The 55335-nt window shown below is 37.4% G+C and carries 67 protein-coding genes, 1 tRNA gene and 1 pseudogene (2 of these 69 running past the window's edge); 30 read left to right on the forward strand and 39 right to left on the reverse strand.

Annotated elements, in window-relative coordinates; all coding sequences use genetic code 11:
* The 3 genes in view from CINF_RS06325 to CINF_RS06335 are tightly spaced (at most 23 nt apart) and all read left to right on the forward strand, a layout consistent with a single transcriptional unit that may run on beyond the window.
* Positions 1-155: the final stretch of a hypothetical protein gene (locus tag CINF_RS06325; protein ID WP_179974919.1), read on the forward strand. Its footprint begins 2377 nt before the window's first position; the window shows 155 of its 2532 coding nt (coding positions 2378-2532); its start codon lies beyond the left edge, outside the window; it ends in the stop codon at positions 153-155.
* Position 156: 1 nt separating this feature from the next.
* The gene (locus CINF_RS06330) at positions 157-1773 is read left to right on the forward strand and encodes a terminase large subunit (protein WP_179974920.1); all 1617 of its coding nucleotides are present in this window, start codon (positions 157-159) and stop codon (positions 1771-1773) included.
* Between the two features lie 23 nt (positions 1774-1796).
* Positions 1797-3032 carry a DNA adenine methylase gene (locus CINF_RS06335; RefSeq protein ID WP_179974921.1) on the forward strand — a complete coding sequence of 412 codons (1236 nt, stop codon included), beginning with the start codon at positions 1797-1799 and terminating at the stop codon, positions 3030-3032.
* Here CINF_RS06335 and CINF_RS06340 read toward each other — a convergent pair.
* The 13 genes from CINF_RS06340 to CINF_RS06400 all read right to left on the reverse strand — a co-directional run bounded on the left by CINF_RS06340 (position 3018) and on the right by CINF_RS06400 (position 9576).
* Positions 3018-3596, reverse strand: a complete 579-nt coding sequence (locus tag CINF_RS06340) for a hypothetical protein (protein ID WP_179974922.1) — start codon at positions 3594-3596, stop codon at positions 3018-3020. The genes CINF_RS06335 and CINF_RS06340 overlap by 15 nt on opposite strands.
* Before the next feature lie 42 nt (positions 3597-3638).
* Positions 3639-4181, reverse strand: a complete 543-nt coding sequence (locus tag CINF_RS06345) for a hypothetical protein (RefSeq protein ID WP_179974923.1) — start codon at positions 4179-4181, stop codon at positions 3639-3641.
* Between the two features lie 13 nt (positions 4182-4194).
* Positions 4195-4632: a hypothetical protein gene (locus CINF_RS06350; RefSeq protein ID WP_179974924.1), complete on the reverse strand. Its 438-nt coding sequence runs from the start codon at positions 4630-4632 to the stop codon at positions 4195-4197.
* On the reverse strand, positions 4629-4817 hold the full coding sequence (locus CINF_RS06355) for a hypothetical protein (protein WP_179974925.1): 189 nt from the start codon (positions 4815-4817) through the stop codon (positions 4629-4631). Before CINF_RS06355 ends, CINF_RS06350 begins: the two co-directional genes overlap by 4 nt.
* Positions 4818-4826: 9 nt before the next feature.
* The gene (locus tag CINF_RS06360) at positions 4827-5159 is read right to left on the reverse strand and encodes a hypothetical protein (protein WP_179974926.1); all 333 of its coding nucleotides are present in this window, start codon (positions 5157-5159) and stop codon (positions 4827-4829) included.
* A gap of 49 nt (positions 5160-5208) precedes the next feature.
* On the reverse strand, positions 5209-5820 hold the full coding sequence (locus tag CINF_RS06365; RefSeq protein ID WP_179974927.1) for a single-stranded DNA-binding protein: 612 nt from the start codon (positions 5818-5820) through the stop codon (positions 5209-5211).
* A 9-nt stretch (positions 5821-5829) separates the two neighbouring features.
* Positions 5830-6075, reverse strand: coding sequence for a hypothetical protein (locus tag CINF_RS06370; RefSeq protein ID WP_179974928.1), 246 nt, complete (start codon positions 6073-6075; stop codon positions 5830-5832).
* 25 nt (positions 6076-6100) lie between these two features.
* Positions 6101-6775: a hypothetical protein gene (locus tag CINF_RS06375; protein ID WP_179974929.1), complete on the reverse strand. Its 675-nt coding sequence runs from the start codon at positions 6773-6775 to the stop codon at positions 6101-6103.
* Positions 6776-7025: 250 nt separating this feature from the next.
* Positions 7026-7190, reverse strand: coding sequence for a hypothetical protein (locus CINF_RS06380; RefSeq protein ID WP_179974930.1), 165 nt, complete (start codon positions 7188-7190; stop codon positions 7026-7028).
* A 1-nt stretch (position 7191) separates the two neighbouring features.
* Complete coding sequence (locus tag CINF_RS06385) at positions 7192-8007, reverse strand: PD-(D/E)XK nuclease-like domain-containing protein (RefSeq protein ID WP_179974931.1); 816 nt, start codon at positions 8005-8007, stop codon at positions 7192-7194.
* Positions 7997-8452 carry a hypothetical protein gene (locus CINF_RS06390; RefSeq protein ID WP_179974932.1) on the reverse strand — a complete coding sequence of 152 codons (456 nt, stop codon included), beginning with the start codon at positions 8450-8452 and terminating at the stop codon, positions 7997-7999. Before CINF_RS06390 ends, CINF_RS06385 begins: the two co-directional genes overlap by 11 nt.
* Positions 8430-8744 (reverse strand): hypothetical protein, encoded by a 315-nt coding sequence (locus tag CINF_RS06395; protein WP_179974933.1) that lies wholly within the window; start codon positions 8742-8744, stop codon positions 8430-8432. The genes CINF_RS06390 and CINF_RS06395 overlap by 23 nt, the downstream gene beginning before the upstream one ends.
* A gap of 52 nt (positions 8745-8796) precedes the next feature.
* Positions 8797-9576, reverse strand: coding sequence for a hypothetical protein (locus tag CINF_RS06400; RefSeq protein WP_179974934.1), 780 nt, complete (start codon positions 9574-9576; stop codon positions 8797-8799).
* Between the two features lie 353 nt (positions 9577-9929).
* On the opposite strand from CINF_RS06400, the gene CINF_RS06405 reads away from it, so the two are divergent.
* The gene (locus tag CINF_RS06405; RefSeq protein ID WP_179974935.1) at positions 9930-10907 is read left to right on the forward strand and encodes a 3'-5' exonuclease; all 978 of its coding nucleotides are present in this window, start codon (positions 9930-9932) and stop codon (positions 10905-10907) included.
* A 5-nt stretch (positions 10908-10912) separates the two neighbouring features.
* Here CINF_RS06405 and CINF_RS06410 read toward each other — a convergent pair whose 3' ends face one another.
* Positions 10913-11581, reverse strand: a complete 669-nt coding sequence (locus CINF_RS06410) for a LexA family transcriptional regulator (protein ID WP_179974936.1) — start codon at positions 11579-11581, stop codon at positions 10913-10915.
* A gap of 95 nt (positions 11582-11676) precedes the next feature.
* Here CINF_RS06410 and CINF_RS06415 point away from each other — a divergent pair, with 95 nt between their 5' ends.
* The 16 genes from CINF_RS06415 (at position 11677) to CINF_RS06490 (ending at position 21125) form a co-directional block, all read left to right on the forward strand.
* Positions 11677-11943, forward strand: coding sequence for a hypothetical protein (locus tag CINF_RS06415; protein ID WP_179974937.1), 267 nt, complete (start codon positions 11677-11679; stop codon positions 11941-11943).
* Between the two features lie 276 nt (positions 11944-12219).
* Complete coding sequence (locus CINF_RS06420; RefSeq protein WP_179974938.1) at positions 12220-12906, forward strand: hypothetical protein; 687 nt, start codon at positions 12220-12222, stop codon at positions 12904-12906.
* A gap of 121 nt (positions 12907-13027) precedes the next feature.
* Entirely contained in the window at positions 13028-13390 is a 363-nt protein-coding gene (locus CINF_RS06425; protein WP_179974939.1) for a hypothetical protein, read from the forward strand.
* An 18-nt stretch (positions 13391-13408) separates the two neighbouring features.
* Positions 13409-14032: a DUF6475 domain-containing protein gene (locus tag CINF_RS06430; protein WP_179974940.1), complete on the forward strand. Its 624-nt coding sequence runs from the start codon at positions 13409-13411 to the stop codon at positions 14030-14032.
* Positions 14025-14438: a hypothetical protein gene (locus CINF_RS06435; RefSeq protein ID WP_179974941.1), complete on the forward strand. Its 414-nt coding sequence runs from the start codon at positions 14025-14027 to the stop codon at positions 14436-14438. Before CINF_RS06430 ends, CINF_RS06435 begins: the two co-directional genes overlap by 8 nt.
* 7 nt (positions 14439-14445) lie before the next feature.
* The gene (locus CINF_RS06440) at positions 14446-14742 is read left to right on the forward strand and encodes a hypothetical protein (RefSeq protein WP_179974942.1); all 297 of its coding nucleotides are present in this window, start codon (positions 14446-14448) and stop codon (positions 14740-14742) included.
* Positions 14743-14753: 11 nt separating this feature from the next.
* On the forward strand, positions 14754-15077 hold the full coding sequence (locus tag CINF_RS06445) for an HNH endonuclease (protein WP_179974943.1): 324 nt from the start codon (positions 14754-14756) through the stop codon (positions 15075-15077).
* A 138-nt stretch (positions 15078-15215) separates the two neighbouring features.
* A complete protein-coding gene (locus tag CINF_RS06450; protein ID WP_179974944.1) occupies positions 15216-15803 on the forward strand; it encodes a P27 family phage terminase small subunit in 588 nt (195 codons plus the stop codon).
* Between the two features lie 57 nt (positions 15804-15860).
* Entirely contained in the window at positions 15861-17060 is a 1200-nt protein-coding gene (locus CINF_RS06455; protein WP_179974945.1) for a phage portal protein, read from the forward strand.
* The gene (locus tag CINF_RS06460; RefSeq protein WP_179974946.1) at positions 17047-17391 is read left to right on the forward strand and encodes a hypothetical protein; all 345 of its coding nucleotides are present in this window, start codon (positions 17047-17049) and stop codon (positions 17389-17391) included. The genes CINF_RS06455 and CINF_RS06460 overlap by 14 nt, the downstream gene beginning before the upstream one ends.
* A 10-nt stretch (positions 17392-17401) precedes the next feature.
* Positions 17402-17995 carry a peptidase gene (locus CINF_RS06465; RefSeq protein WP_179974947.1) on the forward strand — a complete coding sequence of 198 codons (594 nt, stop codon included), beginning with the start codon at positions 17402-17404 and terminating at the stop codon, positions 17993-17995.
* A 39-nt stretch (positions 17996-18034) separates the two neighbouring features.
* Complete coding sequence (locus CINF_RS06470; protein WP_179974948.1) at positions 18035-19207, forward strand: phage major capsid protein; 1173 nt, start codon at positions 18035-18037, stop codon at positions 19205-19207.
* An 11-nt stretch (positions 19208-19218) separates the two neighbouring features.
* Complete coding sequence (locus CINF_RS06475; RefSeq protein ID WP_179974949.1) at positions 19219-19917, forward strand: hypothetical protein; 699 nt, start codon at positions 19219-19221, stop codon at positions 19915-19917.
* A 48-nt stretch (positions 19918-19965) separates the two neighbouring features.
* On the forward strand, positions 19966-20280 hold the full coding sequence (locus CINF_RS06480; protein ID WP_179974950.1) for a hypothetical protein: 315 nt from the start codon (positions 19966-19968) through the stop codon (positions 20278-20280).
* 79 nt (positions 20281-20359) lie between these two features.
* Positions 20360-20593, forward strand: coding sequence for a phage tail assembly protein T (locus CINF_RS06485; protein WP_179974951.1), 234 nt, complete (start codon positions 20360-20362; stop codon positions 20591-20593).
* On the forward strand, positions 20574-21125 hold the full coding sequence (locus CINF_RS06490) for an HK97-gp10 family putative phage morphogenesis protein (protein WP_179974952.1): 552 nt from the start codon (positions 20574-20576) through the stop codon (positions 21123-21125). The genes CINF_RS06485 and CINF_RS06490 overlap by 20 nt, the downstream gene beginning before the upstream one ends.
* Positions 21126-21229: 104 nt before the next feature.
* On the opposite strand, the gene CINF_RS06495 is transcribed toward CINF_RS06490, so the two are convergent.
* From CINF_RS06495 to thiE, 4 genes are all read right to left on the reverse strand, one after another.
* Complete coding sequence (locus CINF_RS06495) at positions 21230-22534, reverse strand: tyrosine-type recombinase/integrase (RefSeq protein ID WP_179974953.1); 1305 nt, start codon at positions 22532-22534, stop codon at positions 21230-21232.
* Positions 22535-22733: 199 nt separating this feature from the next.
* Positions 22734-22810, reverse strand: a tRNA-Ile gene (locus tag CINF_RS06500).
* Between the two features lie 86 nt (positions 22811-22896).
* Positions 22897-23709, reverse strand: a complete 813-nt coding sequence (locus CINF_RS06505; protein WP_178697034.1) for an undecaprenyl-diphosphate phosphatase — start codon at positions 23707-23709, stop codon at positions 22897-22899.
* A 32-nt stretch (positions 23710-23741) separates the two neighbouring features.
* The gene (thiE, locus tag CINF_RS06510) at positions 23742-24341 is read right to left on the reverse strand and encodes a thiamine phosphate synthase (RefSeq protein WP_179974954.1); all 600 of its coding nucleotides are present in this window, start codon (positions 24339-24341) and stop codon (positions 23742-23744) included.
* A gap of 160 nt (positions 24342-24501) precedes the next feature.
* Between thiE and CINF_RS06515 the strand changes: the two genes are divergently transcribed.
* The 3 genes from CINF_RS06515 to CINF_RS06525 are packed head-to-tail and all read left to right on the forward strand — an operon-like array spanning position 24502 to position 28829.
* Positions 24502-26211 carry a type I secretion system permease/ATPase gene (locus CINF_RS06515; RefSeq protein WP_179974955.1) on the forward strand — a complete coding sequence of 570 codons (1710 nt, stop codon included), beginning with the start codon at positions 24502-24504 and terminating at the stop codon, positions 26209-26211.
* 6 nt (positions 26212-26217) lie between these two features.
* A complete protein-coding gene (locus CINF_RS06520) occupies positions 26218-27498 on the forward strand; it encodes an HlyD family type I secretion periplasmic adaptor subunit (protein ID WP_240156099.1) in 1281 nt (426 codons plus the stop codon).
* A 17-nt stretch (positions 27499-27515) separates the two neighbouring features.
* Positions 27516-28829: a TolC family protein gene (locus tag CINF_RS06525; protein ID WP_178697031.1), complete on the forward strand. Its 1314-nt coding sequence runs from the start codon at positions 27516-27518 to the stop codon at positions 28827-28829.
* A 253-nt stretch (positions 28830-29082) separates the two neighbouring features.
* Here the strand turns inward: CINF_RS06525 and CINF_RS06530 are convergent, their stop codons facing one another.
* The 11 genes and pseudogenes from CINF_RS06530 to CINF_RS06580 form a co-directional block, all read right to left on the reverse strand.
* Complete coding sequence (locus CINF_RS06530; RefSeq protein ID WP_178697030.1) at positions 29083-29637, reverse strand: PaaI family thioesterase; 555 nt, start codon at positions 29635-29637, stop codon at positions 29083-29085.
* A 1-nt stretch (position 29638) separates the two neighbouring features.
* Complete coding sequence (gene cmoB / locus CINF_RS06535) at positions 29639-30505, reverse strand: tRNA 5-methoxyuridine(34)/uridine 5-oxyacetic acid(34) synthase CmoB (RefSeq protein ID WP_179974956.1); 867 nt, start codon at positions 30503-30505, stop codon at positions 29639-29641.
* A gap of 112 nt (positions 30506-30617) precedes the next feature.
* Positions 30618-30791: pseudogene (locus tag CINF_RS08995) on the reverse strand (hypothetical protein); the annotation flags it as partial.
* A 45-nt stretch (positions 30792-30836) separates the two neighbouring features.
* Positions 30837-32012, reverse strand: coding sequence for a cell division protein FtsZ (gene ftsZ / locus CINF_RS06545; RefSeq protein WP_178697028.1), 1176 nt, complete (start codon positions 32010-32012; stop codon positions 30837-30839).
* Between the two features lie 10 nt (positions 32013-32022).
* Positions 32023-33426 (reverse strand): cell division protein FtsA, encoded by a 1404-nt coding sequence (ftsA, locus tag CINF_RS06550; RefSeq protein ID WP_178697027.1) that lies wholly within the window; start codon positions 33424-33426, stop codon positions 32023-32025.
* Between the two features lie 9 nt (positions 33427-33435).
* The gene (locus CINF_RS06555; protein ID WP_179974957.1) at positions 33436-34887 is read right to left on the reverse strand and encodes a peptidylprolyl isomerase; all 1452 of its coding nucleotides are present in this window, start codon (positions 34885-34887) and stop codon (positions 33436-33438) included.
* 302 nt (positions 34888-35189) lie between these two features.
* Positions 35190-36776, reverse strand: a complete 1587-nt coding sequence (locus CINF_RS06560; protein WP_240156100.1) for an inorganic phosphate transporter — start codon at positions 36774-36776, stop codon at positions 35190-35192.
* A 71-nt stretch (positions 36777-36847) separates the two neighbouring features.
* A complete protein-coding gene (gene pdxA, locus CINF_RS06565; protein ID WP_179974958.1) occupies positions 36848-37765 on the reverse strand; it encodes a 4-hydroxythreonine-4-phosphate dehydrogenase in 918 nt (305 codons plus the stop codon).
* Positions 37766-38007: 242 nt separating this feature from the next.
* Entirely contained in the window at positions 38008-38385 is a 378-nt protein-coding gene (locus tag CINF_RS06570; RefSeq protein WP_179974959.1) for a c-type cytochrome, read from the reverse strand.
* 161 nt (positions 38386-38546) lie between these two features.
* Positions 38547-39506, reverse strand: a complete 960-nt coding sequence (gene moaA / locus CINF_RS06575; RefSeq protein WP_179974960.1) for a GTP 3',8-cyclase MoaA — start codon at positions 39504-39506, stop codon at positions 38547-38549.
* A 2-nt stretch (positions 39507-39508) separates the two neighbouring features.
* Positions 39509-40366, reverse strand: coding sequence for a peptidylprolyl isomerase (locus CINF_RS06580; protein WP_179974961.1), 858 nt, complete (start codon positions 40364-40366; stop codon positions 39509-39511).
* Positions 40367-40432: 66 nt separating this feature from the next.
* Between CINF_RS06580 and gltX the strand changes: the two genes are divergently transcribed.
* The 3 genes from gltX to purF are packed head-to-tail and all read left to right on the forward strand — an operon-like array spanning position 40433 to position 43926.
* Entirely contained in the window at positions 40433-41818 is a 1386-nt protein-coding gene (gene gltX / locus CINF_RS06585; protein WP_179974962.1) for a glutamate--tRNA ligase, read from the forward strand.
* A gap of 10 nt (positions 41819-41828) precedes the next feature.
* Positions 41829-42587, forward strand: a complete 759-nt coding sequence (dapB, locus tag CINF_RS06590; protein WP_179974963.1) for a 4-hydroxy-tetrahydrodipicolinate reductase — start codon at positions 41829-41831, stop codon at positions 42585-42587.
* A gap of 1 nt (position 42588) precedes the next feature.
* A complete protein-coding gene (gene purF, locus CINF_RS06595; RefSeq protein ID WP_179974964.1) occupies positions 42589-43926 on the forward strand; it encodes an amidophosphoribosyltransferase in 1338 nt (445 codons plus the stop codon).
* Between the two features lie 337 nt (positions 43927-44263).
* Here the strand turns inward: purF and cmoA are convergent, their stop codons facing one another.
* The 3 genes from cmoA to tlyA all read right to left on the reverse strand — a co-directional run bounded on the left by cmoA (position 44264) and on the right by tlyA (position 46790).
* On the reverse strand, positions 44264-44974 hold the full coding sequence (gene cmoA, locus CINF_RS06600; RefSeq protein WP_179974965.1) for a carboxy-S-adenosyl-L-methionine synthase CmoA: 711 nt from the start codon (positions 44972-44974) through the stop codon (positions 44264-44266).
* A gap of 73 nt (positions 44975-45047) precedes the next feature.
* Entirely contained in the window at positions 45048-46055 is a 1008-nt protein-coding gene (locus CINF_RS06605; RefSeq protein ID WP_240156101.1) for a bifunctional riboflavin kinase/FAD synthetase, read from the reverse strand.
* A 3-nt stretch (positions 46056-46058) separates the two neighbouring features.
* Positions 46059-46790, reverse strand: coding sequence for a 23S rRNA (cytidine-2'-O)-methyltransferase TlyA (tlyA, locus tag CINF_RS06610; protein ID WP_178696332.1), 732 nt, complete (start codon positions 46788-46790; stop codon positions 46059-46061).
* Positions 46791-46965: 175 nt separating this feature from the next.
* Between tlyA and CINF_RS06615 the strand changes: the two genes are divergently transcribed.
* Complete coding sequence (locus CINF_RS06615; protein ID WP_179974966.1) at positions 46966-48060, forward strand: DegT/DnrJ/EryC1/StrS family aminotransferase; 1095 nt, start codon at positions 46966-46968, stop codon at positions 48058-48060.
* Between the two features lie 338 nt (positions 48061-48398).
* Here CINF_RS06615 and CINF_RS06620 read toward each other — a convergent pair whose 3' ends face one another.
* From CINF_RS06620 to CINF_RS09000, 5 genes are all read right to left on the reverse strand, one after another.
* Entirely contained in the window at positions 48399-49289 is an 891-nt protein-coding gene (locus CINF_RS06620) for a hypothetical protein (protein ID WP_179974967.1), read from the reverse strand.
* Positions 49286-49594 (reverse strand): flagellar motor switch protein FliN, encoded by a 309-nt coding sequence (gene fliN, locus CINF_RS06625; protein WP_178696326.1) that lies wholly within the window; start codon positions 49592-49594, stop codon positions 49286-49288. The genes CINF_RS06620 and fliN overlap by 4 nt, the downstream gene beginning before the upstream one ends.
* On the reverse strand, positions 49591-50025 hold the full coding sequence (locus tag CINF_RS06630) for a restriction endonuclease (RefSeq protein ID WP_240156102.1): 435 nt from the start codon (positions 50023-50025) through the stop codon (positions 49591-49593). Before CINF_RS06630 ends, fliN begins: the two co-directional genes overlap by 4 nt.
* 81 nt (positions 50026-50106) lie before the next feature.
* Positions 50107-51636 carry a ribonuclease Y gene (gene rny, locus CINF_RS06635; protein WP_240156172.1) on the reverse strand — a complete coding sequence of 510 codons (1530 nt, stop codon included), beginning with the start codon at positions 51634-51636 and terminating at the stop codon, positions 50107-50109.
* A complete protein-coding gene (locus CINF_RS09000; protein WP_240156103.1) occupies positions 51545-52222 on the reverse strand; it encodes a 5-formyltetrahydrofolate cyclo-ligase in 678 nt (225 codons plus the stop codon). The genes rny and CINF_RS09000 overlap by 92 nt, the downstream gene beginning before the upstream one ends.
* A gap of 52 nt (positions 52223-52274) precedes the next feature.
* Between CINF_RS09000 and CINF_RS06640 the strand changes: the two genes are divergently transcribed.
* The 3 genes from CINF_RS06640 to CINF_RS06650 are packed head-to-tail and all read left to right on the forward strand — an operon-like array spanning position 52275 to position 54083.
* On the forward strand, positions 52275-52868 hold the full coding sequence (locus CINF_RS06640) for a TlpA family protein disulfide reductase (RefSeq protein WP_178696322.1): 594 nt from the start codon (positions 52275-52277) through the stop codon (positions 52866-52868).
* A gap of 44 nt (positions 52869-52912) precedes the next feature.
* The gene (gene ftsY / locus CINF_RS06645; protein WP_179974968.1) at positions 52913-53767 is read left to right on the forward strand and encodes a signal recognition particle-docking protein FtsY; all 855 of its coding nucleotides are present in this window, start codon (positions 52913-52915) and stop codon (positions 53765-53767) included.
* Positions 53768-53801: 34 nt separating this feature from the next.
* Positions 53802-54083, forward strand: a complete 282-nt coding sequence (locus CINF_RS06650; protein WP_178696318.1) for a FlhB-like flagellar biosynthesis protein — start codon at positions 53802-53804, stop codon at positions 54081-54083.
* A 326-nt stretch (positions 54084-54409) separates the two neighbouring features.
* On the opposite strand, the gene CINF_RS06655 is transcribed toward CINF_RS06650, so the two are convergent.
* Together CINF_RS06655 and surE are read right to left on the reverse strand one after the other, a co-directional pair.
* Positions 54410-55150, reverse strand: a complete 741-nt coding sequence (locus CINF_RS06655; protein WP_179974969.1) for a tRNA threonylcarbamoyladenosine dehydratase — start codon at positions 55148-55150, stop codon at positions 54410-54412.
* Positions 55138-55335: the 3' portion of a 5'/3'-nucleotidase SurE gene (gene surE / locus CINF_RS06660; protein ID WP_178696314.1), read on the reverse strand. 582 nt of this gene lie beyond the right edge of the window; 198 of the gene's 780 nt are visible here — the last part of the coding sequence; the start codon falls outside the window, past its right edge; the stop codon is at positions 55138-55140. The genes CINF_RS06655 and surE overlap by 13 nt, the downstream gene beginning before the upstream one ends.

Consider the following 55335-nt stretch of genomic DNA (forward strand, 5'->3'; position numbering starts at 1 on the left):
ACGGCGGGGGCGTTAATGCGCTCCCTTACGCGCCAAATGTTGGCTATGTCGTTGATGAGAGCATTGCCACAGGTGCGCTTTTTAGTAGGAATGTATATTTAACGGGCTCTCACCCATTTCACAGTGCGCGCGCGGTGCTAGTGCCAAAAAGATAAGATGTCAAGCGAGATTATCAAGCAAGCGCGCGATTACATCGCTTGCGCAAATAAAGAGCTAGCAAAAAGCGAGTATTTTATAGACGAAAAGCTAGCTCTAAAAGTCGTTGGCTTTGTTTCGCTTTTGCGACATACGGGGGGTAAATTCGCAGGGCACCGCTTTGCGCTTTTGCCTTTTCAAATAAAATTTTTAATCGATGTAATAGCAACGCTTAATAAAAAAAGCTTAACGCGCAGATATAAAACCGCTTTGCTCTTTTTACCCCGCAAAAACGGCAAAACCGAGCTAATCGCCGCTTTGCTAAATTATTTTTTGTTCGCAGATAGCGAGCAAGGCAAAGAGATTTATTGCGCGGCGAATGAAACCGAGCAAGCAAAAATTATTTTTGGCGCAATGGAAACGATGATAAATCAAGACGCAACTTTAAGCAAAAATTGCTCTTGCTTTAAATCTACAAAAACGATAGAAACCAAATCAAAATTTAAAAATTTTGTTAAGGTGCTAACAGCGAATGCCTCTACCAAGGATGGCTTAAAGCCTTATGTGTTCGTCTATGACGAGCTTCACGCTGCCAAAGATGGCGAGCTTTGGCGGGTGTTAGAGGAAGGCACTATTAACCGCGCAAACCCGCTTGCAATTATAATATCAACAGCAGGCTACAATCAAAACGGCATTATGAAACAAAAATACGATTACGCAAAGCAAGTGCGCTCAGGCATTATTAAAGATGATAGCTTTTATTCTATGATATTTGAAGCCGACAGCGCAAACTGGCGCGATGAGGCTGAGTGGATAAAAGCAAATCCCGCGCTTGGCTCTGGCGTTTTGATTGAAAACTTGCGGGATAGATTTTTGAAAACGCAAGGCAACAGCGAAGAAGAGCTTAGCTTTAAGACAAAACACCTCAACATTTGGGCGAGTTCATCGAGCGCTTGGATTGATGATGAAATTTGGCAATCCGCACCAAAGCTTGAAATAAGCGAGAATTTGGAGTGGTTTGGCGGGCTAGATTTAGCCTCGGTTAATGATATTACAGCTTATGTGTTATTAGCGCGGATTGATAGAGAAAACGAGCCGCCGCTTTATCAAATAAAGCCATTTTTTTGGCTACCTGAAAGTGGCGCGCAAGCAAGGGCTAGGCGCGATAGAGTGCCTTATTTGTCTTGGATAAATCAAGGCTTTATTCGCGTGACGCCGGGAAATGTGATAGATTATGATTATTTAAGGCGCGATATTGTAGAAATTAACGAGCAATTTAATATCAAGCTTTCAGCTTATGACAGGTGGAATAGCCACGAAATTATGAATAAGCTACAAAATGACGATGGGCTGGCTTTTTCACAATACGGGCAAGGCTTTGCCTCGATGAGCGCGCCATCTAAGGAAATTTACTCGTTAGCGATGAATAAACGCTTAATTCATAACGACAACCCAGTTCTGCGCTGGATGATTTCAAATGTAGAATTAGAGCGAGATGCGAGTGATAACATCAAGCCGTCAAAGAAAAAATCGCGCGAAAAAATTGATGGCGTGGTGGCTTTAATTATGGCGTATGCGATGATGAGTTTAAGCGGACAAGACAAGCCAGTCCCTGAGCCATCAATTCGCTTTTTATAATTAAAATTTTAAAGGGAAAATGAATGAGATTAGAATTATCACAACATCAAAATTTGCCAAGATTTGAGAGCAAAGATTTAGATTTTTATTTTAAATGGCTAGATTATAGCGAAGTTGCTAAAACGCCATCAGTGCGCGAATTCTCGCGCTTTGGGGTTTGCTATCAAGGCTCTAAAAATAAAATTGCTAAAAAGATAATAGAGCTTTTGCCAAAGCGCAAGTATTTTGTCGATTTATTTGCGGGCGGATGTGCGATGAGCCATTGCGCGCTAATATCTAATAAATATGAAAAAATCATTCTAAACGATACTAACGCCGATATTTTAAGGCTTTTTAAAGGCGCAATTGCGGGTAAATACAAAGGGCGAGATGAATTTGTAAGTAAAAAAGAGTATTACGAGCGCAAAAATAGCGATGAATTTATAAAATATGTGTGGAGCTTTTCAGGCTTGGGCTTACATTATATTTACGCAACTTATAAAGAAAGCTTTATGGGGGCTTATGATAGCGCGACCAAGGGCGATTTTAGCGAGCTAAAAGAATTTGGCATTTCAAGCTTGGATGAGATAGCCCCTGCGCTTGCGCGCGCAAGCAAATTTAGGGATTTTCTAAAAGTAAGCTTTGGCGCGCATAAAAACCTGCAAAAAGAGCAAATGCGCGAGTATTTAAATAGCGCGCGCAAAAAAGCGGGGCTTAGTATTAAAGAAGTAATTGCGCGCTTAAATACATCTAGCGCATCGCATTATTTTCAAAAATTGCAATGGCAAATGCCAACGCGCGAAAATTACGAAAAAATGCGCGAATTTTTAGAGCTTGTGGATTTTGATGAATTGCCCGCAACTGCCTCCACTTCGCTTACAAACGCTTTTTATTTGCTAAGCAGTGTTAGCAGCGCGAGCGAGCTAAAACATCAGCGCGTAATAACTCAGCTAAATGAGCTTAGCGCGCTCGAGGGGCGCGCAAAAGATATTAAAATTTTCAATAAAGATTATTCAAAAGTAAGCTTGCCAAAGCCCGCTGAGTGCGTAATTTACGCCGACCCGCCGTATTATAAAACGGAGTGTAAAGCCTACAGCAAAAGCGCGTTTAATCACGCCAAATTTTATGGATACTTAGAAAAGCTAAAAACAAAAGGCTATGATATTTATTTAAGCGAATATTGCGCGCCTAGCGAGTTTAAAGAAATAGCAAATTTTAAGCGTGGTGGCTCAAAATTCACCAAAAATCGCGTAGCAATAGAGCGATTATTCACACTCTAAGCTCGCGCGATTTAAACTTGCGCGCGGGGCTTTTTTATAAAAGTAATGCTCGTCTTGTGCGGTGGTGTTAAAATAGCTCTGCTCCACAAAGCTCTCGCGCCCAAGCTCTCTATAATCAAGTGCTTTTATTAGCGCGTTTAGCTTGCTCTCTATCTCTTTGCTTTGCTCGCCTTGCTCGATAACTTCGAGTGAGTCTAAATTGACTACCCATCCGCGATAGAGCAAAATTTCTACATCATAATATTCGTTGCTCTCCCAAGTTTCGTCAAGCTCGAAGCCATCATCGTCAATCGTGCACTCTAATAAATCAATAAAAAAATTATCGACCACCAAAGCGCGCAAGTCGATGATATTATTTAGAATATCGCTTATTAGCGTTTGGCTGTTGATATCTAAAACTTCGCTTAGCACAACAGCGCGATTTGGCGTTTGCCAGCTCTTGTTATATTCAGCAAATCTTAAAATATCACGGCGCGAAGTGATACCCCAACCTGGCGCAAATTTGTAGATTAAATCGCCATCGTAAGTTTGCCCAACCGCGCGCCCTAGTTTTGCTCTCTCCATTTTGCCCCCCTTAAAAAAGGCGCGATAATAACAAAATTTTACTTATTCATCGTTGAAATCCACAAATTGTGAATACCACGCGCGCGCGCCTTGCCATTTAAAATTATGGAATTCTAAAAGCCATTTAGTGAAAAACTGGAGCAATTCTAAATTGTAAAAATGAAAATTGCTAAGGAGTGAGTATGCGCGCATGTAGTAACGATTAAAATCTTTACTAGAAAAGCTTTTTTTAGAGCTTTTCTTATAAGCTATATAATCGCTCGCAAACTCAGTGCGCCAAGACCTGCGCGGGGTGCCTTTCTCTGCTAGATAGCGATAGCGCGCGTCTAACGCATAAATAATATCTATTAGCTCAGCGCGTGCTTTTAATCTAGCGTATATTAAATCATCATTTATGAAATATTGTTTTCTAAGTCGCTCTTTGGTAAATCTTTTTTCAAACGCCCCATAATAAAGCGAAAAACGAAAAGACTTGGGGCGCGCTTGTATTTTTTTTTCTAGGTTTATTAATTGCGTAATAAACGCATCCACGCTAAGCCCGCGCGCGTTCGCATAATCTCGCGCTAAAATATATCTATCGCTCATCTTAACTCCTTTTTTATCTCTCTAACGCGCTCATCATTTCTTTACTAAAAGCGCGTGCGTTGCGCCCGCAAAAAACGCTAACCAAATACAAAAAGCGCGTTGCATTTCTTTTTGCGGTTGATAAATCTTTTTTATCAATCGATTTTAAGAATTTATTGTAAGAAGTAATTAGCTCGCTTATAGCTACCGCGCGGGCATCTTTACAACGCCACATCATATCAGCGGTGTTGATGATTTGTTCTTTGCCTTGCTGGGGGAAGCACGCTATCATAAGCCACGCGATTTTACACACACTTTTTACAATGCAGATAAAGTGCGTAGAGCCGTCAAGACTGTTATTAAGAGTGCGGGCGTATTCTTTGCTTGATTTTTCAAAGCTTGCTATTGCTTGATTAGTTAAAACATCATCATAAAGCGATAAAATCTTAAAATTTTTAATCATCTCGGTCATTGTTTGTCCTTTTTTAAATAGTAAATTTTTAGCTTTTCTTTAAAGCTTGCTAGCAACATTTTCAAATCTTGCGCTTGCTCGCTAGCACTTGCGCTAAAATATTGAATAATCGCTAATTCTAGCGCATCAATCTCTTTTTTTAGCTCTTTAAAATACATCATTTTTTCTATCTCTTTTGGATACATTTTCAGCCCTTAATCCTTTTGCGCCCCTATTTTATTTGCTAGGCACACTAAATTTTGGAATGAATTTAACACACTAGCTCTTAAAAGCAACGCGTTTTGCATTCGCGTATTTTTTGTTTCATCTAGTGCTTCACCCAGCGTTTCACTGAATATTTCATCTATTATTTTGCCGTCCTTGCTTGATATTTTTTCTAAAATACAATGTAGATCAAACGCATAATCAACCGCGGAATAAGAGTTAAAGTTCTTATTTAACTTTTGTAAGCGATTGACAAATCTGTCTAATTGTTCGCTGCTTTTTTCTTGCCTAGAGGCGTTATTAATAAAGTTTTCATCACTCATTTTTGCTCCTTATTTTGCTACATTATGTAAAATTTAACCAAACAAGCTTTTAAAACGGAATATCATCATCGTTTGGGAAATTATCATCAATAATCGCCTTATCCCAATTATCGCCGGGGCGCAAATTATCAAAATTTTGCGCTTGTTGCGCGCTGGCTGGTCGCTGTGATAGCGCGCGCTTTACTTGCGCAGACCCAGGCAACTGCGCGGGCTGAGCTTGTTGCGCTTGCGGGGCTTGCGCCCATTGCGAGCGCACATCTTGGGGTTGCGCTTGCGGGGCGAAATTTTGTCTTGCTTGCCCAGCTGCGCTTGGCTCCGCTTGCGCGTTTTGTGCGGATTGTTTTGGTGAAATTACTAAATCTTTAATGATGATTTTATAGCTTGTGCGCGGATTGCCCGCGCTGTCTTGGTAATTTTCTTGGGCTAGCTCACCACTGATGGCGATTATATCGCCGACTTGGGCGTGTTCTAGCTTGCTAGCGTTATAATCAAAAGCGATAAAATCTAAAAAGCAAGTTGATTGCGTAATCCACGCGCCCGATTCTTTGTCAAATGCCACTTTATTTGTAGCAAGCGAGCCAACGCAAAAAATTGCTCCATTTTGCGCTTGTTTGAAGTCTTTTTTAGCTAAGCGCGATTTTAACGAAGTTATAATAAACATCATTTGTCCCTACGCGCTTTGCGCATCAAATGCGCTCAAAACTTCGTCTGCGCATTCATCGCTTACGCCAAACTCGATAAGCTTAGCTTTTACAATGTTGCGCGGGTAAAGTCGCGCTTTGCGGTAGTCCCGCCCGCCCGAAAATTTTAAATAAAATGGGTGGTCTTTATAAGCTGGGCTTGCTACTCTATTTAGCGTGCCAATTGAGATATTTAAAATTTTTGCTACTTCTTTTGTTGTAAATAATGCTTTCATAAAAAGCTCCTTTTAATTAAAATTTTCAATTTTTTTGATTTTTGACTTCATCAGGCTCGGCGGGCGCAACATCGATTGTTTCATCATTAAATAGCTCTTTTTGCGGTGTTGGCTTATACGCGCTTAAATCTTGTTTTGTGGTAGCTACGCGCTCTTCGTCTTTACTCTGGGCAAGCATATCATCTACTTCTTCTTTGATTTTTACGCCGAGCTTGATTTGCGGATAAAATTCGCTTATAAAAAAGCTTTGCGCGCGATATCTAAGCATTAACTCAGGCATTGTCTGCCATTTTGACCCAGCTTTGCCAAGCCAACCCTCTTTTTTGGCAATATCTAGCGTGATTGTCATCCCCTTTAAAACTTCACCTGAGGCACTATCAATCGCGGTCGCGTAAGCTGATGTTTTATCATCGCTTATAATCGTTTTTAGTGGTGATTTTATTAAGCCTGAGGCGTTTAGTCGCCCCACCATATACTGAGTTGAGAAGGCGGGTTTGTCTTTAATGATGTAGAGATTTTGTGCTATCTCTAACACGCTAGCACCTGTGCGCTCGGCTAAATCATAAATTATTAAGGCACTCGCTACATCACCGCGCAGATTTTGCGGAAAAAACGCGCACTTAGCCAGTGCGGATGCTCGTCTTTGCTCTAATTCAAAAGCCTTAGTTTTTAGCTCTAATGCTACTAATTCATTACTCATTTTTAATCCTTTTAAAATTTTAAATCATTTGAAAAATTACACTAGCTACGCACGCTGAGAGTATAAGAATAATCAGCGCGACAAGCACATCATTAATCTTGCGCCAAAGCGCAACAGACTTTAATTTTGCTTTATTTTTTAGTTTAAATAGCTCAATCATCGCTTTTCTCGCTTTGTTCATCTTTTGGCAAAATTCTCGCAAACTTGCGCGAGTTCGTCAAAAATTTTTCTTATTCGCTCTTGCTCCATCTTAGCCCCTTTTTTTTATAGATTTTAAATAAGTGCTTACAGCTTTGCTATTAACATAGCGCGCTACAATCGCCCAAGCGCGCCCGCGCTCATCTATATAAGCAAAGCGCAAAATACCGTCTCGCAAGCCTAGCTCGCTAAGCTTTTTAAACAATGCTAAATCCATTTTAACCCCTTTCAATATCGTAAAAACTTGGCTTTACGACAAGCTCCATTTCATAGATAAAATCCCCATTATAATTTAAGGCGATGTTCTCGTAAAGCGGCGGGTAAAAGCCATTTTCTCTACAAAATTTTAGCTTTTGTAAGCGTTTTGAATATATCTCGCGCCCGCCGTCTAAATCCGCGTAATCAATTCTAAAAATCCCGGTTAAAAACGGCGCGGTTTTTTCAACGACTATGAAAAATACACTATCAATTTGAATGCCATTTTTTTCTAAAATATCGGCATAAAAGCTAGCTTGTGTGAAGTAGCCAAACGCGCCCATTGCGCGTTTAAAATCCTTTAAAGAGCTAGTCGTCTTAACATCAATTAAGGCATTTGTGCTAGTAGATAAAAAATCAACTTTACACTTACACTTAACCCCATTAAGCTCCGCAAAAAACGGCTTTTCAGCCACACCTGAGCTTAAAAGCTCTCTAACGCGCGGGATTGAGTAAATGCTTTGCTCCATCGCGCAAATTTGCGCGAAAACATCCGCGCTTAAAATCTCTTTGCCCGCGTTTTTTTGGCAAAATTCATCATAATATGCTTTGCCAGCCTTTGTGCGCCTGTCGCAGTTTTCTAGCACTGCGTATTCGCTAGCAAAGCTCTCGCGCTCTAATACTAGCTTATGAAGTGCCGAGCCAAGCGCAAGAGCTTGCGTTTGCTCTTGCTCTAACTCACCTAATTTTTTTAATTCAAGCTTTCGCGGGCTTTCAGCAAATAGCTTTAAATCGCTATTGCTGATTTCTGGGCTCGCGTGGTATTCGCTATTCGTCATTAAGTCCCCCTAAAATGTTGCGTTCGCAAAATTGGGCTAAACTTGCGATTTTTTGAGCATCTCTTGTTGTAGTGTTAATAATCAATCTAATTCTGTCGCAATATATTTCAAAATCTATCGGGTTTCGAGTTGAAGCTCGCTCGATGTAATTAACTACTATACTCAGTTTGTAATTGCCGTCTTCGCAAACATCATAATTAACATCTATTGACAGTGAATAATCTGCATAAGACCCCTCGATACGCACTAGTTTGTGTAATAATTCATCGTTTAATTTTGCGTTTAGCTCGTTTTTTAAATCGATAACATTTGTGCTTACATCATTAAGCGCGTTTAGTGTTTTTTCTATATTCATTTCTTGTCCTTTTTTTGAAATTTGCGCGGGCAATGCTCGCAAGTGTTTAAAATATCTCTTGCTATTTTTAATCTCGCTTGCTAAACTCATTTTTAACGCTCTCCCATAATTTTTTATACCATTTTTTTGATTTTTCTTTTTCAAGTAGAATTTTATACCACTCTACATCAGCCATCAAAAATTCGACTTCTTCCTCTGCTAGCTCATACAAAAGTTTGTATGTAATATCATTTTCGCTAACATTTTTGTCTTGAGCTTTATTTTTTAAATTCTCTCTCATAACTCGCCCTAGGTGATATTTTTTAGCATCTATCGTATTTTTTATTTCAGTTTTTAACTTAGAAAAAATTTTTTCTTTGTTAGTGGCATCTATAAAACTCATTTTTTAACCCCCGCTTTTTCATTGAAATTTGCGCGTGGTTGCCGCGCGTAAATTAAATTTCTCTCTCTTTGAAGTAGCTTGTGCGTTCTACTTTGTTATTATCGTAAGCCCAATCAAAGTTAATAGTGTTATCTATTAACCTGTATTGCGCGCGCTTAAGCATTTTATTTGCGAAATCATCGATATCGCTTAAAGCTTCGTTTAACCATTCATTTTTTTTAAATTCTTGTGAGAATTTAGCTTTTAAAGTAGCAATAAAGTCTTTTACTTGTTTAATTGCCTCGACAACATTTGCTCTATTTTCATTGATTGAAAAATTGCGATAGATATTGCCACAATCATAAAAACAATAATCTAAATTATTCACATATTTAGCAAAATCGCGCCTAAACCTTGTCATCTCATCTTTTAGCTCATTTGAGAGATTTTTATCATAATCATAAACGCATTGCAGGCGGGCATCAAAATAATCATCTACATCTTTTATAAAAGCTGCAAAACTAGTCCAAATCGTTATTGATAGTTGCTTTATAACTGATATCTCATTTTCATATAGCGAACGATTGTATAAGCTAGCGAATTCATCGATTTTATCTTGTGCTTCTTGTGTGAAAAGTTTTTTTCTGCGATTAAATTTGCGGCAACATTTAACAAAAAAAACCTCATCGCTGTCCGCGTTGTTTTTATTTGCTAAGCTATTATTTAAAATAAAGCTCTCGTTATTTAGGATATTTAAAAAGCGCTCTTCATCACACTTGTAAAGCATCTTTAACGAAGATTTTAGCAACTCACTCTCGATTAAATTTTGTTTGAAAAAGTTTGCGTTTTTCATTTGATGTCCTTTTTTGTTTTATTTTGTTTTATTTTGTTTTATTTTGTTTTATTTTGTTTTATTTTGTTTTGAAATTGAATAACTAGTGAAAGTTAAAAGCCTAAAAATTTTACCTATTTTAATAGCTTAGCATTTAGAGTATTTTTAGCTTTTTTAAGTGTTTAACAATGATAATTTAAAAAACTTGGGCTTAAAAGCCCCGCAATTTTTTTGCTTGGTGGAATATTACTAAATATTACTTTAAAAATTACTTAAAGTAATAAAATATATTACAAAAATTTATAAATCAGCTTGATTTAGACTTTGTAAAAATTATAAAAATTTGTTATACTTGATGAAAAAAGGGAAATGATATGGAACACTGGGTAGTTGTTAGCTTTTTTTCGCTAGTTTGCTACATTATTTATAAAACTTACAAAAAGCCTAAAAATTTTACTTATTACGCTATTAAGCTTAGCGAGCTTAACAGCGATGAAATAGTAGTTATCGATTTAGAAACAACGGGCTTAGACGCGTTAAAAGACAAAATCATAGAGATTGCTGCGCTCAAATACAACTTCAAAACCGAGCAAACCACGCAAAAATCGTGGATAATAAACATTAAAAAACGCCTGCCAAAAGAAATTAAGGCTCTTACTAATATTAGCGATGAGATGATTAAATCGGGCGTTGATATTAAAAGCGCGCTACAAGAGCTAAGCGAGTTTATAGATGATAATGTAATAGTCTGCCATAACACCAAATTTGACGCGGGATTTTTGCTATATAATTATCATCGATATTTAAAGCGCAAGTTTAAAAACGCGTTTTTATGCACATTTTTAAGTGCAAAAGAGTTTTTGCCATATCAAAAAAGTTACAGCCTTGCGAACTTAGCGCGCGATTTAAACCTGAGCTTGCCAACGCACCGAGCAAGCGATGACGCGCTTGCCACATTAGAGCTTTTAAAGCTAATTATTCAAATAAGAGATGACGAAATTTTAGACAAAAAGCAAACAAAATATATTAAAACATTTGCGCGCGCTTATCGCGGGTGGATTAGCGTTATTTTGTATTTAATCAAAGCTGATGCGAGAGTAAGCCCGAAAGAAAAAGATTGCGCGCTTGCGCTTTTGCTTTCTTTTGATAGCGAAAAGCTATTAAATAGCGAAATAATCGCAAGCTTTTTAAAAGAGCAAGCACCTGCGCGCACTAGCTTTGAAAAATACGCTAAGCAAATAGCCAAAAACGACAAAGAAAAATTAAAGCAATTTTCACAAGAAATAGCAGATATTAAAAAAGAGTTAAATGCAGTTGAAAAAGAAGCGTATAATTTTATACAAAGCTTATAATAGCGTTATTTAATGCCTTGCGGGTCAAACTGAAATCCGCTGCCGATTTTTACTGAAATTCGCCCAAAAACGCAGGCTAAAATCTCCCATTCATAGCCCGTTGATGATGCCGTAAATGGCGGGTAATTAGGGTTAATGCTAATTAGCTTTATATCGTTGTTTGGCAAAAACTCAACGCGCTTAATATAAATTATATTATCAAGCCTAACTAAATAAATCCCCGCGCGCTTTATATAGTTGCGATTTGCTAGCATTTCAATCATCATATAATCGCCATCGCTAAACTCAGGCTCCATACTATCGCCAAGGCACCTAATTATTTTGGCGTATTTTGGCGAAATACTGCCTAAAAACTCGCTTGGCAGGGCAATTTGCGCCTCTACGCGAAAATCACTATCTAAATAGCCCTCAGTGCCAAAGCCTGCGACCATCTCAAAAACATCAATATTGTGAAAAGGTGCGCTATTTGTCATCACAGAGCTATTATTTAATAAATAATCAACGCTAACCCCAAAAATTTGTGCTAATTCTTGCGCTTTTTCTAAGTTAGGCTTTTTCTTATTGTTTAGCCAGTGGCTAATCGCAGGCTGGGTTAATTTTAACATTTTTGCAAGCTCTATGCTATTGATTTTTTTTGCTTTCATTAATGCTTTTAATTTTTCACCAAAATTCATTTTTTGTCCTTTTTTTTTGTGAATATACTAAAAATTTTATTTTATTACAAATAACTTTAAGTAATTTTTTATAAAAGATTTAGTAATATTTTTTTATGAAAAGTTATAAGCAAAAGTTAATCCAAAAATTAAGCGAATATCACCTCAAGCGAAATAGCATTAATGTTTATCTTTGTAGCTCAGCAGATAAACGCCCGCGCTCAGACATTGTTTGGGAGCTTTATTTAGACAAAAAATGGCGCATACCTAAGTGCGCATGGGGCCGCAACATTCGCGCTTGGCTAGCTAAAAATGGCTGTGAGAAGTCGCAAAGATATTGCGAAAAAAGGGGGATTGATTATCAAAATTTTGATTTTAGTTAAGAGTATTTAGCTATCGCGCCACTTTTTTTAATTTTTCAATTTTGTGATCTCTATTTTGTTAGATTTCTCATATCAGTTTGTCCTTAGTTTAGTTTTGAAAGTGGCGTGATAGGTGAATACTTAAAATTTTATAACAAGCTTTTAGCTTGCGTTTTTTAACATTTTTAAAAGTCTTATAGAGCAAAGCATCACTCTCTTTTACTAGAATTTTGCCCCACAAATTTTCTGTCCTGCTTTATAAGACTTTTAAAAGTGTTAATTCTAGGGGGCAAAAAAATGAATTTACAAGAATTAAAACAGCTTTACAGCGCAAATAACACAGGCATTTATTTACAGCCCACCGCGATTGATTTGTGCGGGGGCAATATAAAAGCCGCGCTCGCTCTTACTCAGCTTTTAAACTGGTTTTTTTACACAAACAGCACCGAAATTTACAAATCAGATCAAGAGCTTTGCGATGAATGCTATTTAAATTATGAAAATTTTAGAAAACAAGTAAAACCAGCATTAAAACAGCTAAATTTTCTAAAAATTGAAATAAAATCTACTCCGCCAGTAACTTATTATTTTTTAGATATAAAAGCCCTTGAAAAAGCCTTAAAATCGTTATCGCGCCAATTAGGTAGAAAATACCAAATTAATATGGCAGAAAATACCAAATTAATATGGCATAAAATACCAAATCAATATGGCATAAAATACCAAATCCTACCTATATGCAAAAATAACAACAAAAATAACAACAAAAAATACGCGCGCGAAAGCGCGCTAGGGGTTAAGCCAAAAAGCGAGCGATTAAATCAAAATTTTTTAAGCGACCAAACAAGCCTTAAAGCTAACTCTACAACAAGCCTTAAAAATAATAGCGATTTAAGCGCGAAAGAGAGCCACCAAGAGCCAAACGCCACTTTAAACGAAACCAACCACCGCCAAAAAGCGAAAATCGATTTACGGGCTTGCTAGGGGCATTAAACGCGCTATCACTGAAAATGAGCAAAACGAGCAACCCGCTGAGGTAATTTCACCCGAGCCCCTAAAAGAAAAGCCAAGCGCAGCTCCACAAACAAGCGCGAATAAAAAGCGATTGCTACAAGCTAGCGACAAACCCGCAAATATTAGCGAGGATTTGTGGAGCGAATATTGCGAGTTTCGCAAAGCGCGCAGGCAATATTATTGCGAAGTTTCAATAAAAGCCCATTGTGAGAAAATCGCAAATTTTGCCGAGCTTGGCGAACAATCGCTTAAAAATTCAATCTCTAACAATTGGGTTGGCGTATTCTTGCCATCTCCGCAAAAACCCCCGCCCCAGCAAAGCACGTCCCCGTTTTTTTCAAATTCGGGGCTATCCGAGCAAACACAGCGCGCGTTTGCTGAGTTTTTAGCAAATGAAACGCCAAAACCGCCCGATAAAAGCGAATATATCGAGTTTTTAGAGCAAGAAAATTAAAATCCAAGGGAGAAAACAATGGAAAAGCAAGAATTCATCGAAATTTTTACGCCGTTTTGCGAATATTTTAACGCAAAACTTAACACTAGCGCGCTAAATATTTATTATCAATCGCTCAAACACTTAGAGCGCAAAAGTTTAGAGCTTGCGCTGTTTAGAGTAATTCAAACTTACGAATACGCAACGCTCCCAAAAGTCGCAACTATTTTAGCTACTTTTAGCGATGATAACGAAGCTAGCGCTGGGAGCGCGTGGGATACGCTAATTTACGCGATTTATGAGTGTGGGGCGTATAAAAGCGTTGATTTCAAAGATGAAGCTATCACTCACGCGGTAGCTCACATCGGGGGCTGGGCGTTTATCAATAACGCGAGCGAGCAAGACTTAAATCAATTTATCCAACCAAAATTTAAAAAGGTTTACTTGCTTTATAAATCCACCCCATCACTGATGGCGCAAAAGATATATTTGCGCGGGCTTAGCGAGATTGAAAACGCAAGAGAAAATCACCCCCGCGATGAGTGCTTTTTGATTGAATGCGCTAATAAAAAGCCCGAGCGGGTAGCAAATCCAGTTACGCAACAAATCGCCGCGTTAAATAATATTTTAAATAAAGCTCTAACAAAGGCGAGCAATGGATAAAATCACGCTATTTGTGCCATTTAAAATTTGCGCTAAATACAGCCTAAATAGCGTTTATGCGGGGCTGAATTATTACGAGAGAATTAAGCGCGCTAATGATATTAAGCGCGCATTTATCTTAGCTTACAAGAACGAAATTTTAAAGAATAAAGAGCTTAGAGAGCTAGCAAACAATGCGCGCAACTCTCAAAATTTTATCTTTAAAAATCCTGTAAAAATCCATTTTTCATATTGCGGAACGCGCCTAGATTTAGACAATCATAGCTTTATTAGAAAGTGTATGATTGATGAAATGCGCGCGCTAAACATCATCAAAGACGACACGAAAAAGTATTTAACGCAAATTAGCGAGAGCTTTTGCGATGATGAAAAAAACTCTGGTGTGGTTATAAAATTAGAGGGTTAAAGCAACGATGGCAACGCTTATAAATAATTATTTTTTAGCGCAAGATATTGAGCGTGAATGGGGACTTCATCGAAATTTTTTTAAAAAGCTATATCAAAACCCCGGTTTAAGATACGCCCAAATCAAATATCTATCTATCGCAAATAGCGTATTTGTCAGCTTTGGCGCGGAGTGGAATGCGCGGATTCTTAGCGATAATCTTTACGCGTTTAAATTATCGCCGGGCGATGACGCGAGCCTTTGCGACTGGGTGTTAGATATTACCGAAAAAACGCGCATTGGCTTTTATCAAGTAGATTTTTAAAAAGGACAAAAATGGCTGTGATTAAAAAATACTGCTTTGAGTGTAAAGCATTCGTTGAAACTCCCCACAACCACCGCGACAAATCCGCTAGCAAAGCTTATGATAAGTTTTTTAGAGATAAAGAATCTAGCGCGTTTTATCACTCAAGCGCGTGGAAAAAAGTAAGAAAATTATTTTTAATCCGCGAGCCTTTTTGTAGGGAGTGCGGACAGCCCGCAAGCGATGTAGATCACATCGTCCCAATTCGCTCGGGCGGAGCTAAGCTTAATTTTAGCAATTTACAATCACTTTGTAAAGCTTGCCATACCCGTAAAACATTGCGTGAGCGCGCTTAGCGGGGCTTTTGCTTAGCTAGGGGCGGTCAAATCTCTATAGGGCAACCCCCCGTCCACCGCGTGGGGAGTATTCATTTTGCGCGCGCCGATTTTTGGGGGCGGTTTTTGTAGCCCCAAATTATGAATTAAAGGGATATTATGAAAAAAAATAACGAATTAATAAGCATTTCACAAGCTTGCGAAATGCTAAACATCAATAAAAAAGGCTTTCACCGCTACAAAGGCAATATGAAAAGCGTGGGTGGCAAGTATTATTTAAGCGATGTTTTAGAGCTAAAAACAATCCGCGAGAATTCGCCAAAAATGAACTCAACAAAAGCTCTAATGATGAAAGACCCGCGCCCGCGAGCAAATCCGCAAAAGCAAGCCCCCGCGCAAATAGCTGGGCGCGCGCCCGCGCAACAAGATTTAAAAAGCGAAATTATCAAAATGCTAAAAGAAACGACATCTAGCGCAGATGTCGATAATCTAATCATCACGCGCTATGTCGCAGAGCTTAAACGCAACGCAAGGCTCAGTGCTGAATGCGAGCAAGCCCCCACCACCACGCTAACAGGCGCAGGTGCTGAAATGCTAAATCCCGTATTTAGCGCGCTAGACCAGAGCGAAAAGCGACTTTTAGCACTTGAAAAAGTGCTCGGCATTGGCGTAAATAACCGCGTTAAACTAAAAATCAACGATGAAAAACTAGACGATGAGATGTCAAGCTTTTTAAGCTCTCTTTAACTCTTGCTAAATTCTTTTTAACGCTTTAAAATTCTAAAAATTTTAAGGTTAAAAAGAATGATAAATTTTTTTAAATCAAAGCAAAAAGCCCCACAAACTCACGCCCACATCGGCATTTTTACGCGCAATGATAGCGAGCTGGGGTTAAGCGAATTTTTACAAAACAAAACAACCCCACTAAGCGCAAATGAAGCAACCAAAATTAGCGCAGTTTATGCGTGTGTTAATTTGCTCTCGCAAACTATCGGCACCTTGCCTTTTGCGCTTTATGAAAAAACGCCAAAGGGCGCGCAAAAAGCCAGCTCCCACGAGCTTAACCGCTTAGTAGAGATTGCGCCAAACGAGAAAATGAACTCTGTTGCATTCTTACAAGCATTAGTTTATAATACGCTCCTTTATGGCAACGGCTTTATAGAGCCAATCCGCGCCCGCTCAGGCAAAATTTTAGAGCTAAAACTAATCAAATCAAAAAATGTTTATATCAACACTGATTTAGAGCGTTACGAAGTTTCAAGCGACAAGGGCAAAACGCGCATTTACAAATACAATGAGCTAGTAAATGTAATGTTTCAGCCTAGCGATAATGGTATTAAGGGCTTAACGCCAATAAGCGCGTGCCAAGCAAGTTTAAAGCTTAGCAATGCCCTAGACGCTAATGCTAACGCGCTGTTTAAAAATGGCGCAATGCCATCGGGAGCGTTAGAATTCCCGCAGCAACTAAGCGATGAGCAATATTTAAAGCTTAGCAACGCGATGAACCGCGATTACAACGGCAACAACGCCCACGCCACGATGATTTTGGATGCGGGCGCGAAATTTCACCCGATCTCAATGAGCAACGCCGAAGCACAATTTTTAGAGCTTAAAAATTTTCAAATCGCTGATATTGCTAGAATTTTTAGAGTGCCGCCGCACCTCATCGGCGATTTATCGCGCGCTACATTCAATAACGCCGAGCAACTAAAAATCACCTTTGCTGATTCTACAATTCGCCCGCTTTGCGAGTGTATAGAAGCGTCATTTAATCATCGCTTGCTAAGCCCGCACGAACAATCAAAATTTTACTTCAAATTTAATCTAAGTGGCATCTTGCGTGGCGATGTAAAAACCCGCTTTGAAGCCTACAATTTGGGGCGCAATATGGGCGTTTATAGCGCAAATGATATACGAAAATTAGAGGATATGAACGAAATTGAGCGGGGCGATATTTACTTACAACCACTAAACATGAAAGATGTTAAAGATGATACTAAATAGATTTGTAGAGCATTTTACGCGCGAAGCGGGCTTAAATCTTTATTTAAACGAAGCCCCAAACAGCGCAAAATTGCCATTTTGTGTGTATTCGGTAATTTCCACAACAGACAACACTTGTCTTAACTCGCGCCAGCAAAGAGCCCCAATCGCGAGAGAGTATTTATTACAAGTTGATATTTACGGGGCTACTTTTGCGCTCACGCAAGAAAAATGCGAGCTTGCGCGAGCTGCGATTTATAACTTTGAAAAGCCAATAATTGAGCTTAATACGCAATATTTAAAAGACGATACGAGCTATCGCGCAATGATTGAGTTTAGATTTATCGAGTAAAAGGATTATTATGGAGAATAAAATTTTAACAAGAACTGCTAGCTTTTTGGCGGGGGGCGAGCAAGCAAACGACAACGCAAACGCCCCGCTAACTTTTTGTATTGTTAGCAAAAATAGCGATGCAGGGCGCATTGATTTTTTCACAGGCGAATACTACATCGAGCGTTTAAGCGTTGCCGGAGCCGATACTAGCGAGCTTACAACGCTATTTAAAGACCACGAGCCAAGCGTTGATAATGCCATCGCTAGAATTGAGAATATTAGAATTGTAGATGATGAATTGCTTTGTGATTGCGTATTTTCAAGCGATAAATCCGCGCAAATTATACGGCAAAAATACATCGAGCGCGTGCTAAGCGATGTTTCAATTGGCTATTTAATAAATGATGAGCGCGTAATATCCCCAGCCAGTAGCGAAACTAGCGAGATTAGAGAAGTAACATCTTTTAAAATTTTAGAGCTTTCGGCTGTGTGGAGAGGCGCGGATTCGGGCGCAAAAAAGCGCGAAATTTTATCGCTAAAATCCGCACAAAATTTAAGTTTGGCAAGAGAACGCGAAATAAAAATAAAAGAAAAAATCGCGGGCTTGCTAAATTCTTTTTGATAGTTTAAAATTTTGACAAATTTTCACAAGGAGTTCTAAATGAGTTTAGAGATTAAACGAGATGAAGCGCAAAAAATCATCAATGAAATGCGCGCTTTAAACGACCGCGCACAAAATGAAAAGCGCGATTTTACAGCTGACGAGCAAGCTAAATACAGCGCACTAGATGCGCGCTTTGATAGCTTACAAGCAGAGATTAAACGCGCTGAAAAGCTTGCTGAGCGCGAAAAATTTATGGATGAAAGCCCAAGCTACGCCGGGGCAAGCCAAGGCGAGCGCGAGGCGATGAGCGAGCGCGAACTTAACAGCGCGTTTTTTAGGATGTTGGCAAAAAGTCCGGGCGAGCAACACCAGCTAGCGCGCGCGCTTAATATTACCACCGATGCAGATGGCGGATTTACCGTGCCTAAAAGCTTTGCTAGCTCAGTAATTGAAAAGCTAAACAAAGAAACACTAATGAGAAAAATTAGCTCAGTAATATCCACAAGCTCAACAACGCAAATTCCCGTAGAAGCCACCCGCCCAAGTTTTGCGTGGCTTGCCGAAGCGACAACATTTACCGAAACATCCGCGCATTTTAGCAAAATCGAGCTAAACGCCCACAAATGTGGTGGTGTAATAAAATTATCAACCGAAATTTTAGAAGATTCATCTATTGATATAGAAAACTACATTAGAAATAAAATGTATGACGCGCTTAGTGATTTAGAAGAGCAAGCATTTTTAAATGGCACCGGCACAAATCAACCAACCGGCGTTTGCTCTGGGCTTACAGCTAGCGTTACAACAGCAACGCAAACGACAATCAAATACGAAGAAGTGCTAGATTTATATTACGCGCTAGCTAAAAGCTACCGCGCAAACGCTTGCTTTATCGTTAGCGACAGCTTTGAAAAGCAATTAAGGTTAATTAAAGATGGCAACGGCTTGTCAATATGGCAACCCGCTTTAAGTGCTGGCGCGCCTAACACGCTTTTAGGTCGCCCAATCTACACAAGTGAGTTTTTGCCAGCAGTGGCAAAAGATGCAATGCCTGCGATATTTGGCGATTTTAGCTATTACCAAATAGCAGATCGCGGCGGGATTAGCTTACAAAGATTAAATGAGCTTTACGCGATTAACGGACAAATCGGGCTTTTAATTCAAAAGCGCGTAGATGCTAAGCTAACACTAGCTGATGCCGTTAAGGCTTTAAAAATGAAAAACGCATAAAAGGAGCTTAAATGTCAAACAATAAAAAAATATCAACCGCGCCCGATTACACCGGGCTAAGCGTGAGAGTAGTTGAGTTAGCTAATAACCCAAATTTCCCAAAAGAATACACGGGCGATGTGGCGGTAGGCTTTTTAGATGATTACCCAACGATTTATGAAGCCACGCGCGAAGTTACTAAATACAAGCCTTTAAATGATAGGGATTTTGCGCAAATGGTTTCGACAGGAGCTATTGAATATAGCGCAGTTTCAGCAACTATTCTTTACGACCCCGCAGGCAATGATGGCGTAAATCAAATGAAGTCAGCATTTGAAAAAAATGCCGAAATTGGTTTAATTATGGAGGCTTATGACAATGGCGAATTAACCGGCACAACTTGGCTACAACGCGTGAAATTATCAAAATTTGCGGTAAAAGGCTCTAAGGGCGGTAAGATGCAAGCAGAAATCGAAGCTGAAATTTTAGGCGAGCCAACCGAAAAATCGAAAAATCAAGCTTGGTTTGATGAATCCACAAGGCGCGTAAATGAGGCGCAATTAGCAGTAGATAAAGCAACCGAGCTAAACACAACAGCGCAAGCAGGACAAGATGAAACCGCCAAGCAACAAACAAAAGATGCGCTAGATAAAGCAAATGTAGTGTTAGAAAAAGCAAAAGAAATTCAAGCAAAAGCGCAAACCGCGCTAAATGCTGAATTAAGTGCTTAATTAATTAATCCCCCGCGCTCGCGGGGCAAATTTTAAAAAGGTAAAATAATGTTAAACAAAAATGATTTTTTAAATCTCCATATGCAAAAAGCCCCTGCGCGAGTATTCATCACATCGCTAAATGACGAAGTAGAGCTAAGAGCTTTAAATATTAGCGAGCTTGAAACATTTATAAAGCTTACAAACGATGAAAAAACTAAGCTAGATGCTATTTTTTATGTGGTGAGCACTTGTTGCGTAAATCCAAGCTTTACAGCTGACGAGCTTAAAATTCTAAACGCAACAGCATTTAAAATAATTGATGAAATTGCGACAAAAATTTTAAATATCTCACAAGAAACATCTGCGATAACTCCCAGATAACGCTTTTCTTTTCAAACTCTGCGCCGAGCTTAAAATCCCCCACCCAAATTACTTAAAAACAATTTTAAGCCCGGGCGAGTTGCGAGAATGGGTAGAATACTACAACATTGAGCCATTTTTTGCTGACAGGTTAGAAGCTCAAATGGCGCAATTAATCGCAATTATCGTAAATTTTATGGGGGGCAAAGCATCTGCGCAAGATTTTAGCATTAGCAAAGCCCCGCAAAAATCAAAAATCCAAAAAAAGCAAGAGTTTGAAAAAGCAATGCGCGCAATGATTAAAAGGGGCAAGAATGAGAAGTGCCAAATTTGAAGTAAAAGGGCTAAAAGAACTAATGAAAAGCTTAGAGCAATACCCGATCGCAGTTAAAAAACAGGCGTTATTGCCCGCGCTAAAAGAAATTACTAAGCGCGTAAGAGATGAAGCCCGCAGGCTCGCCCCACGCAAAACGGGCGAAATGCGACTTCACATCGTAAGCGTAAGCTCGCGCACAAAAACGCGTGATGAAGTTGCGCGCTCAGTGCTAGTAAAAAAAGTGCGCAAAGTCTCGCGCAAAACTTACGCGAAAATGATTGATAAAAAGATAAAAGTGCGTCTTAGAAACGCAAAATACCAAGACGACCCGACAAAAAAAGTAAAGCTAGACGCATTTTATTTTATTTTTGTTGAGCACGGCACTAAGCACGCAAAAGCAAAGCCTTTTATGCGACCCGCAGTTGAGAATGCGCGTCAATACGCACCAAAAATTCTCTCAGATCACATTGAGCTAGTTACAAAAGACTTTAATTCAGGCAAGCTTGCTAATCCTGCGCAGCTAAACATACAAGAAAATGGAGCAGGTTAAGTTAATTTTCAGCGCGGGGCGGGCATAATTCGCAAATATCTTTTAACAAATCAAATATGCTCGATTGCGCTGGCTGTCCGCCCAGTGCAAAATCTTGGCATTGCTTATTCATTTAGCAAATCTTTTACTTGCTGTTCTAAATAGTCAATATCAAGCCCCAAATTCTCTATTTTGTTAGCCCAAAATTCTAAAACACGCAAAAGCTCGCTTTGCTTTGCTTGCTCTAAAAAATAAGCCTTATCCACCGCCGATTGCGTGATGTGGAGCATTATTATATCTGCTAATTTCTTGCGGTAAATGCTATTTTCGCCTAATTCATCGCTGGCTTGGATTGATGTGGCAAAAGTCGCGCGAATTGAATGCATTGTAAAATTTAGCCCATTTTCTTTTATAAACTTGTTTAATGTGTTATCGCTGATTGGCGTATTGTTAATGCTAAAAATGTATTTTCCCCCGCTGATTTTCAATGCTAGCTCGATAATCCTGCGCCCTTGCGGCGATAGTGGGATAAGAGCTTGCGCGGATGTTTTGTTGTTATGGGCGTGGTATTTTATCGCGGTTTTATCGCGCGTTAAATCGCTTGCGCGCAAATGCCTAAGCTCGTTTTGGCGTTGCGGATTAATCATCATAAACGCAAACAAAAGCTTTGCGTTAAGGCTCATTTTGCCACCCATCACGCATTTTATAAGCTCGCTTGTCTTTTGCTCGTCTAGGCGGTTTTTATCGTCTAAAAGCGTTGCGCGCTCTTTGCGGTTTTTGGGCGCGGTTGGCAAAATCTCTTTAAGCTCACTTCGCGCCTGATCTATGAATGCTAAATCATCAATTAATCCGCGAATTTTAGCTTGTTTTAGCAGTGTTTTAAACACTATTAAACACTTCTTAGTTGTTTCGCGCGTTGGTAGCTCGTCAGGGTTTTTAGTAAAGTTATTAATTAAAATTTGCGCGTTAAACTCGCTTAATAATTTATCCCCTAAGGGCTGTAAAATCCATTTTGGCAAGCGTTTTTTTGCATCTTTTCTCTTGCGTAAATCATTCTCGTACTCTCGCGTGCCAACTTCGCCTCTAAGCGCGTAAGCTTGCGTAAAAAGCTCATCATAGCATTGTTTTAGCGTGATTGCAGTGGCGCGTTGCTTTGGCGTTTTTTCTAAGAGATTAAGCGCGTCTTGTGCGTAAAGCTTTGAATAATCTTGCTTAGCTCTCTCTCGCGTGTAAAGCTCTGTAAGCTCGCCTAATTTGTGCCACTGCCCGCTTATACTTTTATAATAAAATTCTTTTTTATTAGTTGGATAAACCCACAAATAAAAGCGTGTCTCACCTAGCCCGTAACGCGTTGCGCGCTTGCCGTCTTTTGCGCTATGGCGGAGTGTTTTGATCTCTCTTGCTGTAATTTGCTTTGCTGTGCGCCCCATTATTTCGTCCTTTTTTTAAAAAATTAGGCACTACGATTAGGCATTTTAAGCAGTAGTGCCTAATCTAGTGCTTAAAAAGATTGATGAATAATTATAAATTATGTTTAATAAAGAGAAGTTTAAAAAGCCTAAAAGCGCGTTTTTTCAATTGTTTGTGATAATCTTTGAGAAAAGAGCGGGGGGCAATAAAAAGCGTCAGTGGTGGATCGGCCAGGACTCGAACCTGGGACCATCCGGTTATGAGCCGGATGCTCTAACCAACTGAGCTACCGATCCAAAATTAAATAAAAAGCGCAATTTTATTATAAATACATAAAATTTAGCTTAAAATTTATTGATTTTATTTAACATTAAAATAAAATTTATAACACAAAAAGCAAAAATATAGTCCCTAAAATAATGCGATACACGCCAAAACTAATATAAGAAAAACGCGATACAAATCTTAAAAATAAGCGCAAAACCAAAAGAGCCACCACAAAAGCCACCGCCCCACCAAGTAAAAACAATAAAATATTTTGGCTATTTTCTATGAAAATTTCGCGGTTTTTGTAGCTATCATAGAGTGTGGCCACAAGCATTGTAGGCACAGCTAGCAAAAAGCTAAAAGCAGCTGCTGCTTGCCTTGATAATCCGCACAATAAGCCAGCGATGATAGTAGCGCCACTGCGTGATGTCCCAGGTATCATAGCAAAACACTGCGCCAGGCCGATGATAAAGGCGTGTTTATATGAAATTTGCGAAATTTCATCTTGCGTATTTGCTTGGGTGCTAATTGTGCTGATTTGTTTAAAATTTATTTTATTTTTGCGAAGTTTATACCATTCTACAATTATAAAAATCACGCCACCAACAATCAAGGCATAAGCTACTGTATTAGGCGAAAAAAGCTCTTTAATATATTTATAAAGCATTAAACCAATCAATCCAGTAGGCACAAAACCAATAATAAGCTTAATTATTAGATTAAAATCGCGCCCTAAACGCTTAAAAAACATCACAATAACAGCCAAAATGCTACCAAGCTGAATTACAACCTCAAAGCATTTTAGCGTCTTATCTTGCTCTAAGCCTAAAAGCTTTGCGCCCAAAATCATATGCCCTGTGGAGCTAATGGGCAAAAACTCACTCAATCCTTCAATAAATCCTAAAATCACAACCGAAAAAATATCCATCTTTTACCTTAAAATTTTAATTAAAATAATCCTTAAAATTTCGCTTTTAATGCTTTTATATTTTCTTTTATACTAAATGGCTCATAGCAGGCTCTAACCACGGCTATTAAATCAACGCCGGTATTTTGTAGCATTGCGATATTACTAGCATTTATGCCGCCTATGGCGCATACTGGAATGCTAAGGCGCTGTTTTGCTGCTTTTATTACGCTAAGATCGCATTTAGTGGCATTTGGCTTTGTGCTACTAGTAAAAAGTGCGCCAAAGGCAGCGTAACTAGCACCATAATTTTCAGCCTCAATAGCTAAATCTAAGCTATCATAGCAGCTTACACCAACTATGGCGTTTTTGCCTAAAATTTGGCGTGCTTGCGTTAGCGAGCCATCATTTTTGCCGATATGAACGCCATTTGCGCCTACTTGCTTGGCTAAAATCGCATCATCATTAATGATGATTGTTGCGCCACGAGATCTTGCGTATTTACAAATATTTTTTAAAAGCTGGGTATCATGCGGGATAATTTTGCTTCTATATTGAATTAAATCCACGCCAGCATTTATAAGCTGGCTAATGCTATCAAATAATTTATTTCTTGGTGTAAAAACATCATCACTCAAAGCATAAATTTTCATCTTATCCCCAAAAAAGCGCGCATTATAGCAAAAAGCATTAAAATTAATACTAAAATTTCTAATATATAAAATTTTGTGCTATAATCCGCACTTTTTTAGCATTGCTTACAATTTTAAAGTGCCGTAATTGCTTGTATTGGCATATTTTAAGGATATTTAGATGATTAAAACAGGTGAGTTAAAACAAGCCATTCAAAAATCAAAACGATGTATTATTTATGCGGGAGTTTTTAGTTTTTTTGTGAATTTATTAATGCTAACTCCGCCACTTTATATGCTTCAACTTTATGATAGAGTAGTTAGTAGTCGTTCTGAAAGCACTTTATTTTTCTTAACCTTAATAGTAATGATTTTATTTGCTGTGATGGGCATTTTTGAGGTGTTAAGATCAAGAATTTTAATTATTTTTGCCAACCAGCTTGATATGAATTTAAGCGATAGAATCTACGATGCTATCTTTAAACTCTCATCGCGTTATCCAGGGCGTGTTAGCTCTCAGGCTATGAGCGATTTAAACTCCATCAAGCAATACATGAGCACAAATGGAGTTTTTGCTTTTTTAGATGCTCCGTGGTTGCCTATTTATGTAATAATTTTATTTTTATTTCATCCTTGGTATGGCTGGTTTGCGATTTTTTCTTCTATTGCGCTTTTTGGCGTGGCTTTATTAAATGAAAAAGCCACAAAAGATGGGCTTAAAAAATCAAACGATACTTATAAATCAGCCATTCGCCTAATAGATACAAACCTAAGAAATAGCGAAGTAATAAATGCTATGGGTATGAATGAAGCCCTTAAAAAGCATTGGCGCAAACGCCACGATGTTTTCTTAGAATCTCACAGCCAAGCTAGCGCACAAGCTGGCGTTTATGCAAATATTTCTAAAAGCACGCGCGTTGCTTCACAATCGCTAATGCTAGGGCTTGGCGCTTATTTGGTGCTAACTATGGAAATAACCCCTGGTATGATGATAGCGGGTTCGATTTTGCTTGGGCGCGCTCTTGCTCCGCTTGATATCTTAATAGCTAGCTGGAAACAATACAAAAGCACAAAAGATAGCTATGAAAGATTAGATAAATTTTTAAACGATTTCCCAGTAGAGCGCGATAAATTAACCCTGCCTGACCCACAAGGTAGCATTGCGTGCGAGAGCATTTCTCTTGTTCCACCAAACGCAAAAAGACCAAGCCTAATGGGCATAAATTTAAGCTTAAATGCTGGTGATATGTGCGCGATAATTGGCCCAAGCGCTGCTGGTAAAAGTTCGCTAGCTAGGGCGATTTTAGGCATTTGGCCATTAGCTCATGGCGTGGTGCGAATAGATGGAGCTGATATAAATCAATATTATAGCGATGCGCTAGGACAGCATGTGGGATATTTGCCACAAGATGTGGAGCTTTTTGAGGGCACTGTGGCTGAAAATATAGCGCGTTTTGGCGAGATAGATAGCAAGGCAGTAGTAGAAGCTGCAAAAGCAGCAAATGTCCATGATATGATACTTCGCTTGCCTGATGGCTATGATACGCGATTAGGCATTGGCGGGACTAGTCTTTCAGGCGGACAACGCCAGCGCGTAGCTCTTGCAAGAGCTCTTTATAAAAATCCTAAAATCATCGTGCTTGATGAACCAAATGCAAGCTTAGATGAAGAAGGCGAGCGCGCATTGCATAATTCTTTAATGGCTCTAAAAGGCAAGGCTACAATTTTAATGATTACTCACAAATTAAATGTGCTTCAAAGCGTAGATAAGATCGCTGTGTTAAATAACGGGCAATTAGTTTATTTTGGCGAGCGCGATAGTATCTTAGCTAAGCTTGGAGCAGTAAAACCAGCCCAAGTAGCAGATCAAACACAAACACAAAAAGGGTAATTGCTGATGTTACAAAATGAAGATAAGGTAATAAAATTTGGCACAATTTTAATAGGCGCTTTTATTGCGGTTTTTGTGCTATGGATGGGTTTTGCTCCGCTTGATAGCGCGGCTGTGGCACCAGGCAAGATAGTAGTTTCAAGTAATAAAAAACTAATCCAGCACCTTGAAGGCGGTGTGGTAGAAAAAATCTATGTAAAAGATGGCGATGTAGTAAAAGCGGGCGATTTATTAATAGAGATTAAAAACGCTCAACTAAACAGCACCATAGATATATTAAAAAATGAATATTTACAAAATAGCGTCATTGTAAGTCGCTTACAAGCACAAAGAGATGGCAATAAAACCATCACTTGGGCTGATGATATTAAAAACGAAAAAGGCTTTGAGCTAGCAGCTAGCGGACAAGAAAGCATTTTTAACGAGCAAAATAAGCTATTAAATGATGAAATTAGTATCTTAAAACAAAGAATAGACCAACTTCAAAACCAAATAGAAGGTACAAGAGCTATCGTTAGCTCACGCACAGCGCGCGTAGCATCATTAAATGAAGAAGCAAAAGAATGGCAAAGGCTATATAAAGAGCAATTAACCGATAAAATCCGCTTGCGAGATATAGAGCGCGACCGCACCGAAGCACAAGGACAAATCGCTAATGGCAAAGCTGAAATAGCAAGACTTTTAGTCCAAATCTCCGAAACCGAACAGCAAATTTTATTTAGAGAGCGCAGCTTTAAAGAAGATATCCTAAAACAATACGAAGATGCTAAAACTAAGCTTAATGACACAGCAGCCAGACTTCGCGCTATGCAAGATCAACAAGAAAGAGCAGCCATAAAAGCCCCAGAAGATGGCACCATAGTAGAGCTTAACGCACACACCATAGGCGGAGTAGTAAAACCTGGCGAAACCATAATGAGCTTAGTGCCTACAAATGCTGAATACATCATAGAAGCGCAGTTGCCAACCGTGCATATAGATAAGGTTTTTGAAGGCTTGGATGCGGATTTGATGTTTAGCGCATTTAATACGCAAACTTCACAGATTGTAGAGGGCAAGCTTACTTATGTATCAGCTGATGTGCTTGAGGATCGCTATGGCAATCCTTACTACCAAGTAAAAGCCGAGCCAACCGAGCGCGGTTTAGAAAAAATCAAAGAAAACGGCTTTTTTTTCGTGCCTGGAATGCCAGCAGAAGTAGTGATAAAAACGGGTCGCCGCACTATGTTAAGCTATTTGCTTAAACCATTTAGCAGAATGTTTGCAAAAGCATTTAATGAAGATTAAAATTTCAAGGATTAAAGATGAAAAAAAGCTTTCTTAAAATTTCTTTTATAGCCTTTATTGGCATTAGCATCGCAAACGGAGCTGATGTTAGTTTAAGCAAAGCTTATGAAATGGCATTAGAAAACGATAAAATCGTAAAAAGCACGATGTATGAAAATTTAGCTGCCAAAGAGCGCACATGGCAAGCTACTGCTACGCTTTTGCCGAGCATAGAAGCAACTTATGTATATAATGGCGAAAAATACAACAAACAATATCCTGGCATCAAGGATAAAATGGACGAAACCTACCAACGCTATGGCGTTACGCTAAATCAGCAAGTTTTTCGCCCTGATTTATGGTATGGACGCGCACAAGATAGCCTAAGAGAAGATGGCTATGATTTGATCTACGAACAAGCAAAACAAGATCTAGCAAACCGCGTGGCAATGGCGTATTTTGAGCTTGCTTATGCTAATAAAAGCTTGGAATTAGCAGCTATTTTAGAAAATACCAATCGTTTAAAATTTGATCAATTAAGCAAGCGTTTAGAGCTTGGCCTTGCTAATAAAATGGACACGCTTGAAGCAAATGTGCGCTACGATCAAGCATTGCTTGGCGTTAGCAGAGCCCAACGCCGTATCGAAGTAGCAAAGCTAGCCTTAGCCAAGCTAACAGGGCAAGAAATAGGCACTTATGATGATTTTGAAAATTTACAGCTTGATTTTTTTGAGAGCGTGGATACTAGCAAATATGAAAATGTCTTTGCCAATCACGAATACCAACAAAGCCAAATCGCATCTAAAATCGCCATATATGAAAAAAATAAGCGTATCGCAGCCTTTTTGCCAACTGCTGATTTTAGTTTGAGTTATTCTAATTATGACTATAAAGAAAAAGTGCGTTTTGGCGATGAAAAAAATAAAGTAGAAACAATGTTTCGTGTGAGTATGCCGATATTTAAAAGCGGTTTAACTTATGCGAGAATGCAAGAAGGCGAATATTTAAAAATGTCAAGCCTAACAAAAGAGCTTGATACACAACGCAAGGTAGAAATCGATCAAAAAACCGCCATTAGTGATTTTCGCAATTATCTAAGCGAGGCTAAGATTATGAGAAATTCCGTCCAAACCGCTAAGCTTTATCAAATCTCAGTAGAGCGCGGTTATAATGAAGGTTTGCGCGATGTGATAGCGCTTTTTGATGCGCGCGCTAGGGTTCATCAAACAATGCTAGATTCGCTAGAAGCCTCACATAAATTGGTGCTAGCTTATATTAAACTTGAATACTTAATCGGCGCAATTAGCCCTCAAACTATTCAAAATTTACAAAGCGTTTTTGTAAAAAAATAAATAAAATTATGGAGTAAATTTTAAAATTTTGCTCTTTAAAATTAAAAATAAATTTTAAAATTTCTCCACTAAAAGATTAAAATTAACTTCTAAAATTTTGCTTTTTTAAAAGAGTAAAAAATAAATTTTAAAATTTTATTTTTTTGAAAGATTAAATTTTATTCCGCCCTTATTAAAAAATAAAATTTTAAACTAAAAGCGCGATAAACTACTTATAAACAGCTAGCGAGCGCACATAAATAAATTTTAAAATTTATTTATTATTAGCTGTGCGAGTATTGCGGCTTTCTTTTGCTTGTTTTTCTAATTGCTTTTTTTGGATTTTGAAAATATGCTCATCAAGGATAATGATAGAAAAAGAGCCTTCAATAACGCGTATATCATTAATAAAGCCCTTTACTTTAACTTCGCGTTTTTTGCTTTCATTAAAAAATGCCTTGGCTTCAAAAGAGATTATATCGCCGACTTTTGCCGGGGCCAAAAAATTAACGCGCGAGGCTATTGTGATTAAAAATTCACTATTGATAGCCACTTGCGCAGCATAATTGGCCGCTGTATGTAAAAAGCTATTAAACACCAAGCCATCTTCATCATAAGCCATTTCTTTTGTCGTGCTAAAACGAGTTTTTGCAAAATTTTCTTTCATATCATAAACATAGCCTGTATAAACTGGCTTAATTTCATTTCTTATTTTAATTTGGTTTTCAAAGCGCGCAAGATCTTCGTTATTTAAGGCTGAAAACTCGTTTATTTCGGGGTTTGGTTCTTGGGTTATGATTTGTTCTTGATTGTTTTCTTCGTTTGGCATTTTAACCTCTTAATTTTACATAAATGCGTTTTGGTGGCGCGTAGCCTTCTATGGTAAAGGCTTTATCATCGCTTAAAAACTGCTCTAAACTCTGCCCATAAATCCAAGGCGTTAAGCGTTGTTCGTTTTCGTCTGTAAGGCTAGAAAATAACGGCTCAAAGCTCTTAAACTTAGCCCTATACGCCCAGCCTTCAAGCGCTTTAAGACTTGGGATAAAAAATACATTGCTCATCTTAGCATAGCTTTTAGCAGGGCTTAACACTAGTTCATCATCACGCTCTATAAAAAGCGTATCAAGTATTAGCTCGCCATTATCGCTTAGGCCTGCTTTTAGCTGTTTTAGTGTGCTAATAGGATCGCTTCTGTGATAAAGCACGCCAAGGCAAAAAATCAAATCAAACTTGCCTTGCGCCCTTGAATAAGCCGGTAAATCTTGCACGCCTAATAACTCATAAGCAATTTTTGTTCGTAAAAAATGATTTATAAAATAAAATTGAGAAAAAAATAATTTTGATGGGTCAAAACCTACGATTTTTGCTGGATTTTGAGCTAATAAACGAAACATATAATAGCCGTTATTGCATCCTACATCACACACGCGCTTATTTGTAGCATCAAAATATTTTAAAAGAGCGTTAAATTTTATAAAACTATTCCATTCAGCATTTATAAAAAGCTCGTTTATTTTAAATGGGCCTTTGCGCCACGGCCTTAAATCAAGGGCGATTTTTGTGATTATTTCATCATCGGCACCATTTAATTTTAAGCTTAAACAATCCGCATTTTCAAAGCTTAATAACTCACCTTTTAGCGTGTTGATTTGAGCTAAAAGCGCATCTAGGCCAGCTTGATTTAAGCCCTTATTCATTTTTGCTTTCTTCTTCTAGTTGTTTTTCAAGCTCATCGATGGCTTTATTTTCTTCTTCTTCGTTAATTTCTGGTAATTGCTTGATTTTTGTGTGGTTTTTTGATTTTTTTGTAGGGAGTTTTTTGATGTCGGCAAAATCAATTATATTTTCATCGCAGACCTTATGATACATACCCGATGCATCGTAAAACTCGCGGCAATCATTATAATATCTAGCCGAAACCCCGCGTTCATTAACATAACACGCGCTAAAAAATACAGGCAAAATAAATAAAAGTTTTTTCATATTTAAAATTTTAAAATAAGCTAGGGCGGAAAACCCGCCCAGAGTTTAATCTAGCATAAAGCGTTTAAAAGATGGCGCGTCTAAATCATCAGAATTTGGCCTGATATTTGGTCTAGGCGCTGGCTTATGATAAAAATCAGCAAATAAATCATCTGTGCCTGTTTTTTGCGTAGGCATAGGTTTGATTTGTTGTGGGGTTGGGTCGATTTTTTCTTCTTCTTTGTCGGCAAAACCTGTGGCTATTACGGTAACTTCTACTAAATCTACTTGCATATTTTCATCTGTAATGGTGCCAAAGAAAATATCAACCTCGCCATCATCATCAACAGTATCTCTAAGCAAGCCCATGGCTTCGTGTATATCGCCTTGTGGATGAGCTGGATGAAAGCGAAAATTAGCTAGCACGCCTTTTGCGCCTTTTATGTCTATGTTATCAAGCAGTGGCGATTGTATGGCGCATTTTATAGCTTCTTGGGCTGAATCCTCGCCCGTTGCTTGCCCTACACCCAAAAGCGACAAGCCACGATGGCTCATCGCCGTGCAAACATCGGCAAAATCCACATTTATATCACCATCGCCTGATTCAAGTATAACAGAACTCATACCGCTTACCGCATTTGCAAGCACAGCATCTACTATCTTAAAGCTATCTTTAAAGCCTACATTTTTGCCAGCTATTGCTAATAATTTTTCATTAGGGATTATTACTATACTATCGCATTCTTTTTTAAGCTCGACTATGCCTTCTTGGGCTAATCTCATGCGTCTTTTACCTTCTGAGTGAAAAGGGGTGGTTACTACTGCTATGGTAAGAGCGCCTATATCTTTGGCTGCGCGAGCTACAATAGGCGCAGCGCCCGTGCCTGTGCCACCACCAAAACCTGAGGCGATAAATACTATCTTAGCATCATCTAGCATAGCTTTTATTTGCTCATAGCTTTCTTCGGCTGATTCTCTGCCAACTTCTGGGCGCATACCTGCGCCAAGCCCTTTGGTTCTTTTTTCGCCAAGTTGTAAGGTTGTGTATGCTTGTGATTTTATTAGAGCTTGTGCATCGGTATTAGCTGCTAATAAATCTACCCTATCCATACCTGAGAGCTTGTTTATACCTTCGCGTATAATATGATTTATGGCATTACCGCCGCCACCACCTACGCCTATTACTTTAATTTTTACATCAAAAGCTATTGTGTTACCTTCTTCTATGCTAAAAGCACTCATTTTTAACCCCTTAAAATAAATTTTTAAAATAATTAATTACTTTAACCAAAGGATTGATTTTTATCCTAGGTTTAAATACTTTTTGATTTGTTGAATCGCCTTCAAGTTTTATGCCTAATTCACCATTTGCGGATATTGGCAGTTGATTGTTTTGTGCATTAAAATTTGAAGCATTTGTCCTATCTAAATCTTGCACACTCGCTAAGCCAGTGCTTTTGCCAATAATTGGCGGTTCGCCTTTATAGCGCATTTTGTGTTCGCTGTCTTTTTCATATGGTGTAAATTTTCCAGCGCCATATAAGCATAAACCTATGGCACATGAATATGCTGGGTCTTTATAATCATTATCTAATCCTTCTATATCAATTGGTTTGGCTATGCGCACTGACATATTATTAAATATTAAAGTAGCTAGTTCTCTAAGTCCTTCAAGCTTTGTCATACCGCCGGTTAATACCACGCCTGCGCCACAAAGATGGGCATAGCCTGAATTATTTAGCATTTCAGCTAGTAATAAAAGGGTTTCATTTACCCTAGCAAAAACCACCTCAGCTATGATATTAACATCTGTTTGACGCAATTCATCCTCATCGCCTATATCTGGCAATAACACCTTTTCTAAGCCTTGTCTTTTAATATCGCCTAGTTTTAGCTTAACATCTTCTGCTTTTGAAATAGGCGTGTGGATAATAGCTGATATATCATTAGTAATAGAAACTGAGCCAACGCCCAAAAAATCAGCATAGCGCATAGAATTTCCAGCATGAACTATCATATTGCAAGTTGCCCCACCCATATCTATTAGCGCAGCGCCAAGGGATTTTTCATCTTCATTTAGTGTAGCAATTGCCGAGGCATAGGCTGCTAAGACGATATTATCAGCCTTTAAGCCTGCTTTTTCTACTGCCTTGCGTAGATTTATCACAGATGAGCGTTGGGCTGCTATGATGTGAGTATCTACTTCGAGTCTATTGCCATTCATACCAAGTGGATCTTCTATGTTTTCTTGCTCATCAAGTTTAAAATTATACGGCAAGGTGTGGATTATTTCATACTCGCTAGGAATTTTAACCCTATACTCCACATCTTCAAGCAAGCGTGAAATTTGAGCCAAATTTACTTCTTTTTCTGGCATATTTATAGCGTTATTGGCTTCTATGTTTTGTATATCTTTGCCACTAAGTGAAACTATTACGCGATCATAATTTGTTCCAGCGATGCGCACTACATCATCTACTGCGGATTTTATGGAGTTTGCTGCTAATTCTATATTTGTGATGGAGCCTTTTTTTAGCCCTTTTGATTCGCAAGAGCTAATGGCGATTATTTTCACACCGCCTGAATTATTTAATTCTGCTATCGCAGCGCAAATTTTAACAGATCCGACATCTATACCTAAAATTTTAGCCGACACTTTCAACCTTTATTTATAATATTTTTTAATAATGTATTGTTTTTGTAAGGCTAAGATTAAGCCTTGTTCTAACTGAGATTTTTTGATATTAGCTGCATTGCTGGCTAATAAACTAGCAAATTGCTTATTTGGCGTAAATAAGTTTTGCTCGATAATTTCATAAACCACAGCCTTATCATTTAGCAAAATATAACCACTTTTATCAGTGCTGGCAAAAACCTTGCTGATAAACTCTATGCTTTCTTCTTGGCTTAAACCTAAAATATTTTCATCGCTATCTTTTGAAATTTTAATCTTTTGTTTTAATTCTTCTTTTTTTTCTAGGCTCGCCTTGGCATTTGCTTGTAAATTTTCACGCATTTTTTTGAGTTGCAATGCGCTTAAAACATCGGCCTTTGCTTCTTCGTAGCTTTTTGGTTGCGGGGCGATGATTTTGGCTATTTTGGCTATTAAATATCCATTTTTATAAGTAAATGGTTTTAGCACTTCGCCTTCTTTTGCGTCTTTTAACTCATCGAGTGGAAAATCATTTGTGTTGGCGCTGTCTATTATTAAAATTTCACTAGCGTTTTTGTCGCCTTTTTTAATTTTTAAATACTCTTCAAGCGCGCCTTTTTTGGCGTTTTTAAAGGCTAAATCAGCCATTACAGCACTTTTTGCTTCTTCAAAAGGCATAATTTTATCGCTACCATCTTTATAATCAGCGCGGTTTTCATCATAATATGCTTTTAGCGCGTTTTCATCGATTTTTTCATCTTTTGCTACTGGGATAAAATGCGTGTTTAGCTCGTATTTTTGGCTAGATAAATATAGATCTTTATTTTTATCCCAGCTTTGTTTTATTTCATCATCGCTGATTTTTGGCAGTGTGGCTAAAATTACTTTGGCTTTTATTGTATCGCTCATTGATATATCGGCATTTAATAGCTCTTGTGCTAGGGTGTCGGCTTTTAGTCCTAGGGTAGAAAGAAGTTTTTGTGCTAGCAAATTATCTTTTAATTCGTTTTCGTATTCTTTTGGGGTGATTTTTAATCTTTGTAGGGTGCTTTGATAGGTTTTTGTATCAAAGGTGCCATCTTTTTGAAAATTAGGTGTTTTGATTAGCTCGCTTATAAGCTCTTCATCACTTATATCTAACCCCAAATCCTTAGCATAATTTAAAAGCAAAGCTTGATCTATTAGGCTTTGCGTGGCGATATTTACTAAGCCTAATTGCTCTGCTTCTTCTTGGCTTAATTGTCTTTGGCTTAGCTGAGAATAATAATTAAAAAGCTTGGCATAGGTTTGCTCAAAACGCTGATAAGATATATCTATGTCGCCGACTTTTGCTATTGAAGTAGCACGGGATTTATTAAAATCATAAGCTCCCCAGCCCACGAATCCAGCGCCAACAAAGGCTATCGTGCTAACCCAAATAGTAACAACTAGATATTTTTTGTGTTTTTGCATCCAAGTAATCATTTATAACCTTAAAAAAATGCGAGATTTTACCGCAATATTCTTTAAAAGAGGCTAAAATTTCTATGTTTTTTAACGCTAAAATGTGAAAAATTTTAAAGAATTTCACAAACTTTCACATAAAAAGTTAAATTTTCTTAAAAAAGAGCTAGAAATTATTAAAATTTATCCGCAAAAAGCCAGAAATTTTAAAATTTTAATTAGCTTTAAGGGCAAAATATTTTATTGTAATTTTATTTATAAGCTAAGTAATAAGCCGGGCTAGCGGATTTACAATACTCTACTAGCCTAGCAAAATTAAAATTTTAATCTATTAATAGCATATGCAAGATCCAATAACAAAACGCCGAACCGAGCATAGCTGCTGGTATGGTAATAACCCAAGCAAGCCCAATAGGTTTAAGCAAGGACCAATTCGCGCTTTTATTATATAATCCTATGCCAAGCACAGCACCAATTAGCACATGCGTAGAGCTAATAGGCAAGCCCATGTGAGTGGCTACTAAAATCACCACAGAGCTTGCTAGCTCAGCGCTAAAACCTGTCGTAGGCTCTATGTGAGCGAGTTTTGAGCCTACTGTGGTAATTACTTCTTTACCCAAAAACCAAAGCCCTACAACCAAAGCCACGCCAAAGGTGGCCATTGCGATAAACGGCACTGGCGAGCTAGAATTAATTGAGCTAGTTTTTAGCACATCTAAAATCGCCGCAAAAGGGCCTACGGCGTTTGCTATATCGTTTGCGCCGTGAGAAAAAGCAAAGCTTGAGGCTGTAAAGATTTGAAACCATCCAAATACGCGATTTATGCCTTTTATAGGATTATCTTTTTTTATCATATTTACAATTGCAAAGCTAATTAAATAAGCACAAATTGAAATAACAAAAATCATCCAAAGCGTCTCAGCCACGCTAAAATCAAGCTTTAAATTTTTTAAGCCCTTAAATAATAAACTAGCTGAAACCACAGCCGCGCCACAAGCTGCTACGATTGGGATATTCATACGCATATATTTTAGCACATCAATACTGCGCTCGTTTTTTTTCATTCTTCTTAGCTGGTCGCGGTATTCGCTACGCACGGCAACGGTGTTTGTTATATCATCTTCGTCATCTTCTTCAGCAGCCGCGGCTACTTTTCTAAGGGCTGAGAGTTGCTCGGCCTCACTTTTTGTGCTAAGTTCTTTAAAATATTGATTTTTATATGTTTTGCGCTCTTTTTTTAATGTTTTTACTTTTTCGTGTAATTGCACAGAGGGCGTGATGATTTTGGTTTTTACATAGCCAAAAACCATATAAGCTATTATTCCGCCAGCTACTGGGCTTATAAACCAGCTAGCTACTATTTCTAAAACCTTGCTCCATTTTATTAGCCCAGCAGTATCGCTCCAAGTGCCAAAATGTATCATTCCCATAGTGATACCAGCGCCTATTATACCGCCTACGATTGAATGGGTAGTAGATACTGGCATACCAAATTTTGTAGCCACAAACAACCACGCACCAGCACTAAATAACGCTCCCATCATAACCCCAGCAAATGCCATAGGTGGTACTGAGCTTTGATCTGATAAACTAATAATCCCGCTTCTTATGGTACTAGTTACTTCGCCACCAGCAAATATCGCACCGCTTAGCTCAAAAACAGCTGCGATTATTAAAGCCTGCTTAATGGTAAGGGTTTTAGCGCCCACGCTAGTACCAAAACTATTTGCTACATCGTTGCCACCGATATTAAAGGCCATAAATATACCAAAAACACTAGCTAAAATAAAAAGTAAAAGATGATTGCTTGGAATATAATTATATCCCCAAATAAAAAAAGCAAAAACTGAAATTATAAAAAATATCAAGGCAAAAAGATTATCTTTGCCAGCAAAAATTCCTCTAAACACGAATCCTCCAAGTATTGTTTATTTATCTTTATTATTTATTTATACTTTACATAAATGCCCCCAAGCTTGGTTTATTTAGAATTTGCTATTAAATTTGCGTATTTTACGGCCTCTTCGTAGCTTTTTGTGCTAGCAAGGCCTTTGTATGCTATATCAAAAGCCGTGCCGTGATCTACGCTGGTGCGGATTATTGGCAGATTTAAGCTTACATTTATTGATTTATCAAAATACAAGGCTTTTAGCGGTGCTAGACCTTGATCGTGATACATCGCTACTAGATGATTGCAAGATTTGAGCGAGTTTGCATTAAAGGCAGCATCAGCTACTAAGGGGCCGATGAAAATTTTATTATTTAAATTATGATTTGCTTTTTTGATGGCTTTTTTGATGGCTTTTTCTTCACAACCTAGCACGCCATTATCGCCAGCGTGTGGATTTAAGCCTAAAACACCGATTTTATTAAATTGAGTGCAAGCATAAAAATCAAGCAAAAACTTAAATAAAGCTTTACTTTTTATTTGCTTGCTTACTTTTTTTAATGCTAAATGATCGGTAAATAAAGCGCAAAATAGCTCTTGGCAACCTAACATCATAATGGCTTGTTTTTTGAAAAAATCGCTTAAAGCATCTGTGTGGCCTACATATTTTATGCCAGCTTTTTGCCAGGATTTTTTATTTATTGGTAGGGTTACTAGCGCATCTGCTTGGGCGTTTTTTGTGAATATTAGGGCATTTTTAAAGCTTAAAAAAGAAAATTTACCACTTTTTTTGCTAATTTTACCTGGATGAATTTTAAAATTTTCCCCGCATTCATAAATTTTAAAATCAGCCGGGATATTGGCATTTAAAATTTGTGCGCCTTGGAATAGCAAATTTTGATTTATAAAATAAATTGGATTACAAAAAGATTTGATTTTAGAATGCGCTTTTATAGCGATTTCTAGCCCTACGCCGTTTATATCACCGATACTAATTGCGATGGTTTTCATGTAGCTTCTTTGAAAAAATTCACAAATACTAACACAATATAACTTAAACGGCTCTAAACAATCATAAAGATTTTGGAGCTTTAAGCAAATTTTAATAATTCTAGCTTAGCAAGATTGTTTGTGAAATTGTAAAATTTGCATTGAGAGTTTTACAAATAAACTCGCTTTTTATATTTTAATAAAGATAAATTTTAAAATTTGCGTTGAGGGTTTTATACAAATTGTAAGAATTTATTAAAATTTTATTTATTTTTTTCTTCGCTAATTAGCGTTTGTATGTATAAATTGATATGCTCCATATCATCTTGGCTTAATTTTAGCATTACATCTTGTTTTACATTGGCTAGGCCGTATGCGCCTTTTTCGCCTAAGCCACCGTTTTTATACTGCTTCATCATTTCAAGTCTTACGGCAAAATCCAAATCCTTAATTGGCGGAACCTCGCCCATATAGGCTTTTTCGGCTTTTTGGCCGTGGCAGACGATGCAATCTTTTGCATATAATGCCTTGCCATGATTTATTTTGCTTTGTAAAATTTCTTGCTCGCTTTTTTCATTTTGCGCACAAGAACTAAACGCTATGCTAATGAATAAAAAAATAAAAAATTTGATTTTTAACAAATATTTATCCTAAAAATTATTAAAATTTCATTGAAATTTCAAATTTTAAAATTATATTAAAAGTATCTTAAAAGTTTTTGAATTAACATAACTATTATTAAAATAAAATTTTCATTACAAGCTTAAAATAGTTATTAATTTATTGTTATAAAGTTATTTAGTTACCCGCCTGTTTCATAAAAGGCTCGTGTGGAAATTTCATCATCTTGCCATCTGTTTTTTTCTGGTTTATTTGCTAAAACATCAGTTAGTATTTGCTTAGCGCTGGCTAAATCCCCGCTTTTCATCGCCTTTAAAATGCTACGCCCTTCATCAAAATACAAACAAGGTATCAACAAGCCCTCACTACTTAATCTAATGCGATTACAAGTAGAGCAAAAATCGCAATTATGCGGATTTATCAAGCCAAAAATATAGCCATTTTCAAGCACAAAAAGTCTGCTTGGGCTTTGCTTGCTCTTGGTAATTTCTTTGATTTTATGCGTTTTGGATATTAGGTTTAAAATTTCATCAGAGCGCATGGAGCTGATTTGGCTGCTAGCGTGGGAGTTTTCCATATATTCAATAAAACGGATTTGCGCGTTGATATCTTGGGCAAATTTTAATAAATCTAACAATTCATCATCATTTATCCCGCGCATTACAACAGAGTTTAGCTTTACTTTAAAGCCTAATTTACAAGCCTCATTTATACCTTCTTTTACTTGCAAAAGGCCATCATAGCGGGCAATTAGCTTAAATTTTTGCTGGCTTAGGGTATCAAGGGAGATATTTATGCGTTTTAAGCCTGCATCTTTTAAAACGCGTGCTTTGCTTTTTAGATAGTATCCGTTTGTAGTCATTGCCAAATCAACAAAAGGCGCGTAATTATAAATCATCGCTATAAAATTATGAGCATCTTTTCGCACCAAGGGTTCTCCGCCTGTTATGCGGATTTTTTTAATCCCGTTATCAATACAAATTTTAACAAAATCAAACATCTCTTCATAGCTTAAAATTTCATTATGGCTAAGACTTTTAATGCCACTTTCTGGCATACAGTATTGACAGCGAAAATTACATTTTTTAGTAAGTGATATACGCAAATAATCAATTATTCGCCCGTGTGCATCTACTAGCATTTTTATCTTTTAATTATTTGAATGTTTGCGCTTACGCGAAGTTTATTAAAATAATCTTCTATCATCGCTTCTTTTTCTTGAGCTATCATAGCTTGGGCCACATTTTCTTCTATATCTTCAAAATTTGGTGTGTAAATACCATCTTTATCATTTATTTTAAACATCACATAAAAGCCGCCTTGTGGGATAATTGGCGTAAAATCGCCTATTTTTGTATTAGCAACAAGCTCGACTAAGCGCGCATCTGTGCTGGTGGCTGAGATTTTTTGAGCTTTTGCGCTTAGGGCGTTATTTGGTTTTTTAGCCTTTAAATTTTCTAAATCTTGCGCATTTTGAGATGAATATTGCGTGATAGTAGCATTTATAAAACGCGAAAATAAGCTTTTGTTATTTTGGTAAAATCTGCGCGCATTTTCTTGGGTTATGTTTGCGTTTGGGCGGTTTGTTATGTTGGAGTAGAGTTTTTCTAGGGCTATATTATTTTTTACTTGCGCCCTAAAATCATTTATATTTACGCCTTGATTTTTTAATGCTTGTTCAAAATCGCTCCAATCCTTAAAGCCAGAATGCGCGCCTATTTGGCTCATTTGAGCGTTTATTTCAATCTCGCTAGGATTTATCTCCATGGCTTTTATTTGCGCATCTTCTAGCTTTTGGCGGATTAAGATATTTAAAGCTTGGCTAGGGCTTATTTTTAAAGCATCAATTAGTTTTTGTATGTCATAATCTGTTATTATCTCGCCATCGATTATCGCGCTTATGCCATTTATGTATTTGGCGTTTGCGCCACTAAGAAAAAAAACGCAAAAAAGCGCAATTAAAATTTTGTAAATTTTAAAATTTCTAAACATTTTAACCATAAATTACACCTTTTTAAACAAAATAAAGCTAGAATTATAGCCAAAAATTTTAAAAATGGACTAGAAATGCTTACTACTAGATTTGCCCCAAGCCCCACTGGCTTTTTACATGTTGGCGGACTTCGCACCGCACTTTATAATTATTTATACGCTCGCAAAATGGGCGGTAAATTTTTACTTCGCATTGAAGATACAGACCTAAAACGCAACTCACAACAAGCCGTAGTAGCAATACGCGAGGCCTTTAACTGGTGCGGATTAGACTACGATGGAGAAGTAACCTATCAAAGCCAAAGGTTTGAAATTTACAAAAAATACATTGATGAATTATTAAAAAATGGCAAGGCCTATAAATGCTATATGAGCAAGGTAGAACTTGATGAGCTTCGCGCTAGCCAAGAAGCTAAAAAGCAGCGCCCAAGATATGACGGGCGTTATCGCGATTTTAACGGCACACCGCCTGCTGGCATAGAGCCTGTAATTCGCATAAAAGCGCCAAATGAAGGCAAGATTGAGTTTAAAGATGGCATTAAGGGCTTGGTTAGTTTTAATTGCGATGATATTTTAGATGATTTTATAATCGCGCGAAGTGATGGCACGCCAACTTATAATTTTACCGTGGTAATAGATGATGCGCTAATGGGTGTTACGCATATTTTGCGTGGCGATGATCATTTAAGCAACACTCCAAAACAAATTGTGCTTTATGAAGCACTTGACTTTAAGATCCCTGAGTTTTTTCATGTGGCGATGATAAACGGCTCTGATGGTGCTAAATTAAGCAAACGCCACGGCGCAACCGATGTGATGGAGTATAAAGATATGGGCTATTTGCCTGAGGCTTTGCTAAATTTTTTGGTGCGTCTTGGCTGGTCGCATGGAGATGATGAAATTTTTAGTCTAAATGAAATGATAAATCTTTTTGATCCACACGATATAAATAAAAGCGCTAGCACTTATAATTTAAGCAAATTAGAATGGCTAAACGCACATTATATTAAAACCTTGCCTTTTGAGCGTTTAGCTGATGCTTTGGAGCATTTTGATATGGATTTTAGGGCTATGCCAAAGGGTCAAATGCTACTTGATATGCTTAGAGCGCGCGCTAAAACGCTAGTTGAGCTAAAAAGCTCAGCCTTTATAATCATAAACGAGCCAAAAAACTATGATGAAAAAGCCCTTAAAAAATTTGTAAATGACGAGAGCAAGGCACTTTGTAGATTATATTTAGATGCTCTTAGCTCTTATGAGGGCGCATTTGATGCTAGCGGGATTGAAAGCTTTACAATGAAATTTTTACAAGCCAATAATAAAAGCTTAAAAGATATAGCTCAAAATATCCGCATAGCATTAACGGGTGGGGCGGTTAGTCCTGGGATTTTTGAAATAATGGAATTTTTAGGCCAAGCCCAAATCAAAACTCGCATAGCAAATTTTATAAAAAACGCATAAAAGGATTAAAATGATAAAAATCGGCATACACGGAGCAGGCGGTAAAATGGGGCGCGAGATTATCGCTAATTTAGCAAACTCTGGCGCGGTTTTAAGCGCAGCTTATGATAAAAACGCACAAAATATCAGCGATTTAGCACAAGCTACAACTAGCCTAAAAGAGCTTTTTGATAAAAGCGATGTGGTGATTGATTTTAGCATTGCAGCTGGGGCTAGCGATCTTTTAAATTATGCTAGAACAAACCCAAAACCGCTAGTAATAGGCACAACAGGCCTAGATGAAGCCACGCAAATTTTAATCAAACACGCAAGCGCGGCTATGCCTATTTTACAAGCTACAAATATGAGTTTAGGCGTGGCCGTGCTTAATCGCTTAGTAGGCCTTGCAAGTAAAATTTTAAATGATTTTGATATAGAAATCGTAGAAATGCATCACCGCAAAAAAATCGATGCGCCAAGTGGCACAGCTTTAAGCTTAGCACAAAGCGCAGCCCAAGCTAGAAATTTGGATTTAAATAAGGTAAGGGTAAGTGGGCGAGATGGCGCAATAGGCGCAAGAAAACCTGATGAGATTGCTGTAATGAGCCTAAGGGGCGGAGATATTGTGGGCAGGCATAGGGTTGGTTTTTATAATGATGGAGAATTTATAGAGCTAAATCACACCGCTACAAGCAGGGCTACTTTTGCAAAAGGTGCGATAAAAGCAGCCATTTGGCTAGCCAACAAAGAGCCAGGCAGATATAGCATAGATGATAGTTTAGGATTATAAAATGTGCGCGATAGTAGGGATAATAAATCAAGAAAGCGCGGCTAAAAGTGCTTATTATGGCTTGTTTGCATTACAGCATAGAGGCCAAGAAGCAAGCGGAATAAGCGCAAGTTGTGAGCATCACATAAGCACGATTAAGAAAAAAGGCTTGGTAACTGATGTTTTTAATGAAGAAAAATTAAACTCTCTAAAAGGCGCGATGGCAATAGGACACAATCGCTACTCCACAGCTGGCAAAAATAGTGGCGATGATGCCCAGCCAGTAGCTGCTAAGTATGATTTAGGCGAGATTAGCATAGTTCATAATGGCAATTTAATAAACAAAAATGAGGTTCGCAATGCGCTTGTGCGTGATGGCGCGATTTTTCAATCAAATATGGACACAGAAAATATCTTGCATTTAATAGCCAAAAGCACGAAAAACACGCTAACAGATCGCATAATTGAAGCACTTGAAAATATTAAAGGCGCTTATTGTTTGCTTATTTTAAGTCGTTCAAAAGTTTTTGCGGTGCGAGATCCTTATGGCGTGCGCCCTTTAAGTCTTGGCAGGCTAAAAAACGGCGGCTATATCGTAGCTAGCGAAACTTGTGCCTTTGATTTGCTTGGGGCAAAATTTATCCGCGATGTGCGACCTGGCGAGATGTTAATTTTTAGCGAAGGCAAAGATGAATACAAAAGCGTTCAGCTTTTTACGCCAAAACCGCGTATTTGCGCGTTTGAATATATTTATTTTGCTAGGCCTGATAGCGTAATTGAGGGCAAAAATGTTTATGATATTCGCAAAAAATTAGGGCAAATGCTAGCGCAAAAATCAACTTGTAAGGCCGATTTAGTAATCCCTGTGCCTGATTCTGGCGTACCTGCTGCTCTTGGCTATGCTAAAAGCGCTGGGATTGATTTTGAGATGGCGATAGTGCGAAATCACTATGTAGGGCGCACTTTCATCGAGCCAAGCCAAGAAATAAGAAACCTTAAAGTAAAATTAAAATTAAATCCTATGAGCGCTGTGCTAAAAGGCAAAAGTGTCGTGGTGATTGATGATAGCATCGTTAGAGGCACGACTAGCAAGCGCATTGTAGAAATGTTGCGCCAAGCAGGAGCTAGCAAAATCCATATGAAAATCGCCGCCCCAGAGATAAAATTCCCTGAAATTTACGGCATCGATACCCCGACAAAAGAAGAGCTAATTAGCGCGCAAAAAAATGTTAATGAGGTTTGCGAGTTTATCGGTGCCGATAGCTTGGAGTTTTTAAGCATTGATGAGCTTAAAATGGCACTGGGCGCGCAAAATGAATATTCTTTGGTAAGTTTTGATGGGGATTATTTTATCAAATAGCCTTGCTTTGTAAATTTTATGGCTTATTTAGCATTTATAAAATTAAAATTTAGGCTTAATATTTGAAAAAATCGATAAAATTTGCCTTTAAAATAAAATTTTAAGCCAAAATTATTTATTTGTAATATCTATAAAAGCTAAACCTAAATCTCGTAGCAAAACTAGAAAATAAAATTTATCTCACAATTTTTGCTATGAAAATAAGCAAAAATTTTAATTAAAAATTATTTGCTACTATATACATTTGCGAATTTTAAAAGACATGGTTTTGATTAATGGGTGTTTTGTCTAATTTTATCACTCACAAATTATTTTTTTTAATATTCATTTTTTTACCTTAAATAAATTTTCTTCCCAAAAATGTAGCAAAATTGCCCCATTTGAATATGGATTCTACGCTCTTAAAGCCTGCGTTTATTAAAAGTTCGCGGTTTTTGGCCTCGCTAAAAGGCACTAAGACATTTTCAAGCGCCTTGCGTTTATTAGCGATTTGAGTTTTGCTATAACCTTGTGCTTGTTTGTAATTTTCATAAAGGCGCGTTATACTCGCATTTAGCGTGCTTTCATCATAAATTAACTTCTCGCTAAAAATTAAAATTCCGCCAGGATTTAATGCGCTAAAAATCCGCTCTAAAAAGCTAGCTCTATTTTGCGTGCTAATAAATTGTAAGGTGTAATTGACAATAAAAGCATCGCATTTTTGGAGCTGGCATTTTGACGCATCAGCACAAATTAGCTCGATTTTTGCCCCATAAGCTTGTGCTTTTTTGCTGGCTAGTTCTATCATCGGCGCGCTTAAATCAAGCCCACAAAGCACCAAATCGCTTCTTGCTTGTGCTAAAAATAATAAAAGGCTAGCAGTAGAGCAGCCAATATCGCACACGCTCGCATTTTGCGGCAACAAATCGCACAGCAATTCGCAAATTATCTTGCTTGAAATATCATAATATGGCACAGAGCGCGAAATCATATCATCAAACACGCTAGCAACTGCTTGGCTAAACTCAAAGGGCGCATTATTTGGAGTAGAAAATAATTCATCTTTCATAACTTGCCTTTAAAATTTTAATTGATTTTAGCATAAATTTATTAGGCTAAGAGCATAAATTTACACTAAAATTTCAGCTAAGATCTCTAAGGTGAGTGGAGTTTTGAGTGAGTGTTAAATCACAAGTTTTTGCTACATTTTTGGCAATTTCTATATCTTTTGCGATTTGGTTTTTTAAATCTTTTAGATCATAAAATTTCATATTATCGCGGATTTTTTCTATAAAACAAATGCGGATATTTTTTGGCGTACTTTTTAAATTTTCATCTATTATGTGGTTTTCTATGCTAAAAAGCCCATCAGTGCTAACGCGCGTGCCTATGAAAGTAATTGATGTGTAGGTTTTATCATCTATACGCGTGCGTGTGGCATAAACGCCATCTTTTGGCGTGGCATAAGGATAAATTATAAGATTTAAGGTAGGGTAAAGCTCGTGCTTGCCGATGCCTTGACCTTTTATCACCTCGCCTTCTACGCTGTATTCACGCCCTAGCAAGCGATTTGCGCGGTAAATATCGCCATCGCTTAAAAATCGCTTAATTGCTGAGCTATGGACGCCAAGCCCATCAAAACAAAACTCACTTACAACTATCACCTCGCCATTAAAAATCCTGCCCAAATCGTGCTTATCCCAGCCTCTATCCTTGCCAAATTTAAAATCATAACCTACCACAATGCGCTTTAAATTCTTAAAATCCCTACACAAAAGCCCGATAAAATAATCCCCGCGCAAATTTTTAATGTTTTTTAAATCATAGTAAAAACAAGGCACGCTAGCATATTCTTCTCGCCTTTGTTTTGGCGTTAGCGTGGCTTTGTCGCTTTCAATGATAATTAAAGCCCCATTTTCTCCAAGGCGTTTTATAAGCTCTTTATGGCCTTTGTGAAGCCCATCAAAATGCCCAATTGCCACAGCTTGAATATCGCTTTTTTGCGGATTTTTGCTACAGGCGGTGTCGCTTTTAAAATTTGCGGGCTTGGCGTTAAAATTTTCATCATTATTTATATTTATTTGGGCTTGGCCGCTGGCCTTGCGTTGTTTATTTATCTCATTTATCATATTTAAAGTAGCCTCATCCATAATCTAGCCTTTTTTATAATAAAAAAATATTTCTTGGTTGCCGTTTTTACCGCTAATTGCGCATTCTTGCTCGCAAAAAAGCACCCAGCCAAGCTCTCTTGCTTGCTCTTTAAATGCCATTTTTGCCTTTGTGATTTTTAGCGCGTCATTTACCACGCCTTTTTTGCTTCTTTTAGCATCTTTGCCTACTTCAAATTGCGGCTTAAAAAGTATGATTATATCATCATTTGCTAGCTGATTTATGCTAGGGATTATGTAGCTAAGTGCTATAAAGCTAACATCAGCCGTAATTAGCGCAAATCTTTGCTGGCAACTCTTAGTAAATTCCCTAATATCTGTATTTTCGTGCGTTTTTACTCTTTTGTCATTTTTTATTATATCTGCTAGCAAAGAACTACCTACATCAACACAATCTACGCTACAAACTCCATTTTCTAATAAAATTTGCGTAAATCCGCCAGCACTTGATCCAATATCTAGCGCGCATTTATTTACTAAATTAGGCGCAATTTCAGGTTTATTATTTTTTAAAAATTCCAAAAACGCCTTTAATTTTATCGCGCCACGACTTACGAATATTTCATCATCGCAAGATATCTTAGCCTCGCTTGATATATTTTGGCAAGGCTTTAAAATAATTAAATCATCAGCTTTAATTTTGCTTGCTTTTATTAGCTCACTTGCTTTATTTCTACTGATATTTAAGGCCTTTGCCACTGCTAAATCTGCTCTCATAACTCACCAAAAAATTGCGTATTTTAAAAAAATTTTATTTATTTTAAACTTAGTTAGCCTTAATTATTTTTATTTTTAAGGTATTTTTAAATAAAGCAAAAAATCATAAGCTTAGGCCAAATTTTATTATCAAAAGCTCTAAAATCCGCTACAATGCGCCATCAAAAGGACAAAAATGTCAAGGATTTTTTTAAACCCTCCCTTTATGGGGACAAATGAACTAAAATACATAAACGAAGTATTTAAAAGCAATTATATAGCGCCACTTGGGGAATTTGTGGATAGATTTGAACAAGCCATTAAGGCCTATACTAACGCGCCTTACGCGCTTGCGCTAAACTCAGGCACAGCGGCCTTACACCTTGGGTTAAAATCACTTGGGCTAAATGATGGTGATTGCGTGCTTGCAAGCACTTTTACTTTTATTGCTAGTGTTAATCCTATAATTTATGAGCGTTGCGAGCCAATTTTCATCGATAGTGATGAAAGCTGGAATTTAAGCCCAGAACTTTTAGAAAAAGCCATAAAAAGCGCGCCAAAAAAGCCAAAAGCACTGATCTTAACGCATCTTTACGGACAACCAGCAAAAATAGATGAAATTATGCAAATTTGCTCAAAATATGAAATAGCCGTTATCGAAGATGCTGCTGAGGCGCTTGGGGCTAGATTTAATGATAAAGCCCTTGGTTGTTTTGGGAGTTTTGGCGCGTATAGCTTTAATGGCAATAAAATCATCACTTGCGGTGGCGGCGGTATGCTAATTAGCAATGATGAAAACTTACTATCTCACGCAAGATATTTAAGCACGCAAGCGCGCGAACCCCTGCTTTATTACGAGCATAAACAAAACGGCTATAATTACCGCCTAAGCAATGTTTTAGGTGCTATTGGCGTAGGGCAAATGGAGCTTTTAGATGAGAGGATAAAACGCAAAAGAGAAATTTTTGAACTTTATAAAAGCGAGCTTAGTGATGTGGCTGATTTTATGCCTGAAATAGCGCGCGGGCGTGGCAATAGATGGCTTAGCACGCTAGCTTTTAAGCAAAAAGGGGCACATTTAAGGGTAATTGATGCGTTAAACCAGGCAAATATCGAAAGTCGCCCGCTATGGAAACCAATGCACACACAAAGCGTGTTTAGCGGAGCAAAAGCCGTGCTTAATGGCACAAGCGATGATTTATTTGCGCGGGGATTATGCTTGCCAAGCGGGGCTAATATGAGCGATGAAATGGTGCTAAAAATCGCTAAAATAATAAAATCCGCACTTTAAAATTTGCGCACGAAATTTTAAAAATCTACATAATGAAATTTTAAAATTTGTGCGTAGAATTTTTAAAATTTTAAGTTAAATTTTAAAAATTCACATAATAAAATTTCTAGAAATTTATGCGTATAATTTTTTAAGATCTATATAATAAAATTTCTAAAAATTTTCAAGTTAAATTTTAAAAATTTATAAAAGCCGTAAAAATTAAAACGCTTGCTTGTAATTTAACTTACAACGCCCATAAATGCTAGCAAATTTTAAAATCCGCCTAGCAAAAACTATTTAAAAATTTTAAAAATCAAATTTTAAAATTTAAAAAACCAGCACTTAAAAAATAAATTTTAATCCACATCTAGCTTATTTTTGTAATCATTTAAGGAATTTTGCCGACTGGCTAAATATTTGTTTAATTTATGTTTATTTTCTTCAAAGAAAAGTTCAAAATCGTTTTTATTAGAAATTTTATCCTCGCCAAAGCGATCAAGCATTACATTTGAATTGCCCACAAGCACCAAATATTTGCGATTTTCGTATTTTAAAAGCATTAATTTATTTTGCTCATCAAGAGATTTTTGGCATAAAATTTTAACATCGTTAGCATTATCTAAGCCAAAATCTAAATCAAATTTTACATTTGCTTTATCAACCTCGTTATTTTCTTGTTTTTTTTGTGTTTGTGCTGGGATGTCAAAGGATAATTTTTGATTTTTAGTGCTTGGTTTTTCATTTAGCTTTTTTTGTTTTCGCACAATTGCTCTTTTAATAATCAACAAAATCACGCACAAAACGCCCAAAACTACAATCACACTGATATATCTATTATCTAAATCCGCGTTTTCTTGCGTGTTTATCGCGCTAAAATCTAGCGCGGCATTTGTGATTCTTGCGCGCATACTTAAAGCATCAGTGCTTTTTGCTACCATTATTTTAAGTTTATTTGCTGATTTAATCTGTATTTGTAAGGATTTATCGGCGTTTAAGATGCTTATGGATTCTAAAATTTTAGAATCAAGGTTATTGGTGCTGGCGTTATTTGTGTTTAGATTATCAAAAAGTAAAAATGTAAGTCCGTTTGCGTTTTGCTGGCGGATTTTGTCGTTAAATGGCTCATCAAATTCTAGCATAATATCTACATAATCATCTTGTATCGTAAAATCATAACTAAGCAAATTAGCAGCAAAGCTAAGATTAAAAAATAAAGATAAAAGCACGCCAATTCGAGCAAATTTCATTGAGAAAGCTCTTTTTTAAAATACTGAATTACAGATTTTGAATCTAAAATTTCATTTATGCGAATGGCTAGGTTTTTTTCATAAACCATAACCTCGCCCTTGCCAAAAATGCAATTATTTACATATAATTCCACACTCTCGCCCGCTGGCTTTTCAAGATCTATAATGCTCCCTACTCCAAGAGATAATAACTCACGCACACTAATACTTGATGTGCCAAGCTCACTAATAAAATCCACATAAATATCTAATAATTCATCATAGCCGTGAAAAAGTCCATTTGGGCTTAGTTCTTCATTTGTCATATTTTTTTATAACCTATTTGGAGTGTTTCGTTATTGATTTTATAAAGTTCTTTTTCGTCAAATTTTATAGGAAAACTTTCTACAACGCCTAAAAACTCAGGCGTGCCAAGCTTGGTTTTTACATTATTTGCATCAGTTAAAAGCATCTTGGCATAGCCTATGATTTGGTTGGCTAATTCGCGCGAAATATCGGCTAAATCACTTTGATTAAAATTTGATTGTAAAAGTTGCTCGGCTACTATATTTAAAAGCTCATTTTTAAAATATAAATAAAATTGATACTCACACATTACGCCTTTATCATCTTCAATATAAAGCGGTATAGATGAGCCATAAACGCCATTTTCTAAACTTGCATTTTTTTCAAGCTTTGCTCCCATCACACCGCATATATGCAAGATAGATTCGCCAACTGCTTGCATTATCTCCATATCTAACTCCTAAAAAATTGCGCCATTATACATAAAAAGGCTTGAAAATCCTTTAAAATTTTAAAATTTTAACCATAAAAGCTACTTTCTAGCGATCTCTATGGCTCTTAGCTCTCTTATTACATTTACTTTTATCTCGCCTGGGAATTGCACCCTTTCTCTAATTTCATTTGCGATTTCTTTTGCTATAAGCACAGCCTCATCATCATTAACCAAACTTGCATTTGCTATTACGCGTATTTCGCGCCCTGCGTTTATGGCATAGGCTGCTTTTATGCCTTCTTTTGAGGTTGCGATGTTTTCTATTTCTTGGACGCGTTTTAAAAAGGCTTCTAAAACTTCACGCCTAGCACCCGGTCTTGCAGCTGAGAGCACATCAGCAGCGCAAACTGCTGCACTTTCTACACAATCAGCCTCAACATGCCCGTGATGTGCGTATATGGCATTTATTACCGCAGGATGCTCTTTGTAGCGTTTGCATATTTCAGCGCCTAAATCCACATGTGAGCCTTCGTGCTCGTGAGTTAGGGCTTTGCCTATATCGTGGAGTATGCCAGCGCGTTTTGCTAGCTTTTCATCACCACCTGTTTCTGCTGCTATAATGCTTGCTAAATGCGCTACTTCTAGGCTGTGAGCAAGGGCGTTTTGCCCATAACTTGCGCGAAATCTTAGCTTGCCAATTAATTTTATTATTTCAGGGTGCATGTTGCTTATGCCTAAATCCATTAGGATATTTTCGCCCTCTTCTAGTATATTTTCTTCAAATTCTTGGCTTACTTTTTTGTAAATTTCTTCTATCCTGGCTGGTTGTATGCGCCCATCTTCTACCAAAAGCTCTACTACGCGCGTAGCTATTGCTCTGCGGTATAAATTAAAGCTACTTAAAACTATCGCATTTGGCGTATCATCTATAATAACCTCCACGCCCAGCACCATTTCAAGCGTTTTGATATTGCGCCCTTCTTTGCCTATTATGCGCCCTTTTAGCTCGTCATTTTTGATATTTACCACATTTATCAATCTCTCAGCAGCAAACTCGCCAGCAAAACGGCTAGTAGCTTGTGCTAAGATAAAATTTACGCGCTTTTTTATTTCTTTTTTGGTTTCTTCTTCGTATTTTCGCACTATGTGGGCTATGTCTGCGCGGGAGTTTTCTTCTACTCTGGCTAAAACTATGGCTTTTGCTTCATCTTGGGTTAGCCCTGCTTGGCGTTCTAAGGTTTTTAGGGCTTCTTGCATTTTTTCTTGGTAAATATTTTTTAGATTTACGCCCTCATCATATAGGCTTTGAGCTTGAAATTTTTGCTTTTCTAAATCACTTCTTTGGGTTTGAATTACATCTAATTCGCTTTTGATTATGCCCTCTTGGCGCTGTATTTCGTTAAATTTTGTGTTGTATTCTTTTTGTAATTGTGCGCTTTTATCTTCATAAACTTTCTTAGCTGCTAATTCTGCTTCGCTTACTTTAATATTTGCATCTTTTAAAACATTTTTTGCTTCAAATTCTATGGCCTTTGCCTTAGCCTTTGCTTGCTCTACAAAAATTCCGTAGCTTGCTTCGTTTATCTTGCGAGCTACTAAATAACCAGCTAATGCGCCTGCTATCAGCATGCAAGCTACTAGCACCGAATCTAAATATTGTATCATGCTTTGTCCTTTTATAAATTTTATAAGGCGTGAGATAAAACTCAGCCCTAATATCATGCAAACAGCAAATTTTGCGCCCTATAAACAAATCCAATATGCTTACAAAAATCACGCAAGGCATATAATTTAAAGAGCTAAAAAATCTATCATAAAAGCCTTTGCCATGCCCTATTCTTGCCATATTTGCATCTACTCCTATTACTGGGATTATTGCTAAATCAATCCTTGGTGTGCGACCATTAGAGTCATTAGCTTGAAGTATATTAAATCTGCCCCGCGTAAAAGGCAAGCGCAATTTTACAATTTTCAAACTTTCATCTAGCATAAATGGCACAAAAATATTGATATTTTTACTTAAAATTTGCCTTAAACGCAAAACATCTACTTCATAATCCGTTGGAATATAAAGCAAAATATTTTTAGTTTTTTTATTTTTGATAATATTTTTTAATACGCCTAAAACGCTATAATGAACGCATTTTGCTTGATGATTTTTGTTTGATTTTAATTTGCTTTTGGCATAAATTCTAAAAGAATTTTTATCTAGCATTTATAAACTTTTTGATAAAATCTGCGCTTGAATTCAAAATTTAGGGCAAAATATGAAATGCGCACGCGCCATTATATCATTTATTTTTTTAGCTTTAATGCTAGTATCTTGTGATAATCAGCAAAACCAAAACGAAACAAACTTGCAAAATCCCCAAGATAGCACCCAAACAAACGAGCCAAGCCAAACCACAGCCCAAATAGGCCTAAATTACTACCAGCCATTTACTCTTTATTTAAGCAGTGGCAAAACAATAAACATGCAAAAAACCGAACAAGGTTTTAAAACAAATAGCGATAAAATCATTTTACTTCACTTTTTTACCAGCTCTTGTGGCAAGCCTTGTATGGTTCAAAGCGCGTATTTACAAGGCTTTGCAAAAAAATACCCTGATGATTTACGAGTAATTGGAGTGTTGCTTGAAGATCACGATGAAAATAGCATAAGGGATTTTGCCAAACAAGAAGAAATAAATTATGAATTAAGCTATGGTCAAAATAATTATTTAATCGCAAAAGCGGCAAATAGCGAGCTAGATGGGATACCAACTAGCATTTTGTATGATAAAAACGGCAATTTTATACGCTCTTATGATGGCATAACTCCGCCTGAAATGATTGAATCTGACATAAAAAAAGAGCTATAAAATGCCTTTTGCTTTTAAAATTTATATATTAAAAAGGGTTTTTTATGCTTAATTTTTTATCCAAAACTTTAAATGTTTTTAAATCAAACACAAGCCAAGTAGTTACAAAAGATGTGCTTTTAGATGCCCTTTTAGAAGCTGATGTAAGCTATGAAATAGCAGAAGAAATAATTTATTATTTGCCACCACAAGAACGCGTAAATAAAGATGATTTAGAGCGCGTGATGAAAACTTATTTTTTATACAGCCACGAATTACCAAGCGCAAAGCCACTAGTTACAATGCTTATAGGCGTAAATGGCGCTGGCAAAACCACCACCTCAGCCAAACTTGCTAATTTACACAAAAAAGCCGGCAAAAGCGTTATTTTAGGCGCTGGTGATACTTTTAGGGCTGGGGCTATCGAGCAGCTTAAACTTTGGGGCGAGCGTTTGGGCTTGCCAGTAATTGCTAGCAAGGCAAATGGCGATCCAGCAAGCGTGGCATTTGATACAATATCTTCTGCGCTAGCGCGAGGCATAGAAGTAGCCATAATCGACACCGCAGGCAGATTACAAAACCACAAAAATCTAGGCGCAGAGCTTGAAAAAATCGTGCGTATAAGCAACAAAGCCTTAAATGGCGCGCCACATCAAAAGCTTTTAGTAATTGATGGCACCGGCGGGCAAAACAGCATAAATCAAGCAAAAGCCTTTAACGAGCTAATCAAACTTGATGGCATTATCATTACAAAGCTTGATGGCACGGCAAAAGGTGGTGCGCTTTTTGGTGTGGCACGCGAGCTTGAATTGCCTATTGTTTATATAGGCACTGGCGAGGGCGTTGATGATTTACAAGGATTTAGTGCGGATTTTTTTGTAAAATCCATAGTTGAGGCGATATTTTCTAGGTCGCATTAAAATTTTAAAGTTATGAAAGCCAAGAAGTAGCAAAATGGCTCAAAACAAAAATCCCTTAAAATCTGGCATCAAAAAAGCAGTCGCCCTAGGCTATAACAAAGAACGCGACAATGCCCCAAAAATCCTAGCAAGCGGCAAGGGCGAACTAGCAAATAACATAATCCAAGCCGCAAAAGAACACAATATCCCAATCAAAGAAGATAAAGATTTAGTAGAAATTTTAAGCAAAATTGACATAAACCAAGAAATCCCGCCAAATCTTTACAAGGCCGTAGCTGAGGTGTTTAGCTTTTTATACCGCACCACAAAAGATTAAAAATTTAAAATTTCTTAAAATTTAAGGATTAAAATTTAAAATTTCACAAAGATTAAAAATTTTAAAATTTTAAAATTTAAAGATTAAAATTTAAAGTATGTTGAAGCTAGCGCACAGCGCAAAATATTTTAAGCCAGCGAACAAGCGCATTAGGCAACGCCAAAATTTTAAAAATGAAAATTTAAAAATTAAAATTTAAAAATTTCACAAAGATTAAAATTTTAAAATGTAAAAATTTCAAAATTTAAAGATTAAAATTTAAAAAAATTAAATTTTAAAATTTAGCAAAATTTTTGCGCTGTAAAATCTTTAAGCCAAATTTTAATTTACTTGCAAATCTTTTCAACACACAAAGACGCAAGCATTAGCCCAAAGCTAGCCGTTACCCCCATAAAACTGCCAAGACGCGTGCATTTTGGCGTTTCATTTGAGCAAACCACCATAAAATCGCCCTTAAAATTTGCCCTGCGTAATTCATAGCGGATTTTGCGCGCAAAAGGATCATTGCTTGTTTGCCAAATGCTTTTAACGCTGATTTTGCTAGCATCAATGCGCCTAGCAGCACCAAGTGAGCTAAAAAAACCTATGCCTAATTCATCGCATTTTTTGGCTAGTAAAATTTTAGCTTTTACATCATCGATAGCGTCTATTACGATATCATAAGCACTAAAATCAATTTTATTTATACTATTTTCATCGATGCGTAAATTAAAAGCTATTATCCCAGCAAAAAGGCGTGAAAAAACCTCAGCTTTTAACTCCCCCACAAACTCGCTGCCGATTTGGCGGTTTTGATTAGTGATATCAAAACTATCGCAATCAAGCACGCTAATATGCCCTACCCCGCAGCGATACAGCGCGCTAATTGCCGCCCCACCAACGCCGCCACACCCGCAAACTAACATTTTTGCTCTTTGTAATTTTATAAAATCATCGCCAAAAAGCCAGCGCGAGCGCGTGAATCTATCTATTTTTTCTAAATTTTGAGAGTTAAAATTTTGCTCGCTTAAATTTTGCTTATTTAAAATTTGCTCGCTTAAATTTTGTGTGTTGTTTATTGTAAGCATTTTTTTAAATTCTCTAAACTTTCATAAGCTGTGGCATCAAATTTTATGGCACTAAGACTAGCATAATCATTTAAAATCGCGCCTATATCGGTATTTAAATCATTTGCGCTTTCACATTTAACGCAAGGCTCGCCTATCCAAATATAGCCTCTCCCGCGCGGATCTATGGCTTCTTTTATGGCTAC

Origin of the sequence: Candidatus Campylobacter infans, from assembly GCF_013416015.1 — a bacterium.
Lineage (GTDB): Bacteria > Campylobacterota > Campylobacteria > Campylobacterales > Campylobacteraceae > Campylobacter > Campylobacter infans.

What these genes read in the sequence shown, in the direction of transcription:
- cmoA (WP_179974965.1), bottom strand. Translation starts at nt 44,974, where the DNA reads ATGAAAGATGAATTATTTTCTACTCCAAATAATGCGCCCTTTGAGTTT.
- CINF_RS09000 (WP_240156103.1), bottom strand. Translation starts at nt 52,222, where the DNA reads ATGCTAGATAAAAATTCTTTTAGAATTTATGCCAAAAGCAAATTAAAA.
- moaA (WP_179974960.1), bottom strand. Translation starts at nt 39,506, where the DNA reads ATGCTAGTAGATGCACACGGGCGAATAATTGATTATTTGCGTATATCA.
- CINF_RS06365 (WP_179974927.1), bottom strand. Translation starts at nt 5,820, where the DNA reads ATGTTTATTATAACTTCGTTAAAATCGCGCTTAGCTAAAAAAGACTTC.
- rny (WP_240156172.1), bottom strand. Translation starts at nt 51,636, where the DNA reads ATGCTGATAGCAGGCGCATTAGCTGGTTATTTAGTAGCTCGCAAGATA.
- CINF_RS06390 (WP_179974932.1), bottom strand. Translation starts at nt 8,452, where the DNA reads ATGAGTTTAGCAAGCGAGATTAAAAATAGCAAGAGATATTTTAAACAC.
- CINF_RS06655 (WP_179974969.1), bottom strand. Translation starts at nt 55,150, where the DNA reads ATGCTTACAATAAACAACACACAAAATTTAAGCGAGCAAATTTTAAAT.
- ftsY (WP_179974968.1), top strand. Translation starts at nt 52,913, where the DNA reads ATGCTTAATTTTTTATCCAAAACTTTAAATGTTTTTAAATCAAACACA.
- tlyA (WP_178696332.1), bottom strand. Translation starts at nt 46,790, where the DNA reads ATGAGAGCAGATTTAGCAGTGGCAAAGGCCTTAAATATCAGTAGAAAT.
- CINF_RS06395 (WP_179974933.1), bottom strand. Translation starts at nt 8,744, where the DNA reads ATGAGTTTTATAGATGCCACTAACAAAGAAAAAATTTTTTCTAAGTTA.
- CINF_RS06455 (WP_179974945.1), top strand. Translation starts at nt 15,861, where the DNA reads ATGATAAATTTTTTTAAATCAAAGCAAAAAGCCCCACAAACTCACGCC.
- CINF_RS06385 (WP_179974931.1), bottom strand. Translation starts at nt 8,007, where the DNA reads ATGACGAATAGCGAATACCACGCGAGCCCAGAAATCAGCAATAGCGAT.
- CINF_RS06450 (WP_179974944.1), top strand. Translation starts at nt 15,216, where the DNA reads ATGAAAAAAAATAACGAATTAATAAGCATTTCACAAGCTTGCGAAATG.
- CINF_RS06355 (WP_179974925.1), bottom strand. Translation starts at nt 4,817, where the DNA reads ATGTATCCAAAAGAGATAGAAAAAATGATGTATTTTAAAGAGCTAAAA.
- CINF_RS06495 (WP_179974953.1), bottom strand. Translation starts at nt 22,534, where the DNA reads ATGGGGCGCACAGCAAAGCAAATTACAGCAAGAGAGATCAAAACACTC.
- CINF_RS06430 (WP_179974940.1), top strand. Translation starts at nt 13,409, where the DNA reads ATGGAAAAGCAAGAATTCATCGAAATTTTTACGCCGTTTTGCGAATAT.
- fliN (WP_178696326.1), bottom strand. Translation starts at nt 49,594, where the DNA reads ATGACAAATGAAGAACTAAGCCCAAATGGACTTTTTCACGGCTATGAT.
- CINF_RS06345 (WP_179974923.1), bottom strand. Translation starts at nt 4,181, where the DNA reads ATGAGCGATAGATATATTTTAGCGCGAGATTATGCGAACGCGCGCGGG.
- CINF_RS06630 (WP_240156102.1), bottom strand. Translation starts at nt 50,025, where the DNA reads ATGGAGATAATGCAAGCAGTTGGCGAATCTATCTTGCATATATGCGGT.
- CINF_RS06525 (WP_178697031.1), top strand. Translation starts at nt 27,516, where the DNA reads ATGAAAAAAAGCTTTCTTAAAATTTCTTTTATAGCCTTTATTGGCATT.
- gltX (WP_179974962.1), top strand. Translation starts at nt 40,433, where the DNA reads ATGCTTACTACTAGATTTGCCCCAAGCCCCACTGGCTTTTTACATGTT.
- CINF_RS06640 (WP_178696322.1), top strand. Translation starts at nt 52,275, where the DNA reads ATGAAATGCGCACGCGCCATTATATCATTTATTTTTTTAGCTTTAATG.
- CINF_RS06370 (WP_179974928.1), bottom strand. Translation starts at nt 6,075, where the DNA reads ATGAAAGCATTATTTACAACAAAAGAAGTAGCAAAAATTTTAAATATC.
- CINF_RS06435 (WP_179974941.1), top strand. Translation starts at nt 14,025, where the DNA reads ATGGATAAAATCACGCTATTTGTGCCATTTAAAATTTGCGCTAAATAC.
- CINF_RS06505 (WP_178697034.1), bottom strand. Translation starts at nt 23,709, where the DNA reads ATGGATATTTTTTCGGTTGTGATTTTAGGATTTATTGAAGGATTGAGT.
- CINF_RS06400 (WP_179974934.1), bottom strand. Translation starts at nt 9,576, where the DNA reads ATGAAAAACGCAAACTTTTTCAAACAAAATTTAATCGAGAGTGAGTTG.
- CINF_RS06615 (WP_179974966.1), top strand. Translation starts at nt 46,966, where the DNA reads ATGTCAAGGATTTTTTTAAACCCTCCCTTTATGGGGACAAATGAACTA.
- CINF_RS06375 (WP_179974929.1), bottom strand. Translation starts at nt 6,775, where the DNA reads ATGAGTAATGAATTAGTAGCATTAGAGCTAAAAACTAAGGCTTTTGAA.
- CINF_RS06530 (WP_178697030.1), bottom strand. Translation starts at nt 29,637, where the DNA reads ATGCCAAACGAAGAAAACAATCAAGAACAAATCATAACCCAAGAACCA.
- CINF_RS06490 (WP_179974952.1), top strand. Translation starts at nt 20,574, where the DNA reads ATGAGAAGTGCCAAATTTGAAGTAAAAGGGCTAAAAGAACTAATGAAA.
- CINF_RS06445 (WP_179974943.1), top strand. Translation starts at nt 14,754, where the DNA reads ATGGCTGTGATTAAAAAATACTGCTTTGAGTGTAAAGCATTCGTTGAA.
- CINF_RS06440 (WP_179974942.1), top strand. Translation starts at nt 14,446, where the DNA reads ATGGCAACGCTTATAAATAATTATTTTTTAGCGCAAGATATTGAGCGT.
- CINF_RS06465 (WP_179974947.1), top strand. Translation starts at nt 17,402, where the DNA reads ATGGAGAATAAAATTTTAACAAGAACTGCTAGCTTTTTGGCGGGGGGC.
- CINF_RS06360 (WP_179974926.1), bottom strand. Translation starts at nt 5,159, where the DNA reads ATGAGTGATGAAAACTTTATTAATAACGCCTCTAGGCAAGAAAAAAGC.
- CINF_RS06620 (WP_179974967.1), bottom strand. Translation starts at nt 49,289, where the DNA reads ATGAAATTTGCTCGAATTGGCGTGCTTTTATCTTTATTTTTTAATCTT.
- CINF_RS06480 (WP_179974950.1), top strand. Translation starts at nt 19,966, where the DNA reads ATGTTAAACAAAAATGATTTTTTAAATCTCCATATGCAAAAAGCCCCT.
- CINF_RS06555 (WP_179974957.1), bottom strand. Translation starts at nt 34,887, where the DNA reads ATGATTACTTGGATGCAAAAACACAAAAAATATCTAGTTGTTACTATT.
- purF (WP_179974964.1), top strand. Translation starts at nt 42,589, where the DNA reads ATGTGCGCGATAGTAGGGATAATAAATCAAGAAAGCGCGGCTAAAAGT.
- dapB (WP_179974963.1), top strand. Translation starts at nt 41,829, where the DNA reads ATGATAAAAATCGGCATACACGGAGCAGGCGGTAAAATGGGGCGCGAG.
- CINF_RS06340 (WP_179974922.1), bottom strand. Translation starts at nt 3,596, where the DNA reads ATGGAGAGAGCAAAACTAGGGCGCGCGGTTGGGCAAACTTACGATGGC.
- CINF_RS06605 (WP_240156101.1), bottom strand. Translation starts at nt 46,055, where the DNA reads ATGGATGAGGCTACTTTAAATATGATAAATGAGATAAATAAACAACGC.
- CINF_RS06380 (WP_179974930.1), bottom strand. Translation starts at nt 7,190, where the DNA reads ATGGATTTAGCATTGTTTAAAAAGCTTAGCGAGCTAGGCTTGCGAGAC.
- CINF_RS06580 (WP_179974961.1), bottom strand. Translation starts at nt 40,366, where the DNA reads ATGGTTAAAATGTTTAGAAATTTTAAAATTTACAAAATTTTAATTGCG.
- CINF_RS06470 (WP_179974948.1), top strand. Translation starts at nt 18,035, where the DNA reads ATGAGTTTAGAGATTAAACGAGATGAAGCGCAAAAAATCATCAATGAA.
- CINF_RS06405 (WP_179974935.1), top strand. Translation starts at nt 9,930, where the DNA reads ATGGAACACTGGGTAGTTGTTAGCTTTTTTTCGCTAGTTTGCTACATT.
- CINF_RS06415 (WP_179974937.1), top strand. Translation starts at nt 11,677, where the DNA reads ATGAAAAGTTATAAGCAAAAGTTAATCCAAAAATTAAGCGAATATCAC.
- thiE (WP_179974954.1), bottom strand. Translation starts at nt 24,341, where the DNA reads ATGAAAATTTATGCTTTGAGTGATGATGTTTTTACACCAAGAAATAAA.
- CINF_RS06650 (WP_178696318.1), top strand. Translation starts at nt 53,802, where the DNA reads ATGGCTCAAAACAAAAATCCCTTAAAATCTGGCATCAAAAAAGCAGTC.
- CINF_RS06410 (WP_179974936.1), bottom strand. Translation starts at nt 11,581, where the DNA reads ATGAATTTTGGTGAAAAATTAAAAGCATTAATGAAAGCAAAAAAAATC.
- CINF_RS06520 (WP_240156099.1), top strand. Translation starts at nt 26,218, where the DNA reads ATGTTACAAAATGAAGATAAGGTAATAAAATTTGGCACAATTTTAATA.
- CINF_RS06330 (WP_179974920.1), top strand. Translation starts at nt 157, where the DNA reads ATGTCAAGCGAGATTATCAAGCAAGCGCGCGATTACATCGCTTGCGCA.
- CINF_RS06460 (WP_179974946.1), top strand. Translation starts at nt 17,047, where the DNA reads ATGATACTAAATAGATTTGTAGAGCATTTTACGCGCGAAGCGGGCTTA.
- CINF_RS06335 (WP_179974921.1), top strand. Translation starts at nt 1,797, where the DNA reads ATGAGATTAGAATTATCACAACATCAAAATTTGCCAAGATTTGAGAGC.
- pdxA (WP_179974958.1), bottom strand. Translation starts at nt 37,765, where the DNA reads ATGAAAACCATCGCAATTAGTATCGGTGATATAAACGGCGTAGGGCTA.
- CINF_RS06475 (WP_179974949.1), top strand. Translation starts at nt 19,219, where the DNA reads ATGTCAAACAATAAAAAAATATCAACCGCGCCCGATTACACCGGGCTA.
- cmoB (WP_179974956.1), bottom strand. Translation starts at nt 30,505, where the DNA reads ATGAATAAGGGCTTAAATCAAGCTGGCCTAGATGCGCTTTTAGCTCAA.
- CINF_RS06515 (WP_179974955.1), top strand. Translation starts at nt 24,502, where the DNA reads ATGATTAAAACAGGTGAGTTAAAACAAGCCATTCAAAAATCAAAACGA.
- CINF_RS06420 (WP_179974938.1), top strand. Translation starts at nt 12,220, where the DNA reads ATGAATTTACAAGAATTAAAACAGCTTTACAGCGCAAATAACACAGGC.
- ftsZ (WP_178697028.1), bottom strand. Translation starts at nt 32,012, where the DNA reads ATGAGTGCTTTTAGCATAGAAGAAGGTAACACAATAGCTTTTGATGTA.
- CINF_RS06350 (WP_179974924.1), bottom strand. Translation starts at nt 4,632, where the DNA reads ATGACCGAGATGATTAAAAATTTTAAGATTTTATCGCTTTATGATGAT.